The 57671-nt window shown below is 65.4% G+C and carries 51 protein-coding genes and 1 other RNA gene (2 of these 52 only partly in view); 23 read left to right on the forward strand and 29 right to left on the reverse strand.

The window, feature by feature from the left end; all coding sequences use genetic code 11:
• The 8 genes in view from XI03_RS25200 to XI03_RS25235 are tightly spaced (at most 39 nt apart) and all read right to left on the reverse strand, a layout consistent with a single transcriptional unit that may run on beyond the window.
• Nucleotides 1–464, reverse strand: the 5' portion of a protein-coding gene (locus tag XI03_RS25200) for an ABC transporter substrate-binding protein (RefSeq protein ID WP_271593617.1). The gene continues 1120 nt to the left of window position 1, outside the view; only the first 464 of its 1584 coding nucleotides appear in the window; its start codon is at nucleotides 462–464; its stop codon lies beyond the left edge, outside the window.
• A gap of 22 nt (nucleotides 465–486) precedes the next feature.
• On the reverse strand, nucleotides 487–1137 hold the full coding sequence (locus tag XI03_RS25205; protein ID WP_271593618.1) for an aspartate/glutamate racemase family protein: 651 nt from the start codon (nucleotides 1135–1137) through the stop codon (nucleotides 487–489).
• An 8-nt stretch (nucleotides 1138–1145) separates the two neighbouring features.
• A complete protein-coding gene (locus tag XI03_RS25210) occupies nucleotides 1146–2030 on the reverse strand; it encodes a polysaccharide deacetylase family protein (protein WP_095426705.1) in 885 nt (294 codons plus the stop codon).
• Complete coding sequence (locus XI03_RS25215) at nucleotides 2017–2832, reverse strand: ABC transporter substrate-binding protein (RefSeq protein ID WP_028140367.1); 816 nt, start codon at nucleotides 2830–2832, stop codon at nucleotides 2017–2019. Before XI03_RS25215 ends, XI03_RS25210 begins: the two co-directional genes overlap by 14 nt.
• Nucleotides 2833–2846: 14 nt before the next feature.
• Nucleotides 2847–3611, reverse strand: coding sequence for an amino acid ABC transporter ATP-binding protein (locus XI03_RS25220; protein WP_097668335.1), 765 nt, complete (start codon nucleotides 3609–3611; stop codon nucleotides 2847–2849).
• Entirely contained in the window at nucleotides 3608–4465 is an 858-nt protein-coding gene (locus XI03_RS25225) for an amino acid ABC transporter permease (protein WP_271593619.1), read from the reverse strand. Before XI03_RS25225 ends, XI03_RS25220 begins: the two co-directional genes overlap by 4 nt.
• The gene (locus tag XI03_RS25230; RefSeq protein ID WP_271593620.1) at nucleotides 4462–5289 is read right to left on the reverse strand and encodes an ABC transporter substrate-binding protein; all 828 of its coding nucleotides are present in this window, start codon (nucleotides 5287–5289) and stop codon (nucleotides 4462–4464) included. The genes XI03_RS25225 and XI03_RS25230 overlap by 4 nt, the downstream gene beginning before the upstream one ends.
• A 39-nt stretch (nucleotides 5290–5328) precedes the next feature.
• Nucleotides 5329–6285, reverse strand: coding sequence for an N-carbamoyl-D-amino-acid hydrolase (locus tag XI03_RS25235; RefSeq protein WP_080670082.1), 957 nt, complete (start codon nucleotides 6283–6285; stop codon nucleotides 5329–5331).
• Between the two features lie 151 nt (nucleotides 6286–6436).
• Here XI03_RS25235 and XI03_RS25240 point away from each other — a divergent pair, with 151 nt between their 5' ends.
• Nucleotides 6437–7363, forward strand: coding sequence for a LysR family transcriptional regulator (locus tag XI03_RS25240; protein ID WP_028140371.1), 927 nt, complete (start codon nucleotides 6437–6439; stop codon nucleotides 7361–7363).
• Nucleotides 7364–7485: 122 nt separating this feature from the next.
• Nucleotides 7486–8190 carry a type 1 glutamine amidotransferase gene (locus XI03_RS25245; protein ID WP_271593621.1) on the forward strand — a complete coding sequence of 235 codons (705 nt, stop codon included), beginning with the start codon at nucleotides 7486–7488 and terminating at the stop codon, nucleotides 8188–8190.
• A 161-nt stretch (nucleotides 8191–8351) separates the two neighbouring features.
• Here the strand turns inward: XI03_RS25245 and XI03_RS25250 are convergent, their stop codons facing one another.
• The 7 genes from XI03_RS25250 to XI03_RS25280 form a co-directional block, all read right to left on the reverse strand.
• Entirely contained in the window at nucleotides 8352–8819 is a 468-nt protein-coding gene (locus tag XI03_RS25250; protein WP_271593622.1) for a nuclear transport factor 2 family protein, read from the reverse strand.
• Between the two features lie 93 nt (nucleotides 8820–8912).
• Nucleotides 8913–9362, reverse strand: a complete 450-nt coding sequence (gene ybgC, locus XI03_RS25255) for a tol-pal system-associated acyl-CoA thioesterase (RefSeq protein ID WP_094893331.1) — start codon at nucleotides 9360–9362, stop codon at nucleotides 8913–8915.
• A gap of 69 nt (nucleotides 9363–9431) precedes the next feature.
• Nucleotides 9432–10352, reverse strand: coding sequence for a metallophosphoesterase (locus XI03_RS25260; RefSeq protein WP_095424707.1), 921 nt, complete (start codon nucleotides 10350–10352; stop codon nucleotides 9432–9434).
• A gap of 129 nt (nucleotides 10353–10481) precedes the next feature.
• Entirely contained in the window at nucleotides 10482–11516 is a 1035-nt protein-coding gene (gene ruvB / locus XI03_RS25265) for a Holliday junction branch migration DNA helicase RuvB (RefSeq protein WP_193375324.1), read from the reverse strand.
• A gap of 149 nt (nucleotides 11517–11665) precedes the next feature.
• On the reverse strand, nucleotides 11666–12283 hold the full coding sequence (gene ruvA / locus XI03_RS25270; RefSeq protein ID WP_271593623.1) for a Holliday junction branch migration protein RuvA: 618 nt from the start codon (nucleotides 12281–12283) through the stop codon (nucleotides 11666–11668).
• Nucleotides 12284–12500: 217 nt separating this feature from the next.
• Nucleotides 12501–13028 (reverse strand): crossover junction endodeoxyribonuclease RuvC, encoded by a 528-nt coding sequence (gene ruvC, locus XI03_RS25275; RefSeq protein WP_271593624.1) that lies wholly within the window; start codon nucleotides 13026–13028, stop codon nucleotides 12501–12503.
• A 235-nt stretch (nucleotides 13029–13263) separates the two neighbouring features.
• Nucleotides 13264–14010: a YebC/PmpR family DNA-binding transcriptional regulator gene (locus tag XI03_RS25280; RefSeq protein WP_038971391.1), complete on the reverse strand. Its 747-nt coding sequence runs from the start codon at nucleotides 14008–14010 to the stop codon at nucleotides 13264–13266.
• A gap of 210 nt (nucleotides 14011–14220) precedes the next feature.
• On the opposite strand from XI03_RS25280, the gene XI03_RS25285 reads away from it, so the two are divergent.
• The 5 genes from XI03_RS25285 (at nucleotide 14221) to XI03_RS25305 (ending at nucleotide 22185) form a co-directional block, all read left to right on the forward strand.
• Nucleotides 14221–15966: a methyl-accepting chemotaxis protein gene (locus XI03_RS25285; protein ID WP_028142018.1), complete on the forward strand. Its 1746-nt coding sequence runs from the start codon at nucleotides 14221–14223 to the stop codon at nucleotides 15964–15966.
• 178 nt (nucleotides 15967–16144) lie between these two features.
• A complete protein-coding gene (locus tag XI03_RS25290) occupies nucleotides 16145–17569 on the forward strand; it encodes a methyl-accepting chemotaxis protein (RefSeq protein ID WP_271593625.1) in 1425 nt (474 codons plus the stop codon).
• A 634-nt stretch (nucleotides 17570–18203) separates the two neighbouring features.
• Nucleotides 18204–18668 carry a (2Fe-2S)-binding protein gene (locus tag XI03_RS25295; protein ID WP_028142020.1) on the forward strand — a complete coding sequence of 155 codons (465 nt, stop codon included), beginning with the start codon at nucleotides 18204–18206 and terminating at the stop codon, nucleotides 18666–18668.
• 8 nt (nucleotides 18669–18676) lie between these two features.
• Entirely contained in the window at nucleotides 18677–20845 is a 2169-nt protein-coding gene (locus XI03_RS25300; RefSeq protein ID WP_271593626.1) for a xanthine dehydrogenase family protein molybdopterin-binding subunit, read from the forward strand.
• Nucleotides 20842–22185 (forward strand): c-type cytochrome, encoded by a 1344-nt coding sequence (locus XI03_RS25305; protein ID WP_271593627.1) that lies wholly within the window; start codon nucleotides 20842–20844, stop codon nucleotides 22183–22185. Before XI03_RS25300 ends, XI03_RS25305 begins: the two co-directional genes overlap by 4 nt.
• Before the next feature lie 210 nt (nucleotides 22186–22395).
• Here the strand turns inward: XI03_RS25305 and XI03_RS25310 are convergent, their stop codons facing one another.
• The 5 genes from XI03_RS25310 to XI03_RS25330 all read right to left on the reverse strand — a co-directional run bounded on the left by XI03_RS25310 (nucleotide 22396) and on the right by XI03_RS25330 (nucleotide 25068).
• On the reverse strand, nucleotides 22396–23220 hold the full coding sequence (locus XI03_RS25310) for a TIGR00282 family metallophosphoesterase (RefSeq protein WP_161966267.1): 825 nt from the start codon (nucleotides 23218–23220) through the stop codon (nucleotides 22396–22398).
• On the reverse strand, nucleotides 23198–23794 hold the full coding sequence (locus XI03_RS25315) for a 5-formyltetrahydrofolate cyclo-ligase (RefSeq protein WP_271593628.1): 597 nt from the start codon (nucleotides 23792–23794) through the stop codon (nucleotides 23198–23200). Before XI03_RS25315 ends, XI03_RS25310 begins: the two co-directional genes overlap by 23 nt.
• Nucleotides 23795–23963: 169 nt before the next feature.
• Nucleotides 23964–24124, reverse strand: a non-coding RNA gene (gene ssrS, locus XI03_RS25320) — 6S RNA.
• Nucleotides 24125–24367: 243 nt separating this feature from the next.
• Complete coding sequence (locus XI03_RS25325; RefSeq protein WP_018318702.1) at nucleotides 24368–24751, reverse strand: cell division protein ZapA; 384 nt, start codon at nucleotides 24749–24751, stop codon at nucleotides 24368–24370.
• Nucleotides 24748–25068, reverse strand: coding sequence for a DUF4164 domain-containing protein (locus XI03_RS25330; RefSeq protein ID WP_028142025.1), 321 nt, complete (start codon nucleotides 25066–25068; stop codon nucleotides 24748–24750). The genes XI03_RS25325 and XI03_RS25330 overlap by 4 nt, the downstream gene beginning before the upstream one ends.
• A gap of 385 nt (nucleotides 25069–25453) precedes the next feature.
• Here XI03_RS25330 and tkt point away from each other — a divergent pair, with 385 nt between their 5' ends.
• From tkt to XI03_RS25370, 8 genes are all read left to right on the forward strand, one after another.
• Nucleotides 25454–27439, forward strand: a complete 1986-nt coding sequence (tkt, locus tag XI03_RS25335; RefSeq protein ID WP_271593629.1) for a transketolase — start codon at nucleotides 25454–25456, stop codon at nucleotides 27437–27439.
• Nucleotides 27440–27587: 148 nt separating this feature from the next.
• Nucleotides 27588–28595 carry a type I glyceraldehyde-3-phosphate dehydrogenase gene (gene gap, locus XI03_RS25340; RefSeq protein ID WP_028142027.1) on the forward strand — a complete coding sequence of 336 codons (1008 nt, stop codon included), beginning with the start codon at nucleotides 27588–27590 and terminating at the stop codon, nucleotides 28593–28595.
• A gap of 144 nt (nucleotides 28596–28739) precedes the next feature.
• Nucleotides 28740–29936, forward strand: a complete 1197-nt coding sequence (locus XI03_RS25345) for a phosphoglycerate kinase (protein ID WP_152102370.1) — start codon at nucleotides 28740–28742, stop codon at nucleotides 29934–29936.
• A 56-nt stretch (nucleotides 29937–29992) separates the two neighbouring features.
• Entirely contained in the window at nucleotides 29993–31060 is a 1068-nt protein-coding gene (fba, locus tag XI03_RS25350) for a class II fructose-bisphosphate aldolase (RefSeq protein ID WP_018318707.1), read from the forward strand.
• Between the two features lie 256 nt (nucleotides 31061–31316).
• Nucleotides 31317–32342, forward strand: a complete 1026-nt coding sequence (locus tag XI03_RS25355; RefSeq protein WP_271593630.1) for a class I fructose-bisphosphate aldolase — start codon at nucleotides 31317–31319, stop codon at nucleotides 32340–32342.
• Nucleotides 32343–32345: 3 nt separating this feature from the next.
• Nucleotides 32346–33035, forward strand: coding sequence for a thiamine phosphate synthase (locus tag XI03_RS25360; RefSeq protein WP_028142031.1), 690 nt, complete (start codon nucleotides 32346–32348; stop codon nucleotides 33033–33035).
• Nucleotides 33036–33043: 8 nt separating this feature from the next.
• A complete protein-coding gene (locus XI03_RS25365) occupies nucleotides 33044–34117 on the forward strand; it encodes a tetratricopeptide repeat protein (protein ID WP_038971384.1) in 1074 nt (357 codons plus the stop codon).
• Between the two features lie 96 nt (nucleotides 34118–34213).
• Entirely contained in the window at nucleotides 34214–35005 is a 792-nt protein-coding gene (locus XI03_RS25370) for an inositol monophosphatase family protein (RefSeq protein WP_092254484.1), read from the forward strand.
• A 120-nt stretch (nucleotides 35006–35125) separates the two neighbouring features.
• Here the strand turns inward: XI03_RS25370 and XI03_RS25375 are convergent, their stop codons facing one another.
• The 4 genes from XI03_RS25375 to XI03_RS25390 form a co-directional block, all read right to left on the reverse strand.
• Entirely contained in the window at nucleotides 35126–38281 is a 3156-nt protein-coding gene (locus XI03_RS25375; RefSeq protein ID WP_038950775.1) for a multidrug efflux RND transporter permease subunit, read from the reverse strand.
• A 6-nt stretch (nucleotides 38282–38287) separates the two neighbouring features.
• On the reverse strand, nucleotides 38288–39481 hold the full coding sequence (locus XI03_RS25380) for an efflux RND transporter periplasmic adaptor subunit (protein WP_085968065.1): 1194 nt from the start codon (nucleotides 39479–39481) through the stop codon (nucleotides 38288–38290).
• A gap of 311 nt (nucleotides 39482–39792) precedes the next feature.
• A complete protein-coding gene (locus XI03_RS25385; RefSeq protein WP_271593631.1) occupies nucleotides 39793–42678 on the reverse strand; it encodes an autotransporter family protein in 2886 nt (961 codons plus the stop codon).
• 28 nt (nucleotides 42679–42706) lie between these two features.
• Entirely contained in the window at nucleotides 42707–43723 is a 1017-nt protein-coding gene (locus XI03_RS25390; RefSeq protein ID WP_028142036.1) for an SAM-dependent methyltransferase, read from the reverse strand.
• Between the two features lie 168 nt (nucleotides 43724–43891).
• Between XI03_RS25390 and XI03_RS25395 the strand changes: the two genes are divergently transcribed.
• The 4 genes from XI03_RS25395 (at nucleotide 43892) to XI03_RS25410 (ending at nucleotide 46833) form a co-directional block, all read left to right on the forward strand.
• Entirely contained in the window at nucleotides 43892–44911 is a 1020-nt protein-coding gene (locus XI03_RS25395) for a flagellar motor protein MotA (RefSeq protein ID WP_028142037.1), read from the forward strand.
• 143 nt (nucleotides 44912–45054) lie between these two features.
• Nucleotides 45055–46083, forward strand: a complete 1029-nt coding sequence (locus XI03_RS25400; RefSeq protein WP_028142038.1) for a peptidoglycan -binding protein — start codon at nucleotides 45055–45057, stop codon at nucleotides 46081–46083.
• Nucleotides 46083–46529, forward strand: coding sequence for a GNAT family N-acetyltransferase (locus XI03_RS25405; protein ID WP_271593632.1), 447 nt, complete (start codon nucleotides 46083–46085; stop codon nucleotides 46527–46529). Before XI03_RS25400 ends, XI03_RS25405 begins: the two co-directional genes overlap by 1 nt.
• Nucleotides 46530–46617: 88 nt before the next feature.
• Nucleotides 46618–46833, forward strand: coding sequence for a hypothetical protein (locus tag XI03_RS25410; RefSeq protein WP_028142040.1), 216 nt, complete (start codon nucleotides 46618–46620; stop codon nucleotides 46831–46833).
• Between the two features lie 245 nt (nucleotides 46834–47078).
• Here the strand turns inward: XI03_RS25410 and XI03_RS25415 are convergent, their stop codons facing one another.
• On the reverse strand, nucleotides 47079–48929 hold the full coding sequence (locus XI03_RS25415; protein ID WP_271593633.1) for an ABC transporter ATP-binding protein/permease: 1851 nt from the start codon (nucleotides 48927–48929) through the stop codon (nucleotides 47079–47081).
• A 196-nt stretch (nucleotides 48930–49125) separates the two neighbouring features.
• Here XI03_RS25415 and rpmE point away from each other — a divergent pair, with 196 nt between their 5' ends.
• Nucleotides 49126–49353, forward strand: a complete 228-nt coding sequence (gene rpmE, locus XI03_RS25420; protein WP_007599895.1) for a 50S ribosomal protein L31 — start codon at nucleotides 49126–49128, stop codon at nucleotides 49351–49353.
• 189 nt (nucleotides 49354–49542) lie between these two features.
• On the opposite strand, the gene rcdA is transcribed toward rpmE, so the two are convergent.
• Together rcdA and XI03_RS25430 are read right to left on the reverse strand one after the other, a co-directional pair.
• Nucleotides 49543–50052, reverse strand: coding sequence for a protease adaptor protein RcdA (gene rcdA, locus XI03_RS25425; protein ID WP_018318720.1), 510 nt, complete (start codon nucleotides 50050–50052; stop codon nucleotides 49543–49545).
• A gap of 579 nt (nucleotides 50053–50631) precedes the next feature.
• Nucleotides 50632–50823: a DUF1192 domain-containing protein gene (locus XI03_RS25430; RefSeq protein WP_028142042.1), complete on the reverse strand. Its 192-nt coding sequence runs from the start codon at nucleotides 50821–50823 to the stop codon at nucleotides 50632–50634.
• A gap of 109 nt (nucleotides 50824–50932) precedes the next feature.
• On the opposite strand from XI03_RS25430, the gene XI03_RS25435 reads away from it, so the two are divergent.
• On the forward strand, nucleotides 50933–51931 hold the full coding sequence (locus tag XI03_RS25435) for an NAD(P)H-quinone oxidoreductase (protein WP_271593634.1): 999 nt from the start codon (nucleotides 50933–50935) through the stop codon (nucleotides 51929–51931).
• A 140-nt stretch (nucleotides 51932–52071) separates the two neighbouring features.
• The gene (locus XI03_RS25440; RefSeq protein ID WP_038974849.1) at nucleotides 52072–54948 is read left to right on the forward strand and encodes an EAL domain-containing protein; all 2877 of its coding nucleotides are present in this window, start codon (nucleotides 52072–52074) and stop codon (nucleotides 54946–54948) included.
• 163 nt (nucleotides 54949–55111) lie between these two features.
• Here the strand turns inward: XI03_RS25440 and XI03_RS25445 are convergent, their stop codons facing one another.
• Nucleotides 55112–55375, reverse strand: a complete 264-nt coding sequence (locus tag XI03_RS25445) for a DUF7662 domain-containing protein (protein ID WP_026202061.1) — start codon at nucleotides 55373–55375, stop codon at nucleotides 55112–55114.
• Nucleotides 55376–55546: 171 nt separating this feature from the next.
• Here XI03_RS25445 and XI03_RS25450 point away from each other — a divergent pair, with 171 nt between their 5' ends.
• Nucleotides 55547–57043: a sensor domain-containing diguanylate cyclase gene (locus XI03_RS25450; RefSeq protein WP_271593635.1), complete on the forward strand. Its 1497-nt coding sequence runs from the start codon at nucleotides 55547–55549 to the stop codon at nucleotides 57041–57043.
• Nucleotides 57044–57221: 178 nt separating this feature from the next.
• Here the strand turns inward: XI03_RS25450 and galU are convergent, their stop codons facing one another.
• A protein-coding gene (gene galU, locus XI03_RS25455) for a UTP--glucose-1-phosphate uridylyltransferase GalU (RefSeq protein ID WP_271593636.1) crosses the window boundary here: on the reverse strand, nucleotides 57222–57671 show its 3' portion. Its footprint extends 426 nt past the window's final position; 450 of the gene's 876 nt are visible here — the last part of the coding sequence; its start codon lies off the right edge, out of view; it ends in the stop codon at nucleotides 57222–57224.

A 57671-nucleotide genomic window follows, 5' to 3' on the forward strand; every position in this document is an offset into this window, starting at 1 on the left:
GGCAGCAGCGGGAACGGACGCTTGAGACGGAAGCGGATGGTGCGATCGTCGGCGGCGGACAGCTCGTCGGTCGCCTCCATCAGCTCGCCGCCAAAGCCGTCGCGCGCGGCCCAGCGGCGGATGCTCGCCACGCAGTCGCGCGCGAGCACGCGCTCGCCATCGTGCCAGAACAGGCCGTCGCGCAAGCTGAGATCCCATTGCAGCCCGTCACCGGAGATGACGTGGCCCGACAGCATCTGCGGCGAGACCTGGAGCGAGGCGCTCATGCCATAGAGCGTGTCGTAGACCATGAAGCCGTGGTTCCGCGACACTTGCGCGGTCGAGTAGATGGGATCGACGAAGGCGAGATCGATCACAGGGATGAAGCGCAGCGTGGACTGGGATTCGGCGCGGACGATGCCCGGAAACGAAAGTGCCGGCATGGCTGCGGCGGCCTTGAGGAGCGAACGGCGGGAGATGGGCATTACAGAAGGCTCCTGAAGGGTCTTACGTATTCAACAAGATCGCGCCGATCGCAGCCGCCACCGCCTGCTGCGCCGGCTCGACCACGGGCACGCCGATCGCATCCGCGATCGCCACACGATGCGAGGCCATGCCGGCGCAGCCCATTACCACGACATCGGCGCGGGATTGCATGACCAGCGCGCGGCCGGCCTCGATCAATCGTCCCCGGATATCGGCGGCTGCGGTCTCGGCTGCGCTCGCGCCGACCGACCAGCTTCCGGCATAGCGGCCGTCGACGCCCATCACCCGCACCATCCGTTGCTGGCGCCGGATGCTCGACGGCGACAGCGCGATGATGCCGAAACGTTCGCCGAGCATCAGCGCGCGAAAAATGCCGCACTCGGCGATGCCCAGCACCGGGCGGCCGCCGGCAGCCTCGCGCACCGCATGCAGACCGGGATCGCTGAAGCAAGCGAGCACGAAGGCATCGGCGTCGTCGCGCGACACACGATTCACCAGCGGCATGACGACGCTATCGGCATCACGCTGCGAGCTGATTCCCGGTGGCCCCTCGGCAAGGCCGACGACCTCGATGTCAGGCCCGCCGGCGATCCGCAGCGGCGCGACCGCCTCGTCGATCGCCGCCGTCACGGACGTCGAGGAGTTCGGGTTGATGACGAGGATGCGGGTCATGGCGCTCCCTAACGGTTACCGGCCTCATGCCGCAGGAAGTTTTCCGCGATCTTCTCGCCGGTCGTGATCCAGACATCCGGACAGGATTTTGCGTAAGTCAGGAACTCGCGCAACAGGCGCAGCCGCATCGGGCGGCCGCTGCATTGCGGATGCAGCACCGTCGTCACCATCGCGCCCCAGTCGCGGACCTCGTCCAGCTCGTCCTTCCAGATCGAGAGCACATGTTCCTTGGGGAAGATCGAGCGCGGGCTGAAGCGGGCGGAGAGACCATGCATCCAGTCGTCATAGCTCGCGGTCACCGGCAGCTCGATCGTGCCGGGCTTGCCGTCGGCAAGACGATGGCGATAGGGCCGCACGTCGTCGCGGAACGAGGAGGTATAGACGATGCCATGACGCACCAGCGCCACCCGCAGCTCCTCGGTGAACTCGCCATAGGGCGCGCGATAGCCGGTCGGCTTCACGCCAAGCCGGCGCTTCAGCGCCTCGAAACCGCGCGCCAGCTCCTCCTCGATCCAGGGATCGCCGGGATCGGGCAGGAGATGATGATAGCCGTGATGTCCGATCTCGTGGCCGGCCTTGAGAATGGACTCGGCCATCGCGGGATGCGCATCGACCGACCATCCCGTGACGAAGAAAGTCGCCTTGAGATCGAGCTGGTCGAGCAGCTCCAGCAGCTTGGGCGTGCCGACACGGGCCTCATAGCCGCCATAGCTCATGGTGATGAGCCGCTGGGCGTGACCTGCGTCCTTGCTGGTCCACGCGCTCTCGGCGTCCACGTCGAACGACAGGAACATCGCCGAATTGTACGGCTTCGGCCAGGGATAGTCCGGCGCGGGATCCGCGGTGTTGGCCGGGACGAGCGGGATGCTTTGGAGTGCTTTACTGTCCAGCATTGATGGTCGCCTTCTCGAGTGCGTTGTCCGTCAGTTTCCACTTGGCAAGCAGCGTGCGATAGGTGCCGTCCGCGATCAGCGCGTCGACTGCCTCCAGCATCGCCTGCTGCAGCGCCTTTTCCTTGACCGGCAGCGCAATGCCGGTGAATTGCTGTGCGATGGGCTCGCCCACCGTTGCATAGGTGCCGGGCTCGAGATCCATGATGTAAGGCAGCGTCTCGTTGCCCTGGGCGGCGGCATCGATGCGGCCCTGCCTGAGCTGGGTGCGCGCGTCGGCTGAGCCGTCGGTGCCGACGAACTGAATCGGACTGCTGCCGCAATTCTTTTCGCTCCACGCCGCGATTTGCGCCGGGAACATGGTGCGGCGACTGGCTCCGACCTTCTTGCCGCAGAGCGATGCGGCGTCCTTGAACTCAGCCTTGCGCGACTGCTGCACGAAGAACTGCGGACCGCTGCGTAGATAATCGACGAAAGACGCGACCTCGTGCCGGCTGGCATAGTCGGTGAAGCCGGACAGGATGGCGTCCACGCGCCCCGTCGAGATCGACGGCATGAACTCGGCAAAGCTGGTTTCGGTCCATTCGATCTTGACGCCGAGCTTGCGGCCGATGGCTTCACCGAGATCGATGTCGAAGCCGGACAGCGCGTTGGTCGCGGGATCGCGGAACTCCATCGGCGGATAGTTCGGCACCAGCGCCACCTTGATGCTGCCCCGCTTGGCGATCTCCGCGGGCAGATCGATCGCCATCACCGACGCGTTCATGACGCCGAGGAACGCTGCCGCAACCAAAAGTCTCTTCATCAACACGCTCCCATTCAGATCACAGCGGAAAGAAAAGCCCTGGTGCGCTCCTCGCGCGGGGCGCCCAATACGTCCGATGCGCGGCCCTGTTCGACGATCGCGCCCTGGTCCATGTAGACGACGCGATCAGCGACCTCGCGCGCGAAGCCGAGCTCGTGCGTCACCACCATCATGGTCATGCCGCTCTTCGCCAGTTCCTTCATCACGGCAAGAACCTCGCCGACGAGCTCGGGATCGAGCGCGCTGGTCGGTTCATCAAAGAGCATCAGCATCGGCTTCATCGCCAGCGCACGCGCGATGGCGACACGCTGCTGCTGGCCGCCCGAGAGTTGTGCGGGATACCAGTCCGCCTTCGCGGACAATCCGACGCGGCGCAGCAGCTCGAGCGCTTCCCTGCGCACCTCATCGGGTTTGCGTCCCTGCACCTGGACCGGGCCTTCGGTGATGTTCTCCAGCGCCGTCTTGTGCGGAAACAAATTGAAGCGCTGGAACACCATACCGGTCTTCAGCCTCTGCCGCCCGATCTCGCGCTCGCTGAGACGGTGCAGCCGTCCGCTTTGCTCTCGCACCCCGAGCAATTCGCCGTCGAGCCAGATGCCGCCGGCATCGATCGTGGCCAGCTGGTTGATGCAGCGGAGCAGCGTGGTCTTGCCCGAGCCGGAGGCGCCGATCAGGCACATCACCTCGCCGGGCCAGACGTCGAGCGAGACGCTTTTGAGAGCCTGGAACTCGCCAAAATTCTTGGCGACGGAGCGGATCGCGACGAGGGGCTTTGTCATCGCGCAAGCCGCAATGTGCCGCGCGCAAAACGGCGTTCGAGCAGCATCTGGAGCGGGGTCAGGATCGAGACCACGAGCAGGTACCAGAGCCCGGCGACGATCAAGAGCTCGATCACGCGGGAATTGGCGTAGTAGATGTTCTCGGCGTTGTGCAGCAGCTCCGGATACTGGATGACACTCGCGAGCGAGGTCGCCTTCACCATGCCGATGAACTCGTTGCCGAGCGGCGGGATCACCACGCGCATCGCCTGCGGCAGCACGATCCGGTGCAACGCGCGCAACCGTCCCATGCCGATCGCCTGCGCCGCTTCATACTGCCCGATGTCGACCGACAACATGCCGGCGCGCATCACCTCGGAGGTGTAGGCGCCCTGGTTGATGCCGAGCCCGAGCAGCGCGGCAAGGAACGGCGTCATGACGTCAACGGCGCGCGCGCTCCACAAGCCGGGAATGCCGATGGTCGGGAACACCAGCGCGAGGTTGAACCAGAGCAGCAGCTGCAGGATCAGCGGCGTGCCGCGGAACAGCCACGTGTAGCCGGCGGCGGCCGTCTTCAGCACCGGATTGGGCGACAGCCGCATGATCGCGACGATGATGCCCAGGACGATGCCGAGCGTCATCGCCAGCACCGCCATCACCATGGTGTTGACGATGCCTTCGAGAATGACTTTTGCGGTCAGGAAGCGGCTGACATAGGACCATTCGATCTGCCCGTTCGCAAACGCGCGCGCAATGGCCGCGAGCACGAGAATGATGAGCGCGGCGCTGAGCCAGCGAAACCAGTGCGGCTCGCGCGCGATCCTCATCCCCGACAGATCAGGGAAACCTTCCGCGAGTGCCGGCGCCGGCTTCATTGCGGCGCCGCGTTGAGCATGGGCTGGGCGACCGCGTTGGCCCCTAAGCCCCATTTGTCGAGAACAGCCTTATAGGAGCCCTCGGCGATCATGGCGGTGAGCTTCTCGGTCACGACCTCGCGCAGGGCGGCATCGTCCTTGCGGAACATGATGCCTTGATAGCCTTTGGCGAAGGGCTCGCCGACGACGCGGTATTTGCCGGGCTCCTGCGTTTGCGCGTAAGGCAGCGTCTCGCTGCCCTGCACGGCGGCATCGATGCGGCCTTGCTTGAGCTGGTTGCGGACGTCGATCGAATTCTCGCCCGGAACGTACTGGATGGCAGGCTTGCCGGCCGGCTCGCAATTCTGCTTGCTCCACTTCTCGATCTCGACCGGGAAGCTGGTGCTGCGGGTGGTGCCGACCTTCTTGCCGCAGAGATCGGTCGCGTCTTTGGCTCCATTGTCCGCCACGACGAAGAATTGCGGGCCGGTCTGGAGGTAATCGACGAAATCGGCGGTCTCGCGCCGCGAAGCCCGGTCCGAGATGCCGGACATGATGAAGTCGGCGCGCTTGGTCTGCAGCGAAGGGATCAGCTCGGCGAACGGCGTCTCGCTCCAGACGATCTTGAGGCCGCCGAGCCGCTTGGCGAGCTCGTTGGCAAGATCGATGTCGAGCCCGACCAGCTCATTGGTCGCGGGATCGCGATACTCCATCGGCGCATAGGTGGAGTTGACCGTGAGCTTCAGCGTGCCCGCCTGCTTGATCTCCGCGGGAAGCTCGGCCGCCTGTGCCGACGTCGCGGCAGCCAGGGTTGCAAGGGCGAAGAAATGCGAAAGGCGTGTCATGTCAGCTCCTTTGCCAACGCCGCGACCGGCCGTTTGAAATCAATCCGCATCGAGAACGGCCGGCTCGATGACGCCTGCACGTTCAGTGATCACCCTGTATTGCTCCGGCCGCCGGTGGGCGGCGAAGTTGAACATCTTGTCCTTGCCCTGGCGACACAGGTCGAGATCGATGTCGGCGACGATCACTTCATCTGCGAGCGTCTGCGCCTGCGCGACGATGCGCCCATTCGGATCGACGATGCAGGAGCCGCCGATCAGTCCGGAGCCGTCCTCCTCGCCCGCCTTCGCCACCGAGATCGCCCAGGTCGCGTTCATGTAGGCGTTGGCCTGCGTCACCAATGTCGAGTGGAAGGTGCGCAGGGCGCCGTCTTCGGTGGTGCCGCCATTGGGATCGTAGGCAGCCGAATTGTAGCCGATACAGACAAGCTCGACGCCTTGCAGGCCGAGCACGCGCCAGGATTCCGGCCAGCGGCGATCGTTGCAGATCATCATGCCCATGATGGCGTGGGCCCAGGCCGAGCCGGCGCGGAAGGCGGGAAAGCCGAGATCGCCATATTCGAAATAGCGTTTCTCGAGTTGCTGGTAACGTGCGCCCGGCCGCGGCTCCACCGAACCCGGCAGGTGAACCTTGCGATAGCGGCCCAAGATCTCACCGTCGCGATCGACCAGGATGGCGCAATTGTAGCGGCGGCCGTCAGCGGTCTGCTCGGCATAACCGACATAGAAGCCGACGCGAAGCGCCCGCGCACGATCGAACAGTTTAGCCACCGCAGGGTTCGGCATTCCGCGCTCGAAATAACGGTCGAGCGCCTCACCCTCGAGCAGCCAACGCGGGAAGAAGGTGGTGAAGGCAAGCTCGGGGAACACCACGAGGCTGGCGCCGCGGCCGGCCGCCTCCTCCAGCAGTGCAAGCATCCGCGACAACGTATGCTCGCGCGTATCGGCTTTTTGCGTCGGCCCCATTTGAGCGGCGGCGGCGCGAAGGACACGAACCAAGTTTGCCTCCAATCTGTGCGCAGTGCTGCCTCAATGGGCGAATGAACCCTTTGATGCGACGTGCAAATCCGCTGCCATTACGGGCGAGCGGGGCTGCAAAATCAATTCGTTCTGCTATGATGTTTTGGCCCTGAGTATAATCGGCAGTGATATGAACCTGCGTCAGCTCGAAATCCTGCGCGCCGTCATCCGCCATCGCACCACGGTCGCGGCGGCGGACGAACTGGCCCTCTCGCAGCCCGCGGTCAGCAATGCGCTGAAGACGATGGAGGCGCAGGCGGGCTTCGCGCTGTTCGAGCGGGTCAACAACCGGCTGTTTCCGACCGCGGAAGCGATGGCGCTGTACAAGGAGAGCGAGGCGATCTTCGCGCTGCACGCAAAACTCGAGAACCGCGTGCGCGATCTGCGCGAGAACCGCTCCGGGCACCTTGCCATCGTGGCGACGCCGCCGCTGGCCTACAGCATCATTCCCTCCGCGCTGTCAGGCTTCCTGCGGCGTCGCCCGGAGACGCGCGTGTTCTTCGACGTGCGCCGCTACGAGGGCATCATCGAGGGCGTGCTCAGCCGTGTCGCCGAGCTCGGCTTCGCGCTCGGGCTGACGCATCATCCCGGCATCGCGCACGAGGTGGTGCATACCGGCGAGATGGTGTGCGTATTGCCGCCGCAGCACCCGCTCGCCGAAAGGCCCGTGATCTCGGCTTCGGATCTGTCCGGCCTGCCTTTCATCGGGCTCGAACGCGGCACGCGGCTGGGTGAAGCCGTGCGCGACAGTTTTGCCCGCGCCGGCGCGCCGTTTCAGCCGACCGTCGAGGTGCGCTACTGCAACACGGCCTGCGTGTTAGCTGCCGCCGGCGTCGGCGCCGCGGTGGTCGATCCCTACTCGCCGCGACAGAACGGCGGCAGCGGCCTCGTTGTCCGCCCGTTCACGCCGACGACGCACGCGGTCGCCTATATGCTATGGTCGGAAGCCGAGCCGCTGTCGCGCCTGGCCAAGGCCTTTCTCAACGAGGTCCGCAAGGAAAGTGCACTGCTGGAGCGTACAGCGTCACACCAGCAATATAGGGCAGAAGGCGGCTGAGCATGATCCGGAAAAGTGTGAAGCGGTTTTCCGGAAAGATCATGCTTGAACAACAAACAAAGCGCGATGACGATTCATTCTGATCTCATCGCGCTTTGGCTTCGCAACCTTCCGGGGGGCACATGGCACGCATCACCATCATCGAGACCGGACAGGTCCCGCAAAAATATCGGGAGCAGCACGGCTCGTTCCCGGACATGTTCGAACGCATGGTCCGCACCGAGGACCCGACGGCCACGGTGGACGTCGTCAGCATCCCGAACGGCGACGCGCTTCCCGATCCGGGCAAGCTCGAGGCCGTGCTGATCACCGGCGCGGCAGCAGGCGTCTATGACGGGCTCGACTGGATCGCGCCACTGGAGCATTTCGTCCGTACCGCTTACGCCAACAAGACGCCGATGGTCGGAATCTGCTTCGGCCATCAGTTGATCGCGCAGGCGCTCGGCGGCACCGTGCGCAAGTCGGAGAAAGGCTGGGGCATCGGCCGGCACGTCTATCAGGTGCTGCCGGAGAACGGCGTCATTGCCTGCGAGGAGGTTGCAATCGCCGCCTCACATCAGGATCAGGTGATCGAGCCGCCCAACGACGCGCTGACGATCCTGTCGTCGGAGTTCACCCCGCATGCCGGCCTGCTCTACGCCAATGGCACGACGCTGACCGTGCAGCCGCACCCGGAGTTCGACGTGGCGTTTGCGCAAGTGTGCTGCGATCTGCGCGACGGCAAGGCTCCGGATGACGTGGTGGCGGCGGCGCGCGCATCGCTGGCCGAGCCGATGGACAATGCGAAGCTCGGTGGGGCGATTACGCGGTTTCTGGCAAGGCGGTGAGACTTCACCTCGCCCCGCTTGCGGGGAGAGGTCGGATTGCATCGAAGATGCAATCCGGGTGAGGGGGACTCTCCGCGAGTCCGTCTGCCATCGAATTTGCTGAAGCAGCCCCTCACCCCAACCCTCTCCCCGTAAGAACGGGGAGAGGGAGAGGAAGCGCCTCAGAACGGACTCTCCCCCAATCCCGGCACATCGGCCGGCCGCGGCCCCGGCGCGGCCCAATGAAAGCGGCGGTCCTTCTCCGCAATGGCGATGTCGTTGATCGAGGCTTCGCGCCGCTTCATCAGGCCGTGCTCGTCGAACTCCCACTGCTCATTGCCGTAGGAGCGATACCACTGGCCGCTCGCGTCGTGCCATTCGTACTGGAAGCGCACGGCGATGCGGCTCTCGTCGAAGGCCCAGAGGTCCTTGATCAGGCGGTAGTCCTGCTCCTTCTCCCATTTGCGGGTGAGGAACGCGACGATGGCCTCGCGGCCCTGCAAGACCTCTGAGCGATTGCGCCAGCGGCTGTCCTCGGTATAGGCGAGCGAGACCCGCACCGGGTCGCGTGAATTCCAGGCGTCCTCGGCCATGCGGGCCTTTTGCGCGGCGGTCTCACGGGTGAAGGGCGGAAGCGGCGGGCGCGACATGATGGCCTCATCGGTTGGTCGAGGCCGCAATCTATCGCCGCGACTGGTGGAGTCGATAGGCCATCACAAATCGGGCGATCACTTATCGGGCGATCAGGAAATCAGATCGGCCTTCATCAACGCGCGGATCGATTTCGGGATCGGCTGGGCGCGGCCGCCGCTGATGAAGGCGACGCGCACCTCGGCCTTCACCAGAACCTCCTCGCCGCGACGCACTTCCTGCGCCAGCATGATCGAGGCGCCCTTCACCGCAACAGGCCAGGTCACGACGTCGAGCACGTCGTCCATCCGAGCGGGTTTCAGGAAATCCAGATGCATCGAGCGCACCACGAAGGCAAAGCCGGCACCTTCGGTCTCCACCTGGTCGAACAGCGCCTGCTGCTCGGCGCCCATCAGCCGGAGGTGATTGGTGCGGCCGCGCTCCATGTAGCGCAGATAATTGGCGTGATAGACGATGCCGGAGAAATCCGTGTCCTCGTAATAGACGCGGACCTGCATGTGGTGGCGGCCGTCGCGGATCTCGCCGTCGAGATGAGCTGTCACGTCGCGAGCCTCTTCGCTTGTCGCTAACCGCCCCGTTTTGCGCAAAAACGGCCGGACGCGCAAGCGCAGCTAGGACACGGCGAGCCCTGTCCTTCCCAGCGTCACCTCGACGATCTCGGGCGGCACGCCGACGCGGATCGGCATGATGCTGCAACCGAGGCCACCGGAGACAATGAGGTCGCATTTCAGCCGGAAGTGGCCATAGGCGAGGCGCAGGCCGTTCTTGGGCGAAACCGCCGGCGACCAGCCAAGCAGGCGAACCTGGCCGCCATGGGTATGACCGGACAGTTGCAGCGCGACGCGCCCGGGTACGAGCGGCGCGATGTTGGGCTCGTGCGCGAGCAGGATGACCGGCGCATCGTCGGTGACCTTCGCCAGCGTGGCGTTAAGATCGTCGGCGCCGAAGCGGCCGATGCTGCGGAAGCGCCGCGCCGGCAGGAAGGCCAGCTGATCGCCGAGCCCCGCAAGCCAGAACGGGCGGCCGTCCTTGGTGAGGCGCACCACGTCATTCTCGTAGACGGGGATGCCGGCCGTCTCCAGCGCGCGATGGGCGATCGTCGGCCCATACCCTGCCTGCTGCACCGTCCTGTCGTCCCAATAATCGTGGTTGCCCATCACGGCATGGACGCCGAGCGGCGCCTTCAGGCGGGCCAGCACCCTCGCCCATTCGCGCGACGGGATGAGGCGCGTGACCTGGTGCACGCCGGCGACATAGTCGCCGAGCAGCACGACGAGGTCGGCCTTCAGCGCGTTGGTGCGGTCGACGATCGACTCGATCCGCTCCAGCGACATCCAGGGATCGCAGGCATGAATATCGGCGATGGCGGCGATCTTCAGCGGAAGATCCGCCGGCCATTGCCGCGGCGTCGGATGATAGCGGGTGACGCGGAGCCGCAGCACCGGCTCGATGCCGACGCCATAGGCGGCGGTCGAGACGCCGAGGGCGGACAGACCGCCGATGGAACGGATGAGATGACGGCGCGTGATCATGAAGACCCGATCGTAATGCGCCTTGTTGATGCGGTCCGATTGGAGCGGAATTGGGGTGCGTTCGTGCAGAACGTCTGCACGAGATTACCAGAAATTCATGATAGAAGGAGCGCGCTGCATTGGCGCAGCTCAGTCGTCGCTCTCGTCCGTGCCGAACAGGCCGAATTGTGCCGCCGCATCGCGCGAGGGCTCGGCGATGCCGAGATGGCGGAAGGCATGCGAGGTGAGCAGACGGCCGCGCGGGGTGCGCTGGAGATAGCCGCACTGGATCAGATAGGGCTCGATGATGTCCTCGATCGCATCGCGCGGTTCAGACAGTGCAGCAGCCATGGTCTCGACCCCGACCGGGCCGCCGCCATAGTTCATCGCGATGGTCGTGAGGTAGCGACGGTCCATCGCGTCGAGGCCCGCGGCATCGACCTCGAGCGCGCTCAGGGCGTGGTCGGCGATCTTGCGGTCGATCTTGTCGGCATCGGCCGCCGAGGCGAAATCGCGCACGCGGCGGAGCAGGCGGCCGGCGATACGCGGCGTGCCGCGAGCGCGGCGCGCGATCTCGTTGGCGCCGTCCGCGCTCATGCCGACATTGAGCACCCGTGCCCCGCGGGTGACGATGCTTTCGAGTTCCTCGATGGTGTAGAAGTTGAGCCGCACCGGAATGCCGAAACGATCGCGCAACGGATTGGTGAGCAGGCCGGCGCGCGTGGTGGCGCCGACCAGGGTGAATTTCGACAGCTCGATCTTCACCGAGCGCGCCGCCGGGCCCTCGCCGATGATGAGGTCGAGCTGAAAGTCCTCCATCGCGGGATAGAGCACCTCTTCCACCGCCGGGCTCAGGCGGTGGATCTCGTCGATGAAGAGCACGTCGCGCTCTTCGAGATTGGTGAGTAGAGCTGCGAGATCGCCGGCCTTGGCGATGACGGGACCCGACGTGGCACGAAAGCCGACGCCGAGCTCCTTGGCCACGATCTGCGCCAGCGTGGTCTTGCCCAGGCCCGGGGGACCTACGAACAGGACGTGATCCAGCGCCTCGCCGCGCTTGCGCGCCGCCTCGATGAAAATGGAGAGGTTCTTGCGCGCCTGCTGCTGGCCGACGAAATCGGACAGCGATTGCGGGCGTAGCGCGGTGTCGCCGACATCGTCGCTGCGGCGCTCGGGCGAGACCATGCGGTTGGCCTTGGGATCGCTCACTCAGCGAACTCCTCGTAGGGTGGGCAAAGGCGCGCTTCGCGCCGTGCCCACCATGTCTCCGATCGGTTGAAAGATGGTGGGCACGCTGCGCTTTGCCCACCCTACGAGACCGACCATTGCCGCGCTCACTTCGCCAGTTCCTTCAGGCCGAGGCGAATGAGCTGCGCCGTCTCGGCATTCTCGCCCGCGCTGCGCGACGCGGATGCAATGGCGGCGGCCGCCTGCGGCTGGCCATAGCCGAGATTGACCAGCGCCGAGATCGCGTCCGCCACCGGGCGCGGTGCCCGCTGGTCGTCGACGGCGCCGGCAAGATGCACCACAGCCGGATCGACATTGGCGAAAGCCGGCGCCTTGTCCTTTAATTCGGTAACGATGCGCTCGGCGACCTTGGGGCCGACCCCGGGCGTGCGCGCCACCGCGGCCTTGTCGCGCAGCGCAATGGCGTTGGCGAGATCGGACGGCGCCAGCGTGCCGAGCACGGCGAGCGCGACTTTTGCGCCGACGCCCTGCACGGTCTGGAGCAGGCGAAACCATTCGCGCTCCTGGTCGGTGCGGAAGCCGAACAGTTTTATCTGGTCCTCGCGGACATAGGTCTCGATCGACAGCACGGCGGCCTCGCCCGGCTTGGGCAGATGTTGCAGCGTGCGCGCCGAGCAATGCACCTGATAACCGACCCCGCCGACGTCGAGGAGCACATAATCCTCGCCGTAGGAATCGATCAGGCCCTTGAGCTTGCCGATCATCGCTGCGCACCCACTGCTTGAAGGACGCGCGGCAATGTCGGTGCGTTCCCTCCCCCCTTGTGGGGGAGGGTCAGGGAGGGGGGTGCCACACGGGGATTCTCTCGAGAGCGCGAGGACGGCGTGCCCGGCTCATCAACGACGGCAACACTGCTGCTGCGGCTACCCCCCTCCCCAGCCCTCCCCCACAAGGGGGGAGGGAGCTGTTCGAGCGTGCAACTCATAACCCCGCCACCTTCAGCCTGAGCGCGGTGCTCTGGCGGTGATGGGCGTGGGTGATGGCGATGGCGAGCGCGTCGGCGGCGTCGGCGGACGGCGGCTCGGCCTTGGGCAGCAATATCTTCAGCATCATCGCGATCTGTTGCTTGTCGGCATGGCCGGCGCCGACCACGGTCTTCTTGACCTGGTTCGGCGCGTATTCGGCGACAGAGATACCGAACATCGCGGGCGCCAGCATGGCGACGCCGCGGGCCTGGCCGAGTTTCAGCGTCGCAACGCCGTCCTTGTTGACGAAGGTCTGCTCGACCGCGGCTTCCATCGGCTGATGGTTCGCGAGCACGGCCGCGAGCCCCTCGTGGATCGCGAGTAGCCGGCGCGCCAGCGGCAAATCGTCCGGCGGTTCCACCGAACCGCAGGCGACATAGATCAGGCGATTGCCCTCGGCCTCGATCACGCCCCAGCCGGTGCGGCGGAGGCCAGGGTCGATGCCGATGATGCGAACGGGGCCACGAATCGGGAGCGCAGTCATGGGCCAGTGATAGCGGCTGGCTGCCGTGGGGGAAACAGAAACAGAACGGAAGTAACAGGGGAAGTGGCGTCTGGTGCCCCGGGCGCGACGCAGCGCAAAGCGGTGCGGCGCTGAACCGGGGCCCATTTTGCCACCGATGCTTAGAGAACGATGGGTCCCGGCTCTGCGCAGCAGCGCACCGGACGATGCTTCGCATCGCCGGGGACGCTGCAGCGCGTCCGGGACACGGTGAACTTCAGCCGCCCATCTTCGCGACCAGCGCGTCTGACACCTCGAAATTGGCGTAGACGTGCTGGACGTCGTCGTGCTCGTTCAGCAGATCCATCAGCTTGAGCAGCTTCTCGCCGGTCTCGTCGTCGACCGCGACCGTGTTCTGCGGCTTCCAGATCAGCGCGGCCTTGCGCGGCTCGCCGAACTTGGCCTCCAGCGCCTTGGCGACGTCGCGATAGCCCTCGGTCGAGGCATAGATCTCGTGACCGGCTTCGCCGGAGACGACGTCGTCGGCGCCGGCCTCGATCGCGGCATCGAGCACGGCATCGTCGGAGGCCACGCTGCGGTCGTATTCGATGATTCCGGTGCGATCGAACATGAAGGACACCGAGCCGGTTTCGCCGAGATTGCCGCCCGACTTGGTGAAGAAGGAGCGGATGTCGGAGGCGGCGCGGTTGCGGTTGTCGGTCAGCGCCTCGACGATGACGGCGACGCCGCCGGGGCCATAGCCCTCGTAGCGGATCTCGTCATAGTTCTCGCCCTCATTGCCGAGCGCCTTCTTGACGGCGCGCTCGATATTGTCCTTCGGCATGTTCTCCTGGCGCGCCGCGATGATGGCGGCGCGCAGGCGGGGGTTCATGTTGGGGTCGGGCGTGCCCAGCTTGGCCGCGACGGTGATTTCCCGCGCCAGCTTGCCGAACAGCTTCGACTTCTGGGCATCCTGCCGCCCCTTGCGGTGCATGATGTTCTTGAATTGGGAATGTCCGGCCATGCGTGGTCTCTCGGGGGTCTCTTGGAAGCGTACGCCAATGAGGGTGGGAAACGCGGCCTTATAGGCCGCCAACCCACCGGAATGAAAGGGTCTCGGATACCTTAAGGTAACACCGTACAGGCCCCTGCCTAGAGGTGAGGCATCGTTAACCCTGACTTCATTCCAGCCTGCGAAAATAACCTCCGAGCGTCCCCCGACAAGAGAGACCTGATGGCATTCGGACTATTTCGGAAGCGTCTGCCGGATATGGCCGCGCCGGTGGCAGCCGCAGAGGCCGCGCCGCCGGTGACCCAGTCCGAGCCCGCCCCAGCCGAAGGTGATTCGGCACGGGAGATCCTGGAATTACTGGAACTCGAGCTCGGCGCGATGATCCGCCAGCTCGAGCGCGCCGCCAATTCGGTGGCGGGCGGCGCCGAAGCGACCGCATCGACGCTTGCCGCCATCCGCGACCGCACCGACGCCCTGACCGGCCGGACCAATGCCGCGCAATCGACCGCCTCGACCTTCGCCCATGCCGCCGACAAGTTCACCCAGTCCGCGCTGGGGATCGGAGCGCAGGTTCGCGAGGCCGGCAAGCTCGCCGACGAGGCCAGCGCCGCGGCGCAGGAAGCCCGCGCCAATGTCGATCGCCTGCGCGAATCCTCCGCCGCCATCGGCAATGTCGTCAACCTGATCGCGCAGATCGCGCGGCAGACGACGCTGCTCGCGCTCAACTCGACGATCGAGGCCGCACGCGCAGGCGCTGCCGGAAAAGGCTTTGCGGTCGTCGCAACCGAGGTCAAGGCCCTCGCGGTGCAGACGCAAGGGGCGACGGAAGAGATTACGAAGAAGATCGACGCGCTGCAGCGCGACGCCGCCGGCTCTGCCGATGCCGTGCACCGCATTTCGCAGGCGATCGAGGCGATCCGCCCGGTCTTCGAGACCGTCAACGGCGCGGTCGCCGAACAGAACGCCACCACCAGCGAAGTTTCCGGCAACGCCGCCAGCGCCTCGGAGTTCATCGTCTCGGTCGGCGAGAGCGCAGCCGAGATCGATGCCGCGACCAAGGCCGCCGAGAGCCACGGCGAGAACGTCGCCAGTGCCGGCAAAGCCGTCACCACCTTCGCACAGAAGCTGAAATCGCGCTGCGCCGTGCTGCTCCGCCAGAGCGAGCACGACGACCGCCGCAAGACCGAACGGCTGCCCTGCCATCTCAAGTTCGAGAGCCCGCGCGGCGTGATGCCGGTCTATGAAATCTCGATGGACGGCGTGCTGATCGGCGGCGCGGATGCAGGCCGGCTTGCACCGCAAGCGATGATCGAAGGCACCCTCGAAGCCGTCGGCGCCTGCCGCCTGCGCGTGGTCGAGCAATCCAAGGCCGGTGCCCGCGCGCAATTCGCCAGCCCCAATGCCGAGCTCCGCGAAAAAATCGAGGACAGGCTCTGGGCGATCCACGAAGAGAACACGGAGTTCGTCACCCGCGCCATGGAAGCGGGCAACGCGCTGACCCAGATCTTCGAGCAGGCCGTTGCCCGCGGCGAAGTCAGAATCGACGACCTGTTCGACACCGACTACGCCGAAATCGCCGGGACCAATCCGCAGCAATACCGCACGAAATATCTCGACTGGGCCGACCGCGCGCTGCCGCCGTTCCAGGAGGTCTTTCTGGCCAAGGACCAGCGCTTGGCGTTCTGCGCCATGGTCGACCGCAACGGCTTCCTGCCGGTGCACAACAAGATCTATTCGCACCCGCAGCGGCCGGGCGACGTCGCCTGGAACACAGCCAATAGTCGCAACCGCAGGATATTCAACGACCCGGCGGGGTTGGCGGCCGCACGCAACCTGCGCTCGTACCTGGTGCAGAGCTATGCGCGCGACATGGGCAATGGGAATACGGTGATGATGCGCGAGATCGACGTTCCGATCCGCGTGCAGGGCCGGCACTGGGGTGGATTCCGCACGGCCTACAAGCTCTAGATCCTGGTCCGAAAAAATGTCCCGCAATTTTTCGAGCGGAATAGAGAAATAAGGCGCGAATTGCGCCTGAGTGCACGCTCAGGCAAGACGCCGACCGCGAATCATCCTTTTAAACTGAATTGGAATGGGAATGCCGCCGTGAGCCGGGGTGCGGCTCTGACTGGAGGACTCATCGAACATGTCCGTCGTACAACTTGCAGTCATGGACACCGGCTCCAATCGCACGCTGGCCGAGCGGCTGATCGATCAGCTTGCCGACCGCATCGGCGGCCTCGGCGTGGAACTCGCCGATATCGCCGGCAACGTCCAGGAAGTCGCGAATCGCGTCGCAAACCAGTCAGAACGGTTCCACCATCTCCAGGAGACCGCCGAGACGATGGTCTCGGCCAACCACGATATCGCCAATGCATCGCAGGCCGTGCAAACCACCACGTCCGCGGCGGTTGGCGAGATCGCGCAATCGCGCAGCGCCGTCGACACCGCGGTCAACCACATCTCCGAGCTCGTCGCGGCGGTGGAGCGCATCGAGGCGCGCCTCAGCGCCGTCGGCTCGGCGCTGGCGCAGGTCGCGAAAGTCTCCGGCTCGATCGAGGCGATCGCGAAGCAGACCAATCTGCTGGCGCTGAACGCAACCATCGAAGCCGCCCGCGCCGGCAATGCCGGTCGCGGTTTTGCCGTGGTGGCAAGCGAGGTGAAGAACCTCGCGGAAGCCACCCGCCAGGCCACGCACCAGATCTCCGACACCGTGCGCGATCTCGACGGCCAGATCGAAGGCCTGATCGGCGAGAGCAGCGACGCCTCGCAGCGCGCCAAGACCGCAGGTGAAGGCGCGCAAGCGATCTCCGGCATCATCTCGCGGGTTCAGCAGGGCTTCGCCTCCGTGGAGGCGGAGATCGGCAGCGTCACGCGCGCGGCAACCTCCAATCTCGGACATTGCGACACCGTCATCAGCGAGCTGAACGAACTCGCCAAGGGCGTCGACCTCTCCTCGCGCGATCTCAAGAGCGCCGATCAGCGCGTGACAAAGCTGCTCGACACCTCCGAAGGCCTGATCGCGCTGATCGCCGACAGCGGCGTCGAGACATCGGACGCACCGCTGATCCGAATCGTCGTCGAGACCGCGAAGCGGATCTCGACCGAATTCGAGGCCGCGATCGATCGCGGCGACATCACGCTCGACCAGCTCATGGACGAGACGTATCGCGAAATTCCCGGCACCGATCCAAAGCAGTACCTCACCAACTACGTCGACTTCACCGACCGCGTACTGCCCGCGATCCAGGATCCGATCCAGAAATCCGATCCCCGCATCGTGTTCTGCGTCGCCTGGGCCAAGGGCGGCTATCTGCCGACCCACAACCCCAACTACCGCCTGCCGCAGGGCAAGGACCCGGTCTGGAACAACGCCAATTGCCGCAACCGCCGCCTGTTCAACGATCGGGCAGTGCAGAAGGTCGCGGCGAACACCAAGCCGTTCCTGCTCCAGACCTACCGGCGCGACATGGGCGGCGGGCAGTTCGTGCTGATGAAGGACCTGTCCTCGCCGATCGTGATCCGCGGCAAGCGTTGGGGCGCCTTCCGGATGGGTTTCCGGCAGAGCTGAGGGCCGCTCAGTCAAAAATCTGAAAAACAACCCCATGCACAGTAGCCGGGGCGTCCGAAATCAATGGCTTACGCCGGCAGCCTCCGGCCCGTTTTGACTCGTCGGGCAAAACAAGGGCACAATGCTATTATTCCGAAGTTCGGCATCCGAGCTTGGCAAGGCCGGAGCAAGCGCCTCGTCCTTCGAGACGCCCGCTCACGCGGGCTCCTCAGGATGAGGCTTCACTGCATCGGTGTCCGGTTGAAACTGCTGCTGCGGACTCCGTCCTCATCCTGAGGGCCCGCCGGAGGCGGGCGTCTCGAAGGATGGGCCGCAGGCGAGGTTCGCCGTCGCGCGGCTCTCCGGTCACGAAACTTTCCCAATCGCACGACTTTCGTCATCGCATGATTTTGCGCATCCGCACGACAATCTGCGGTGATCGACGACGCGCGCGCCGAAAAAGCATCAAAACATGACGATTATCATATCAATTAGCCCAAAACGCTGGCAGCGAGCGCCGCACAAATTCGTGAACGTCATGGGCTGACGCGTCAGCAGCGCAAATATGCATTGCCGGAGATTGCGACGCTTCATTGTCGCGCGCGAATTGGCTGACTAGATCGACGTAAGCGATCGAGCGAGCAAGGGGATGCATATGGCAACTGTTCTCACCATCAACGGCGAAACGAAATCGTTCGATGCGCCACCTGAAATGCCGCTGCTGTGGGTGCTGCGCGACATCCTCGGAATGACCGGCACCAAGTTCGGCTGCGGCATCGCGCAATGCGGCGCCTGCACGGTGCATGTCGACGGCAAGGCCGTGCGCTCCTGCGTCCTGCCGGTCAGCGCGGTCGAGAACCGCGCCATCACCACGATCGAACATGTCGGCAGCACGCCTGCGGGCGCGAAAGTGCAGAAGGCCTGGCTCGACCTCGAAGTGATCCAGTGCGGCTATTGCCAGTCCGGCCAGATCATGTCGGCCGCCGCATTGCTGGCCGCTACGCCCAATCCTGACGATTCCGACATCGACGCTGCGATGGCCGGCAACATCTGCCGCTGCGGCACCTATGTCCGCATCCGCGAGGCCGTCAAGCAGGCCGCCAACGGCCGTCAGTCCTGAGGTCCACCATGAATGCACATAACAGCGTCTCCCGCCGCGCGCTGCTGACCGGCGGTCTCGCCACCGGTTTCCTGCTCGCCTTCCATCTGCCGCTGCGCGCGGCCGTCAACGAACCGGTGCAGCCGCCCGATGCAACCGAGGGCAAGTTCGCGCCCAACGCCTTCATCCGCATCGACGAGACCGGCCGCACCGTGCTGATGATGCCGCAGGTCGAGATGGGCCAGGGCACCTATACCTCGATCTCCGCCGTGCTCGCCGAAGAGCTGGATGCCGACTGGAGCAAGGTCGAGGTGCAGCACGCCGCGCCGAACGACAAGCTCTACGGCAATCCGACCTTCGGCCTGCAGGTCACCGGCAACTCCAACTCGATCCGGGCCTGGTGGACGCCGCTGCGCAAGGCCGGCGCCACCGCGCGCGCGATGCTGGTGCAGGCCGCGGCCGCCCAATGGGGCGTCGAGCCCGCGAGCTGCACGGCGTCGAAGGGCGAGGTCGCGCATGAAGCCAGCGGCCGCAAGCTCGCTTACGGCGCGCTGGCGCTCGCTGCCCAGGGACAGACCCCGCCGAAGGATGTCGCGCTGAAGGACCCCAAGGACTTCGTCATCATCGGCCAGCCGCTGAAGCGACTCGACACGCCCGACAAGGTCAACGGCAAGGCCGTCTACGGCATCGACGCGATCCTGCCCGGCATGAAGTTCGCGACCGTCGCCGCCTGCCCCGTGTTCGGCGGCAAGGTCGGCAAGGTCGACGACAGCGCCGCGGTGAAGCTCCCCGGCGTGCGCAAGGTCGTGGTGCTCGACGACATGGTCGCCGTGATCGGCGATCACATGTGGGCGGCCAAGAAGGGCCTCGAAGCCCTCAAGATCGAGTGGAATGAGGGACCCAGCGCTGCGATCACCACGAGGGATGTCTGGGACGATCTGCGCAAGGCCAGCCAGAAGGACGGCGCGGTCGCCAAATCCGACGGCGACATCGCCAAGGCGCTGGCGAGCGGCGACAAGTTCGAGGCGGCTTACGAGCTGCCGTTCCTGGCGCATGCATCGATGGAGCCCATCAACGCCACCGTCCATGTCAAATCCGATTCCTGCGAGATCTGGACCGGCACGCAGATCATGACGCGCGTGCAGTCGGAGGCGGCGAAGGCCGCTGGGCTTGCGGTCGACAAGGTCATCGTCAACAACCATCTGCTCGGCGGCGGTTTCGGCCGCAAGCTCGAACCCGACATGGTGATCGCGGCGGTGAAGATCGCAAAACAGGTCGACTACCCCGTTAAGGTGGTGTGGACCCGCGAGGAGGACATCCAGCACGACGTCTACCGTCCGGTCTATCGCGACCAGATCACGGCGTCGCTGGTCGACGGCAAGGTCGCGGGGTGGAAGTACAAGGTTGCCGGCTCCGCCGTGCTGGCGCGCTGGCTGCCGCCGGCGTTCCAGAAGGGCATCGACATCGACGCGATCGATGCCGCGGTCGATGCGCCCTACGACTTCGCCAATTTCCACGTCGAATATGTCCGCGCCGAGCCGCTGTCGGTGCCGACCGGCTTCTGGCGCGGCGTCGGCCCGAACAACAACGTGTTCGCGGTCGAATGCGCGATGGACGAGCTCGCGCGCAAGGCGGGCAAGGACCCGATCGAGTTCCGAAAGTCCATGCTGACCAAGAACCCGCGCATGCTCGCGGTGCTCAACCAGGTCGCGGAGAAATCCGGCTGGGGTCAACCGCTGCCTCCGCGCGTCGGCCGCGGCGTCTGCGTGCAGCCGTCATTCGCGAGCTTCATCGCGACCGTGGTGGAGGCGGAGATCGACGACATCGGCGAGATCGTGCTCCGCCGCATCACCTCGGTGGTCGACACCGGCATTGCCGTCAACCCCGACACGGTGAAGGCGCAAATCGAGGGCGGGCTGATCTTCGGCCTCACCGCCGCGCTCTATGGCGAGATCACGATCGACAAGGGCCGCGTGCAGCAGTCGAACTTCCACGACTATCGCATGATGCGCATCAACGAGACGCCGAAGATCGAGGTGATCGTCGTCAAGAGCGGCGAGGCGCCCGGCGGCATCGGCGAGGCCGGCGTCAACGCCGGACCGCCGGCGCTGCGCAACGCGATTCTTGCCGCAACCGGCGTGGCGCTGCGGCGCCTGCCCATTGACCGAAAACTGCTGGCTGCGGGGAAGAAGGCATGAGCGGGAAGATGCGTATCCTCACAAGCGTCGCTGCGATCGCCATCCTCGCAGCAGGGCTCGGCGTCTGGATCATCCGCGGGCCCGGCCCGTTCGATTTCTCCGGCGGCACGAAGGTGGCGCTGGCGGATTACCGCGCCGGCAAGCCGACCGGCGTGCCGGCCAAGCTGGAGAAAGCGAGCCTGGTCGAACGCGGTGAATATCTCGCCAAGGCGGCCGACTGCATGGTCTGCCACACCAAGCCCGGCGAGAAGGATTATGCGGGCGGGCTCGCCTTCAAGCTGCCGTTCGGCACGCTCTATTCCACCAACATCACGCCGGACAAGGACACCGGCATCGGCAATTACAGCGACCAGGATTTCCTGAACGCGGTCCAGCACGGCCAGCGCCGTGACGGCGCCCGGCTCTATCCGGCGATGCCGTACACGTCCTACACATTCATGACCGACGCCGACGTGCTGGCGGTGAAGGCGTATCTGTTCAGCCTGCCGGCGGTGCGCGCGAAGGCGCCGGAGAATACGCTGTCATTCCCGTTCAACCAGCGCTGGGCCATGATTGCCTGGTCGGCCGTGTTCAATCCGGACACGCGCTTTGCGCCTGACACGTCGAAGAGCCCGGAATGGAACAGAGGCGCGTATCTTGTCGAAGCGCTGGCGCATTGCGGCGAATGCCACACCCCGCGCAATCTCGGTTTTGCGCTGGATAACCGCAAGAAGTTCGCCGGCGCGATCACGGCGGGCTGGCGCGCCTTCAACATCTCCTCCGACAAGGCGACGGGTCTCGGCAACTGGAGCGACCAGGATCTGATCTCGTATCTGTCGCTCGGCCATGCGCCGGGCCACGGCTCGGCCTCGGGCCCGATGGGTGAAGCCGTCGACCACAGCTTTAGCCAGTTCGCGCCGGAGGACATCAGCAGCATCGTTGCTTATCTGCGCAGCGTGCCGCCGGTGCCCTCGCCCGACCTGCCCGCCACCACGGCACCCGTCGCCCTCGCCTCGCACAAGGACGGCGTCACGGCGGACGCACGCGGCAAGAAGGTGTTCGCCAGCGCCTGCGCCAGCTGCCACGGCTGGAGCGGCGAGAGCCCGGTCTCGCCGATGGCAACGCTGACCGGCACCTGGGCCGTCAACGACCCCGCCGCCACCAACGTCGCGCAGATCGTGCTGTCAGGCACCAAGCGCCACACGCCCGATGGCGCGCTGTCGATGCCGGCGTTCGGCAACGCCTACACCGACGACGAGATCGCGGCGGTGGCGAACTACGTCACGGCGCGGTTCGGGACGAAGGGCTCGAAGCTGACGGCGAAGGATGTCGCGGAGATGCGGGGACAGACGGCGGAGTAGCACGGTGGCGGTACTTGCAGCGAGATTGATGCGCAATCGCGCGTGTCAATCTCCGCTGTCGTCCCGGACAAGCGAAGCGCAGATCCGGGACCCATACCCACAGGGAGTGGTTTGGCGAGAATTCGGAGTGGGAGCTTTGCCTCACACTTCTCCTTGTGGGTATGGGTCCCCGCGTGCGCGGGGACGACACTGAGTTTGACGCGCCGCTACTCAGCTCAACCAGAACTTCGGCGTCGCTGGCTCCAGCCTTCCGCCGACGCGCACTGGCGCGATCTTCAGCGCGAGGCCGGTGGCATCATCCGTCTCCACCGCGACGCCGCTCAGCGTCGCCGCGCCCGCGGCCGGCTCGAACCGTCCCGACGGAATCCCCGACGTGAACCTGCGCAGCGGCTCTTCCTTCTGCATGCCGATGATGGAATCGTAGTCGCCGGTCATGCCAGCGTCGGTCATGTAGGCGGTGCCGCCCGCGAGGATCTGGTGGTCGGCGGTCGGCACATGGGTGTGCGTGCCGACGACGAGGCTGGCGCGGCCGTCGCAGAAGAAGCCGATGCCCTGCTTCTCGCTGCTTGCCTCGCAATGGAAGTCGACGACGATGGCGTCCGCAGCGACGCCGAGCGGACAGGCGCCGAGCTCACGCTCCAGCGCCGCGAAGGGATCGTCGAACGGGGTCATGAAGACGCGGCCCAAGGCGTTGACGACGAGCGCATGCTTGCCGTTCTTGGTTTCGACCAGGGCTGCGCCGCGGCCGGGCGTGCCGCGCGGATAGTTCGCGGGCCGGATCAGGCGCTCGGCACGCTCGATGAACACCAGGGCTTCACGCTGGTCCCAGGAATGGTTGCCGAGCGTGACCGCGTCGGCACCGGCGTCGAGAAACTCCTGATAGATCGCTTCCGTGATGCCGAAGCCGCCCGCGGAATTCTCGCCGTTGACGACGACGAAATCGAGCGACCAGTCCTTGACCATGCCGGGCAGATATTCGGCGATTGCCGTGCGTCCTGCACGGCCGACGACATCACCCACGAAGAGAATGCGCAACTTCAGAACTCCGGAAATCGAACACGTCCGATTCCGTTAGCACATAATCCAGCGCGACGTCGTGGGATAGTGCCGGAACCGCCTTGATCTCCTGCGCTGCAAAAGCGAGCCCGATGCCGACGATACTCTTGGCCTTGCGCAAATGCGCGAAGGTGAAGTCGTAATGTCCCGCGCCATAGCCGATGCGATGGCCAAGACGATCGAACGCCGCCAGCGGCGTCAGCATGATATCCGGGATGACTTCGCTTGCGGCCGGCGACGGCTCGGGAATGCCGAGCGGGCCGAGCATCAGGCGATCGTTCGGGTGGAAGATGCGGAAGATCAGCGACTGGCCGCGCGCGGTGACGCAAGGCAGCGCCAGCTTTGCGCCCTGCTCGGCGAGCTTCTGCAGCAGCGGCATCGGATCGATCTCGCTGCGGATCGGCGAATAGCCGGAGACGATGCTGCCGGGCAAGAGATCGAACGGCAGTCCGCGCTTGGCGAGCTTTGCGGCGGCAGCGCTGCGCTTCTTCTCGCTGAGCGCATCGCGCGCCGCGAGGGCTTTGGCGCGGAGTTCGGCTTTGGAGTTGGGCATGCGCTTTGGTCCCCCACGTCATCACCCGCGAATGCGGTGATCCAGTATTCCAGAGGCGGCAGTGATTCACACAAAGGCCGCGGCGTACTGGATGCCCCGCCAAGCCGGGGCATGACACCTGTTGACTGGCCGCAGTCGTTTCAACAGGCACAAACCAAGCAAACAAAAGTGCGAAGCCGCGTACGCCGTTGAAGCACTCGATCCCGGAGTTCCCTACGAAAGTAGGTGGGCACCATATGTCCGGGCCCACGGGCCCGGCCAGGGACAGTTCCCTAAAGGATCGATAAGGCCCCGGGGATATATGGCTCCTGACGCGCGTCGCAGCCTCGCCCGCGCAATGTAACAACGATACTGACGAATCGCCAGCCCGGCGAGAGTGCCGAGCTCTCGCGCGACGTTCACGGCTCTTACCCTCCCCTGGAGGGGGAGGGTCGGCTCACATTGAGCGAAGCGAAATGTGAGACGGGGTGGGGTGACGGTCTCTCCCCATCCAACAGTGCCCGAGTGGAGAGATCACCCCACCCCGCTCGCGCTACGCGCGATCGACCCTCCCCCTCCAGGGGAGGGTGAACGTCAGCCGATCGCAATCCCGTTGCCGACGGTCCGGTTCAGGACCTGGGTCGACTTCTCGATGCGTTCGGCCGCCGCGTTCAGGGCATTCACCACGGCGGTCTGCGTCATCCTGGCGCGCTCGACGGCGGCGTTGCGGAAGTCCCTGAGCTCGGTCAGCTCCTGCTCCATGGTGCGGACACGGTTGCCGGCATCGACCAGCTCGTCGCAGACGGTCAGCGCCGCCATCACGGTGAGGCGCGCATCGCCGATCTCGCCGAATTTTCCGCGCAGCGATTGGATCCGCGTCTCCAGGCTTTCCGCGAGCTTGAGCAGCCGCACCTCCTGGCCCTCCTCGCAGGCCATGCGGTATTGCCGGCCATTGATGGTGACGTTGATGTGGCTCATCCGTCCTCTCCGGTATCGAGCACCGAGCGTATCGTGACGATCGCGGAATCCAGCCGGTCGGAAATCTCGCGATTGGTGCGCTCGAGCTTGCGCGCCTTCACCAGCGCGCCGTCGAGTTCGTCGGCGAGCCGCGAGCGATCCGCGCCCAGTGCCTGGATTCGTGCCGCAAGCTCGTTCTCGTCGCGATCGGCGTCGCGCCGCCGCTCGACCGCGCTTTCGAGCGCGTCGAGCGCCGACATCAGCCTGCGGGTCGCGATCTCGATCTCGACCGCGGAGGACTCCGTCATGGCGGAACTGTTGGACACGCGATCGTTCATGTAGTCAGCGGCGGAACCTATGGCCTTTGCCCAGTGGCCTTTTCCTGGGGCGTGCCGTCCGGCAAAAGACTCGGTTCGGCAAGCGGTTAGAAGCAGAAATTTACGTGGCAAGCTAGCCGAGCGCAACGCCGCCGCGAAACTATGCACTGCTAGATCAGGCGCGGATCGTCCCGACCCATGGGTTCCTGCCCGCGCGATGGCATCGAAACGGAGCCGCCACTTTCGCAGCGTGCCGCAGGCAACTTTTACGGCCGAATCGGCGTTTGACTGCCTTGGACTCCCGGAACCGAGGTGCTATCCCAGCCCCGACCTTCAGTGGCCGCCAGGCTCCTCCCGCGCGGGCGTACACCGCCTCCAAGCGCCTCATTTCAGACGGATTTCAGACATGACGCAGGTCGATCACACCCGTATGGCCAACGCGATCCGCGGCCTTTCGATGGACGCCGTCGAGAAGGCGAAATCGGGTCATCCCGGCCTGCCGATGGGTGCCGCCGACATCGCCACGGTGCTGTTCACGCAATTCCTGAAATTCGACGCCGCCGCGCCCGCCTGGCCCGACCGCGACCGCTTCGTGCTCTCGGCCGGCCACGGCTCGATGCTGCTCTATTCGCTGCTGTATTTGACCGGCAATTCCGAGATGACGCTGGACCAGATCAAGCAGTTCCGCCAGGTCGACTCGCTGACCCCGGGGCACCCCGAGAATTTCCGCACCAGGGGTATCGAGACCACGACCGGCCCGCTCGGCCAGGGCATCTCGACCGCGGTCGGCATGGCGCTCGCCGAGAAGATGCTCGCTGCCGAGTTCGGCAAGAAGATCGTCGATCACCACACCTATGTGCTCGCCTCCGACGGCGACCTGATGGAAGGCGTGTCGCAGGAAGCGATCGCGATGGCCGGGCACTGGAAGCTCAACAAGATGATCGTGCTCTACGACGACAACGGCATCTCGATCGACGGCCCGACCTCGATCTCCGATTCCGTCGACCAGGTGAAGCGCTTCAAGTCGGCGGGCTGGGCCGCCGAGAGAATCGACGGCCACGATCAGGCGGCGATCGCCGACGCCATCACGCGCGCGAAGAAATCCGGCAAGCCGACGCTGATCGCCTGCCGCACCACCATCGGTTTCGGCGCGCCGCACAAGCAGGGCACCTCGAAGGTGCATGGCGAGGCGTTAGGGGCCGAGGAGCTCAAGGCCGCCAAGGAAAATCTCGGCATCTCGCTCGAGCCGTTCGCGGTCGCCGACGACGTGCTGAAGGCGTGGCGCGCAGCCGGCAGCCGCGGCGCTGCGGCGCGCCAGGAATGGGAGGGCCGGCTCGGCGAGCTCGGCAGCCGCAAGCGCGCCGAGTTCGAGCGCCGCCTGCGCCATGAACGTCCCGCCTCGCTCGCAAAGGCCGTGCGCGCATACAAGAAGGAATTGCTGGAAAAGCCGATGACCGCGGCGACCCGCAAATCCTCGGAAGCCGTGATCGAAGTCATCGCCGGCGCGATGCCGATGGAATTCCTCGCCGGCTCGGCCGATCTCACCGGCTCCAACAACAACAAGGCGAAATCGGCGACCGCGTTCTCGGCCAAGACGCCGAAGGGCCGCTTCATCCATTACGGCATTCGCGAGCACGGCATGGCCGCGGCGATGAACGGCATTTTCCTGCATGGCGGCTTCGCGCCGAACGGCGCGACCTTCCTGGTGTTCACCGACTATGCACGTCCTGCGATGCGCCTTGCCGCGCTGATGGGCTCGGGCGTCGTCTACGTGATGACGCACGATTCCATCGGCCTCGGCGAAGACGGCCCGACCCACCAGCCGGTCGAGCATCTCGCCGCGCTTCGCGCCATTCCCAACATGCGCGTGTTCCGTCCCTGCGATTCCATCGAGGTCGCCGAGTGCTGGGAGCTTGCGCTCAACCGCATCGACGGCCCGACCGTGCTGGCGCTGACGCGCCAGAACCTGCCGCAGCTGCGCTCCACCGTGCCGAACGACAACCCTTGCGCACAGGGCGCCTACGAGCTGGTCGCAGCCCAGGGCGAAGCCAAGGCGACGCTGTTCGCCTCCGGCTCCGAGGTCGAGATCGCGGTCGCCGCCCAGAAGCAGCTCGCCGAACGCGGCATCGCGTCACGGGTTGTTTCTGTTCCCTCGCTCGAGCTGTTGTTAGCGCAACCAGAGGCCAAGCGCGCCGCCATCATCGGCAACGCGCCGGTCAAGGTTGCGATCGAGGCCGCCGTGCGTTGGGGCTGGGATGCCGTGATCGGCCAGGATGGCGAATTCATCGGCATGCATTCGTTCGGCGAAAGCGGCCCTGCAAAGGAGCTTTACAAGCATTTCGGCATTACCGCCGAGGCCGCGGTTAACGCTGTGCTGAAGCGCGTTTCCTGAGAGTTGAGCTTGCCGCAAAAAAGGACTACGTAGTCTCTCATATGATCAAGCACCGCCCGGCCGAACCGGGCGCCCGCCCCTAAAAAACCCTCGCAGGCGCGCATAGCGCGTTGTGCGGGATGACAACGGTCATTGAAGGAGACGAAACATGGCAGTCCGCGTCGGAATTAACGGTTTTGGCCGCATCGGCCGCAACATCCTGCGGGCCATCGCCGAGTCCGGCCGCAAGGACATCGAGGTCGTCGGCATCAACGATCTCGGTCCGGTCGAGACCAACGCCCATCTGCTTCGTTTCGACAGCGTCCATGGCCGCTTCCCCGGCACCGTGACCGTCGATGGCGACTCGATCAATCTCGGTGGCGGCAAGATCAAGGTGACCGCCGAGCGCGATCCCTCGAAGCTGCCGTGGAAGGATCTCGGCGTCGACATCGCGATGGAATGCACCGGCATCTTCACCTCGAAGGACAAGGCGTCCGCGCATCTGACCGCCGGCGCCAAGCGCGTGCTGGTCTCCGCGCCCGCCGACGGCGCCGACGCCACCATCGTCTACGGCGTCAACCACGAGACGCTGACCAAGGAGCACCTGGTCATCTCGAACGGCTCCTGCACAACCAACTGCCTGGCGCCGGTCGCCAAGGTGCTGAACGATCTCGTCGGCATCGAGACCGGCTTCATGACCACGATCCACGCCTATACCGGCGACCAGCCGACGCTCGATACGATGCACAAGGATCTCTATCGCGGCCGCGCGGCGGCGATGTCGATGATCCCGACATCGACGGGTGCTGCGAAGGCGATCGGCCTCGTGCTGCCGGAGCTCAAGGGCAAGCTCGACGGCGTCGCGATCCGCGTGCCGACCCCGAACGTCTCGGTCGTCGACCTCAAGATCATCGCCAAGCGCGCCACCGACGCCAAGGAGATCAACGCGGCGATGAAGCGCGCCAGCGAGCAGCAGCTCAAGGGCATCCTCGGCTACACCACCGCGCCGAACGTCTCGATCGACTTCAACCACGACCCGCACTCCTCGACCTTCCACGAGGACCAGACCAAGGTGCAGAACGGCACGCTGGTGCGCGTGATGTCCTGGTACGACAACGAGTGGGGCTTCTCGAACCGCATGGCGGACACCGCCGTCGCGATCGCGAAGGTGATCTAAGCAAGGTCTCGTGTCCCGGACGGGGCGCAGCGCTAGGCGCTGCTCCGCAGAGCCGGGACCCATTCAATTGCGGGACTCGCTGTCATGTGGGTCCCGGTTCTGCAGCGCATCGCTCCGCGCTGCGCTGCGCCCGGGACAAGAGAGATGACCAACAAATTCCGCACCCTCGACGACGTCGATGTGAAGGGCAAGCGCGTGCTGTTGCGCGTCGACCTCAACGTGCCCATGGACAATGGCCGCGTCAGCGACACGACCCGGCTCGAGCGCGTCGCGCCGACCATCACCGAGATCTCGGACAAGGGCGGCAAGGTCATCCTGCTCGCGCATTTCGGCCGGCCGAAGGGGCGCGATGCCAAGGACTCGCTCAAGCCTGTCGCTGAAGCGCTGTCGAAGGTGGTGAAGAAGCCGGTCGCTTTCGCCGACGACTGCATCGGCGAGCCCGCGGCCAAGGCCGTTGCTGGCCTGAACGACGGCGACATCCTGTGTCTCGAAAATACCCGCTTCCACAAGGAAGAGGAAAAGAACGATCCGGCCTTCGTCGCGGAGCTGGCGAAGCTCGGTGACATCTGGGTCAATGACGCGTTCTCGGCGGCGCACCGCGCCCACGCCACGACCGAAGGCCTCGGCCACAAGCTGCCGGCCTATGCCGGCCGCACCATGCAGGCCGAGTTAGATGCGCTGGAGAAGGCGCTGGGCTCGCCGACCAAGCCGGTCATCGCCATCATCGGCGGCGCAAAGGTCTCGACCAAGATCGACCTGCTCGAAAATCTCGTGAGCAAGGTCGACGCGCTCGTGATCGGCGGCGGCATGGCCAACACCTTCCTGCACGCCCAGGGCGTCGGCGTCGGCAAGTCGCTGGCCGAGAAGGATCTCGCGCCGACCGCGCTGCGCATCATGGAGAAGGCGGAAGCCGCCAACTGCGCCATCATCCTCCCGGTCGACGCCACCGTCGCCTATCACTTCGCGGCCAACGCGCCGTCGCACGCCTATGGGCTCGATGCGATCCCGGCCGACGGCATGATCCTCGACGTCGGGCCGCAATCGATCGCCCGCGTCCACGCCGCGATCGACGACGCGGCGACCTTGGTCTGGAACGGCCCGCTCGGCGCCTTCGAGATGCAGCCGTTCGATCGCGGCACGGTCGCGGCCGCCAAGCACGCCGCCGAGCGCACCAAGGCGAAAAAGCTGATCTCGATCGCGGGCGGCGGCGACACCGTCGCGGCGCTCAACCAGGCCCATGTGGCCGGTGACTTCACCTATGTCTCGACCGCCGGTGGCGCGTTCCTCGAATGGATGGAAGGCAAGCCTCTGCCCGGCGTCGAGGTTTTGCGCGTCAAGTAAGCCAGATCGGCGAGTAATCAGCGGCCCCGCAAGGCCCCAACGGGAGAAAAAGACAGATGGCTCGGATCACGTTACGTCAATTGCTCGACCACGCGGCAGAGAACGATTACGGCGTACCGGCCTTCAACATCAACAATATGGAGCAGGCGCTGGCGATCATGGACGCGGCCAACCAGGTCGACGCGCCCGTCATCATCCAGGCCTCGCGCGGTGCGCGCTCCTACGCCAATGACGTCATGCTCAAGCACATGATGGACGCGGTGACCGAAATCTATCCGCACATTCCGGTCTGCGTGCATCTCGACCACGGCAACGAGCCGGCGACCTGCATGACCGCGATCCAGGCCGGCTTCACCTCGGTGATGATGGACGGCTCGCTCAAGGCCGACGGCAAGACCCCCGGCGATTGGGGCTACAATGTCGGCGTCACCAAGACCGTGACCGACATGGCCCATCTCGGCGGCATTTCGGTGGAAGGCGAGCTCGGCGTGCTCGGCTCGCTCGAGACCGGCATGGGCGACAAGGAAGATGGCCACGGCGCCGAGGGCAAGCTCAGCCACGACCAGCTCCTGACCAATCCGGACGAGGCCGTGAAGTTCGTCCAGGAGACCAGGGTCGACGCGCTCGCGATCGCGATGGGGACCTCGCACGGCGCCTACAAGTTCACCCGCAAGCCGGACGGCGACATCCTCGCCATGAACGTGATCGAGGAGATCCACCGCAAGCTGCCGAACACGCATCTGGTGATGCACGGCTCCTCCTCGGTGCCGCAGGACCTGCAGGAGATCATCAACGCCAATGGCGGCAAGATGAAGCCGACCTGGGGCGTGCCGGTGTCCGAGATCCAGCGCGGCATCAAGAACGGCGTGCGCAAGATCAACATCGACACCGACAACCGCATGGCCATGACCGGCCAGATCCGGAAAGTGCTCAAGGACAATCCGGAAGAGTTCGATCCGCGCAAATATCTGAAGCCGGCGATGGAAGCCATGACCAAGCTGTGCAAGCAGCGGCTCCAGGAGTTCAACACCGCAGGCCAGGCCTCCAAGATCAAGAAGGTCCTGACCACCGCCGAGATGGCCAAGCGCTACGCCAAGGGCGAGCTGGATCCGAAGGTCGCGTAATCCCCTCGAGCCCATTCCCGGGTCATTCCGGGACACGCCAACGGGTCCGCGCGAATGCGCGGCACGATGACAGGCTCCGCGTGGGCCCGGAATCCATAACCACAGCCTGGGGTTATGGATTCCGGGCCTGCGCCTTTCGGCGCATCCCGGAATGACGGAAAGCCCCTTACCCCTGCGACGAACGTTAACTCGGCAATTGCCCGAGAACGGTCTATTTTCACGGGCAAGGGCAGAATCGTTTTGGGAGGACCTCTCGATGAATCTGACTGAGCTCAACAGAATCGCGACCGCCATGGTCGTATCAGGCAAGGGAATCCTCGCCGCCGACGAATCCTCGGGCACCATCAAGAAGCGTTTTGACGCGATCGGCGTGGACTCGACCGAAGACAACCGCCGCGACTATCGCGAGATGCTGTTCCGCTCCACGGAGGCCATGAGCCAGTATATTTCCGGCGTGATCCTCTATGACGAGACGATCTGGCAGGATGCCAAGGACGGCACGCCGCTGGTGAAGCTGATCGAACAGAGCGGCGCCATTCCCGGCATCAAGGTCGACGAAGGCACGCAGGCCCTGCCGATGTGCCCGGGCGAGCTCGTGACGGTCGGGCTCGACAGGCTCGCCGAGCGGTTGAAGAAGTACTATGAGCGCGGCGCGCGCTTCGCAAAATGGCGCGCGGTGATCGACATCGGCAGCGGCATCCCCTCGATGACCGCGATCAGCGTCAACGCCCATGCGCTGGCGCGCTATGCCGCGCTGTGCCAGGCCGCACAGATCGTGCCGATCGTCGAGCCCGAGGTGCTGATGGACGGTGATCACGACATCGACCGCTGCTATGAGGTGACCACCCGCGTGCTCAACAAGACGTTTCAGGAATTGCGCGTGCAGCGCGTCGCGCTCGAAGGCATGGTGCTCAAGCCCAACATGGCGATATCCGGCAAGAAGTCACCGAAGCAGGCCTCCGTCGAGGAGGTCGCGGAAAAGACGGTCCGGCTGCTCAGGGCCTGCGTGCCCGCGGCGGTGCCCGGCATCGCCTTCCTCTCCGGCGGCCAGTCGGACGAGGAGGCGACCGCGCATCTCAACGCCATGCACAAGCTCGGCCCGCTGCCCTGGGGCCTGACCTTCTCCTACGGCCGCGCCCTGCAGGCCGCGCCGCAGAAGGCCTGGTCCGGCAAGGCCGAGAACGTCGCGGCCGGCCAGCGCGCCTTCAGCCATCGCGCGCGCATGAACGGCCTCGCCTCCAAGGGCGAATGGCAAAGTAGCCTGGAAAAGAAGGCAGCCTAGATCTTGTCGAACAAACCGCCTCCGCCGCGCCCGGCGCCGCGCCTCTATCTCGCGACGCCCGTCGTCGATGATCCCGTTGCGCTCGTCGCCGAGCTGCCGGGCCTGCTCGCCGCCGCCGACGTCGCAGCCGTGCTGCTGCGGCTGAAGGAGACCGACCAGCGCACCATGATCTCGCGCATCAAGGCGCTCGCGCCGCCGGTGCAGAAAGCGGGCGCCGCCCTGCTCGTCGAGGACCATGCCGAGCTGGTCGCGCGCGGCGGCGCCGACGGCGCGCACCTCCCCGGCATCGCCGCGCTGAAAGAGGCACTGCCATCGCTCAAGCCCGATCGCATCGCCGGTGTTGGCGGGCTGACGACGCGGCACCATTCCATGGATGCGGGCGAGATGGGAGCGGATTACGTGCTGTTCGGCGAGCCCGATGCGAAAGGCCAGCGCCCCTCGGCGCAAGCGATCGCGGAACGGCTCGACTGGTGGGCCGAGCTGTTCGAGCCACCCTGCGTCGGCTTTGCCATGTCGCTGCAGGAAGCCCACGACTTTGCTGCCAGTGGCGCCGATTTCGTCCTGGTCGGCGAGTTCATCTGGGCCGATCCGCGCGGGCCCAAGGCCGCGCTGATCGAGGTCGACGCTGCGATCAAGAATGCCCATGCGACGGCGACGGCCAGCCAAAATCCTGCGAGCCAGGAGCACGGCTAGCGCCCAACATGAAGCTTCCCTGCATCACCATGCTGGCCACGCTGCTGCTCACAGTGCCCGCAGCCGCGCAGCTCCAGATCACCCCGCCGGCTGCGACGCCGAGCGCGCCTGCCGAGAAGCAAAAGCCCAAGCCGCACACGATCACCAAGAAGAAGGAGGCCGCGCCGGCGCCGAAGCCGTCAGCTTCGCCCAAGCCGACCTCCTCGCCCAAGCCGGCGACCGTGATCCCCGCGCCTTCCAGCGACAATTCCAATGTCGATCTGGTGTTCGGCGCCTATCAGCGCGGCCAGTACAAGACCGCGTTCGACCTCGCCACCGCCCGCGCGCAAGCCGGTGATCCCAAGGCGATGACCATGCTCGGCGAGCTCTATTCCAATGCCATGGGCATGCGGCGCGACTACGCCAAGGCAGCCGAATGGTACAAGCGCGCGGCCGATGCCGGCGACCGCGAGGCGATGTTCGCGCTCTCCATGCTGCGCATTTCGGGCCGCGGCGGCCCGATCGACAAGAGCGAGGCGGTCAAGCTGATGGCGTCCGCCGCCAAGCTCGGCGAGCCCAGGGCGGCCTATAACCTCGCTCTGCTCTATCTCGACGGCCAGACCCTGCCGCAGGACGTGAAGCGCTCGGCCGAGCTGCTACGCCAGGCCGCCGATGCAGGCCTGCCCGAGGCGCAATACGCGCTGGCGACCTTCTACAAGGAGGGCACCGGCGTGCCGAAGGACCCGGAACGCTCGGTGCGGCTGCTCCAGGCCGCTTCGCTCGCCGACAATGTCGACGCCGAGGTCGAATATGCCATCGCCATGTTCAACGGTACCGGCACCCCGAAGAACCAGCCGGCTGCCGTCGCCCTGCTCCGCAAGGCATCCCGCCAGGGCAGCGCGATCGCGCAGAACCGGCTGGCGTGGGTGCTGATCAACGGCGTGGGCACGTCCGTGGACAAGGTCGAGGGCTTCAAATGGCACCTGGTGGCCAAAACCGCCGGCAAGGGCGACCCGGAGCTCGACAAGCAATTGTCCGACCTGCCCGCCGAGGACCGGACCAAGGCGGAGGCCGCCGCCAAGAAATGGCTCGGGACCAAATGACTTGACGCAATGACTTGACCTGAGGGCCCTTGCAGGGCACCCAATCCCCAAACAGGCGCGATTTCCCGCCCTTTCCCCCGATCAAGACCAGAGCTCATGCTGTATTCCGCCACTATCAACGTCATGGTCAAAGCCGCGCGGCGCGCCGGCCGCAGCCTCAAGCGCGATCTCGGCGAGATCGAGCATCTGCAGGTCTCGCTGAAGGGGCCGGCCAATTTCGTCTCGCTCGCCGACAAGCGTGCCGAGGAGATTCTCTACCAGGACCTCGCCAAGGCGCGGCCCGGCTACGGCTTCATCGGCGAAGAGGGCGGCACGCGCGAGGGCTCCGACAAGAGCCACACCTGGATCGTCGACCCGCTCGACGGCACCACCAACTTCCTGCACGGCATCCCGCAATTCGCGATCTCGATCGGCCTCGTGCGCGAGGGCACGATCATCGCGGGCGTGATCTACAACCCCGCCAATGACGAGCTCTACATCGCCGAGCGCGGCAAGGGCGTCTTCCTCAACGACCAGCGCCTGCGCGTCGCCGGTCGCCGCCAGCTCAATGAATGCGTGGTGGCGTGCGGCCTGCCCCATATCGGCCGCGGCGACCACGAAGAATTCCGCCGCGAGATGACCGCGATCCAGGACCGCGTCGCAGGCCTGCGCCGTTTCGGCGCCGCCTCGCTCGACCTCGCCTTCGTCGCTGCCGGCCGCCTCGACGGCTATTGGGAGCGCAATCTGCAATCCTGGGACATCGCCGCCGGCATGCTGATGGTGCGCGAAGCGGGCGGCACGGTGAGTGACATCAACACGCCCGGCGATGCGCTGGTCACCGGGGACGTGGTGTGCGGCAATGAGTACGTGCACGGGGAATTGGTGAAGATCTTGCGGAAGCCGGCGTAGCGGTAGACGCGCGAGCCAATCACTCCGCTGAGACGCTAGTGGGATCCGGAGAAGCCGCCGCGTACTGGATGCCCCGCCCCCGTGCGCAATTGCGCACCAGGCTGGGCATGACAGTTTGCCTTATGACTTGACCGGCGCCGGCGGGCCGTACGGCTCGCCTTGCTTCGCCGCCTTCGGCTCCCTGTCCCCCGCCAGCACGCGCTGCACCGAGACGAAGAACACCGGCACCATCAAGAGCGCCAGGATCACCACGGCGATCATGCCGCCCATCACGATGCTGCCGAGCGCCTGCTGGCTGGCGCCGCCGGCGCCGTGGGCGATGGCCATCGGCAGCACGCCGCAGATGAAGGCGAGGCCCGTCATCAGGATCGGGCGGAAGCGCAGGCGGCAGGCCTCGATGGTGGCTTCCACCAGCGGCTTGCCTTCTTTGCGCAGATCCTTGGCGAATTCGATGATCAGGATCGCGTCCTTTGCCGCAAGGCCGATGATGGTGATCAGGCCGACGGTGAAATAGACGTCGTTGGGCAGGCCGCGCAGCATGGCCGCGATCACCGCGCCGACGATGCCGAGCGGCACGGTGAGCAGCACCGCGAGCGGAATGGTCCAGCTCTCGTAGAGCGCGGCGAGGCACAGGAACACCACGAACACCGACAGACCGAGCAGGAACGGCGCCTGCGAGCCCGACAGCTTCTCCTGGAGCGACTGCCCGGTCCATTCGTAACCGAAGCCGCGCGGCAGCCGGCCGGCAAGGCGCTCCATCTCGGCGATCGCATCACCCGAGGTAAAGCCGGGCTTGGCCTCGCCGGAGATGCGCACCGCCGGATAATAGTTGAAGCCTGCGATCTGGGTCGGGCCTCGCGCCCATTCCACCGTGGCGAAGGACGAGAACGGCACCAACTGGCCGCGGCTGTTCTTGACGTTGTAGTTGAGAATGTCCTCGGTCCGCATGCGGTCGCGGGCGTCGGCCTGCACCACGACGCGCTGCATGCGGCCGCGGTTCGGGAAGTCGTTGATGTAGTTCGAGCCGAGATTGGTCGAGATCGTGTTGTTGATGTCCTCGAAGGTGACGCCGAAGGCGCCGGCCTTCTCGCGGTCGATCATGAGATTGACCACCCCGGCCTCCGGCAGGCCCTCGACATAGACCTTCTGAAGCACGGAACTGGCGTTGGCTTCCGCGATCAACTGATCGGCGGCGCGCATCAAGGCCGGATAGCCCTTCTGTCCGCGGTCCTGGAGGCGGAACGAGAAGCCCGACGAATTGCCGAGATTGTCGATCGGCGGCGGCTGCAGCGCGGAGATCTTGGCATCGCGGATCGACGCCCCCAGATCGCGATTGATATCGTTGACGATCGATGCGGCGGAATCCTTCGGTCCACGCTCCGACCAGTCCTTCAGCGTGATGAAGGCCTGCGCGGTGTTCATGCCCTGGCCGGAGAAGCTGAAGCCGGTGAGGAAGGTGACATCTTTCACGCCCGGCCGTTCGGCGAGATATTTCTCGACCTTCTCGATCACGGCCTCGGTGCGGGGATAGGACGAATCCGACGGCGTCTGCACGTCGGTGGTGACGAAGCCCTGGTCGTCGATCGGCAGGAAGCCGCCCGGCAGGCTGACGAAGGCCCAGGACAGGCCGACGAGCAGCGCGACATAGACCAGCATCAGCCGGCCGGTCCGCTTCAGCGAGAAGCCGACGGTGCGCGCGTAGCGCAACCGGCAGGCCTCGAGCATATGATTGAACCGGCTGAACACGAAGTTGGTCGAATGGCCATGCCCCCTGGCAATGGGCTTGAGCAGCGTCGCGCACAGCGCCGGCGTCAGCGAGAGCGCGAGGAAGGCGGAGAAGCCGATCGCCGCGACCATGGTGACCGAGAACTGGCGGTAGATGATGCCGACCGATCCCGGGAAGAACGCCATCGGCACGAACACCGCCATCAGCACCAGCGTGATGCCGATGATGGCGCCCGTGATCTGCGACATCGCCTTGCGTGTCGCTTCCTTCGGCGACAGGCCTTCCTCGGCCATGATGCGCTCGACGTTCTCGACCACGACGATGGCGTCGTCGACGAGGATGCCGACCGCGAGCACCATGCCGAACATCGAGAGCATGTTGATGGAATAGCCGGCGAGCAGCAGCGTGGTACAGGCGCCGAGAAGCGCCACCGGCACCACGATGGTCGGGATGATGGTGTAGCGAATGTTCTGCAGAAACAGGAACATCACCACGAACACCAGCACCACGGCTTCGACCAGCGTCATCAGCACCTTCTTGATCGAGGCCTCGACCACGGGCGTGATGTTGTAGGGAATCTCGTAGGAGATGTTGGCCGGGAAGAACCGCGACAGCTCCTTCATCTTCTCTTCGACCGCGCTCGCGGTCGCCAGCGCATTGCCGGTCGGCGACATCAGCACCGAGAGACCGGCGGTCGGCTTGCCGTTCAGGCGCGTGTTGAACTGGTAGCTGAGGCCGCCGACCTCGATACGTGCGACGTCGCGCAGGCGCACGGTCGAGCCGTCGGCATTGGCGCGCAGGATGATGGCGCCGAATTCATCCGGGGAAGAGAGCTGGCCCTTGACCAGCACCAGCGAGGAAGTGCGCTGGCTCGACGTCGAGGGCTCGGCGCCGATGCTGCCCGAGGCGACCTGCGCGTTCTGCGCGGCAATCGCCTTGTTGACGTCGTCGGCGGTGAGCCCGTAGCCGACGAGCTTGGCCGGATCGACCCAGACGCGAAGCGAGCGCTCGGTCGAATAGAGCGTGGCGCGGCCGACGCCGGGGATGCGGCGGACTTCGCCGAGCACGTTGCGGATCATGAAGTCGCCGAGCCCGACCTCGTCGAGGCTGCCGTCGGTCGAATTCAGCGTGATGATCTGGAGCACCGCGCTCGAGGCTTCCTCGATCAGGATACCCTGCTGAATCACCGCGCGCGGCAGGCGCGCCTCGACCCGCTTGATGCGGTTCTGCACCTCGACCGAGGCCGCGCTGGTATCGGTGCCGGGCACGAAATTGGCGATGATCTCGACCTGGCCGAGCGAGTCGCTGGTCGATTCGAAATTGAGGATGCCGGAGGCGCCGTTGAGCTCCTCCTCGATCAGGCGCGTGACGCTGTTGTAGAGGTTTTCGGGCGAAGCGCCGGGATAGCTGGTCGAGATCGAGATCGAGGGCGGCGCGATGATCGGATATTGCGCGATCGGCAGCAGCGGCACGGCAATCGCGCCGATCAAGCAGATGAACAGCGCGACCACCCAGGCAAAGATTGGCCTGTCGATGAAGAAACTCGCCATGGCGCGTTACCGCGTGAGCTTCTGGGCGTGCCGGTTGTCCGCGGTCGCGTCCGCCTCCGACCAGGATTGCGGCTTGACCTTGTCGCCGGCGGCGAACTTCTGGAAGCCTTCGACCACGACCTTGTCGCCGGCCTTCAGGCCTTCGGTGACGAACCAGATGCCGTCCTGCACCGAACCCGTGCGCACCGGCTGCACCGCGATGTGGTTGTCGTCCTTGACGACGAACACCTCGCTGCCGCCGCCACCATTGCGCTGGATCGCCTGCTGCGGCACCGCGATCGCGTCGCTATCGAGACCCTGGTCGATGCGGACGCGCACATACATGCCCGGCAGCAGTTCGCGCTTGGGATTGGGAAACTCGCCGCGCAACGTCACCTGCCCGGTGTGGGCATCGACCTTGGCGTCGGAGAACAGCAGCTTGCCGTCGAGCGAATAGAGCGTGTTGTCGTCGAGCACCAGATGCACCTTGGCGGCATCGGAGGCGATGCGCTCGAGGTCGCCGGTCTCGAAGGCACGGCGGAGCTGGTTGAGCTCGTTCACCGACTGGGTGAAGTCGGCATAGATCGGATCGAGCTGCTGGATGGTGGCGAGATTGGTCTCGTTCTGCACGGCGAGCGCACCCTCGCTGACGAGGGCCGCACCGACGACGCCGTCGATCGGCGCGCGCACGGTGGCATAGTCGAGATTGAGCTTGGCACGCGAGAGTTCCGCCTTGCGTCCCTCGACCTCGGCATGGGCCTGACGCTCGGCCGCGATCGCCTTTTCGTTCTCGGCTTCCGGGGCGGCGCGGTCCTTGGTGAGCGCAGCGACGCGGCGTGCCTGCTGGTGCGCCTGCATCGCAGCGGCCTCGGCCTTGGCGAGCGCCGCCTCGTTCGCCAGCACCTCGACCTCGAACGGGCGCGGATCGATGCGGTAGAGCGGATCGCCGGCCTTCACCTCACTGCCCTGGCGGAACAGGCGCTCGACCACGATGCCGGAGACGCGCGGCCGCACGTCGGAGACGCGCGTCGGCGCGATGCGGCCAGGCAATTCCCGGACCACGGCGCGCGGCTGCGGCTTGACGATGACGATGCTGACGTCCGGATAGGCGGGCGGAGCGGCAGACACGGCGGAGCTGGATTCGTCGCAAGCACCAAGCAGCGGCGCCAGGGCCGCGAGCATCATTGCAACGCATGCCGATCGCGCGCGAAGTCCTGACATGAAGTTTAGTGCCCCGATGTTGTTGAAACTGATCACGCTCCGCGCGCGGCCCGTTCTGGGCGATTCCGTGCGGCTGATGCCGTCAAGATAGAATGCACCTGCTGCGATGCAACGCATGCTGCGGGCGGCTCATTGTCACACAATGTATCCTGTTGAACTTATGCAGCTTTTATGGACTCACCTGATTGTGAGACAGGTTCCATCGCGGCGTGCTGCGGCGGAACATCGCAACGAAACGTTACGGACTGCAGAGTACACTCAAAAGGCCACCGTTCCTGGGACTACGCGAATTCCCTGCGACATCGCATGAATCACCAGGTGACGCGAAAACCTCCGCTACCCCTGTAATGGCGGTTGTCCGCGCTGTTGTTGAGGCTCGTATTGTAGGTGCCCTCGCCGAAGATGGTGTAGCGCCCGTTGGCCCAGCTGTAGCTGCCGCCACCGCCGATGCTGCCCCACAGCCGATCCTGCGCATTTGCAAATCCGGTCCCTGCCACGTCCACATTGGTGCCGCCGAGGAACTCGTAACGCAGATTGGCAATGCCGTAGACATCGGAACGCACGATACCCGTGCCGTCGTTCCAGGTCCTCTGATGGTTGAGGGCAAGGCCGGCGCGGCCGAGCAGGCTGTCAGCATCGCGCAACGACACCGGCGCGCCGAACCGATCGGCAAAGCTGTCGAAAGCGACCTTCGAATAGGAGAGCTGCGCCTGAGGCGTCAGTGACCAGCCACGGCCAATGCCGATCCGCTTGCCGGTTTCGGCGCTGAAGGCATAGCCGAACCCTTCATTGCCGTGGATCAGGCTGCCGGCCAGCACGGACGACAGATCGCTGCGGTAGAACATCGACTGCGCCTGACCGTCGACATAGAAGCCGTTGTCGTCATACCAGGTGAGCGTGCTGCCCACCCCCGTTCCCTCGACGCGGATACGACCATTGCCGAAGAACGAGGCGACATCGGCGGTGGTCAGGCCATATTGCGCGGTGAGGCCGACGAACAACTGGCCCCGCTCGTTCTCGAGCACGAGGCCATCGAGTCCCGTCTGCACCTTCAAATGATCGGCCTTATAGGTCGAGCCGGTGGTGTTGGAGGGCTGCAAGTCGGAATGCCCGCCTTCGATGCGGCCCCAGAACGCCGTGGGCGCCGGCGAAGCCACGCCCGGCACCGGCGCGGCGCCGGCGCGCGCCATCGCATCGCTGCCGCCCCAATAGCGGTTGCCGACGCGCTGCTGCAGCGTCGGCAGATCGTTGATGCCGAGCAGCACCTGCGCGTAGTTCTCGTAAAGCGGAACGCCCGGCTGATAGAGCGGACCGGGCGGCGTCGCCACCGGCGGATTGAGCAGGCTCGAGCGCAGGTACCAATCGCCGTCGCCGGGAGTGGCGATGCCGTTCTTCTGCAATGTATAGGCATAGGCGCCGCCGACCACGGCCTGTTCGCCGTGAAAGACGTAGCTGCCCAGAAGCGAAAAACTGCCGCTGGACGCGCCGACCACGTCGATCACCTTGATGCCTTCGGTGGTCTGCGCACCGGCGCCGCCGACATTGGTGACACGCAGCGACGACGCGCCCGACGTGCTTCCCTGCACCCGCAACAGGTCGGTCGGCGAGCCGTCGCCGCCGAGCCGGCTGTTGAGCTCCACGATTCCGCCATTGCCGAGATAATTGCCGGTCACTGTCAGCGTCGTTCCCGGCGCACCGCCGAGGGTGACCGTGCCGGCATTGCCGAGCGAGGCGAGCGCTTGATTGAAGCCTGCGAGGTCGAGCGTGCCGCCGGCGGCGACCGTGATGGCCGAGGCCGCGCTGAATGTGTTTGTGGCTCCGGCGCGGAGAGTACCGCCGTTCACAGTCGTCGCGCCGTTGTAAGTATTGGCTCCCGCCAGCGTCTGGATGCCGCCGGTGAGCGTCAGACCGCCGGTGCCACCGATCACACCGGCGAACTGATCGTTCGCGTTGGTGATGGTGAGGTTCTTCGCGCCAAGCGCGACGGCGCCAGTTCCGGCCAGGCTTTGAATGCTCGTGCCGGCGGCCGTGATGCCCGAGACGCTGAAGGTTCCGTTTGCGACGACCCGGCTTGACGCGGCAACCGAGCCACTACTGGCGAGCGCAAGCGTGCCGGCCTGGATCACCGTAGCACCGGTATAGGTATTGGCGGCGCGGAGATTGAAGGTGCCCGCGCCAGTCTTGGTCATTCCGCCAACGCCGGAAAAGCCGCTGTTCGCGCTTACAGTGAAGGCCTGCGTGTCGACAGTCAGACCGCCCGCGGCGATATTGAGGCTTCCCGGCACGAATGCGGAGATGAAGCCGACGCTGTTTATTCGGGCGCGCAGGATGGCATTATTGAAATTGACCTGGCCAGTTCCTCCCCCACCGGGGCGAGACAGGATGGTCGTCTCGAGCGTGCTGCCGCCGTCGATATTGAGCGTGCCCGTGCCGGCGGCGAAGCTTCCGAGCAACACTCCTGCTTGGGCGACAACTCTGGCGCCGTTCTGAATGTTGAGTGTACCATTGCCACTGGCGCCGATTTCGATCTGAGTGCCGGATGTAGTCCATTGTGATCCGGCCCCGCTGACGGTGACGGTGCCGTTGCTTCCGCCTGCGACTCCAATCGCAATCGTCGCGCCACTGGTCGTCAGCGTGCTGCCGTTCTGAATTGTCAGGTTGCCGAATGATCCGGTCGTATTGCCGACGGTCAGTCGACCTGTCGCGCCGGCAGCGGCACCGCCTACGCCGAGGATCGTCGGGTTTGGCGACGTCGTATTGATGTTGACGAGGTTGCCCGCGATTGGGACCGCGCCACCGGACCAGTTGCTCCCGACCGTCCAGTCGCTGCTTGTCGTTCCGGTCCAGCTTTGGGCCGAAGCAGACCGGGGGGACAGCGCTATCAGCGCCGCCGCTGCCGCGCTCGCCAGCAGCAAGCGAAGCATTCGGGTCCGGGGGTTGCTGGATGGAGAGCGCTGCGTCCGATTCGGACTCCTGTGCAGCGAATCATCGTGGTGTGGTCGGGTTGAGGCAGCCCCGATGCATTCGCGCATGCTCATTCCAATTGCGTCCGCGCCGTTCGAGGGTGCGGATTTCTTGTCGTGTCGTCCACGAGGGACAACCACGACGATAGGCGAGCGGAAACGTTCAGACAACAATTGCCACATGTTCCTACAAAGAAAGCACGCGGCGTGTGCCGTTTGGGCAACGAAAGACACTTAACAAATTCTTTCGAGTGGCCGCGCGCTACGCCGCCTTCATCCGGTAGCGGCTGATGCCCCATTCGCTGCCGGCGGCGTAGCCGAACAGGCCCGCTGTCGCGAGCAAGAACCAGCGCCAGCGCCGCATCCACAGGTGCGTCTCCGCGCCGTAGACGTTGCGCAAGGCCGCCTCGATCGCATCCCGGTGCGCGTCGAAATTGGCGAGCCAGTCGTTGGCGGTGCGCTGATAATGCGCGCCGCTCCAGCACCATTCCTTCTCGACCGTGAAGATGTCGTGGAATTGCCTGACGAGGTGATGGCTCGGCATCAGCCCGCCGGTGAAGACGTGCTGGGCGATCCAGTCCTCGCGGTCGAGCCGGTCGAACAGCTGGGAGCCGGAGCGATGGGTGACGATCTGCATGAAGAAGCGCCCGTCGGGGGCGAGCCATGACCGCAGGCGCGTCATCAGCTTGCGCCAGTTCATCATCTGCTCGAACATCTCGACCGAGACGATGCGGTCGAACTGGCCGTCGGGCGCGAACACGTTCATGTCCGCCGTGACCACGCGCAGGTTCAGCAAGCCGCGCCGCCGCGCCTCCTCCTCGACATGAGCGCGCTGCGCCTGCGAGGTCGACACCGCCGTCACCCTGGCGTGCGGAAACTGCCGCGCCATCCACAGCGACAGCGAGCCCCAGCCGCAGCCGAGCTCGAGGATGGTCTGGCCGTCGGCGAGGCCGGCATGCTCGACCGTCTGGCGTAGCGCCTCCTCCTCCGCCTCCTGCAAGGTGGTCGCATCGGTCTTGTAGAAGCAGCAGGAATATTTGCGGCTGGGGCCGAGCATTTCGGCGAAGAACGCCGCGGGCACGTCCTCACGCCCGGCCTCCGCGTTTTCGGCGATCGGCCGCAGCATCATCCGGCCTGCGAAAGCGGCATCGGCGGGCGCATCATGCGCGGCGAGGCGGGTTGCGCTGCGGGAGCACAGGCGCTGGATCGCGGCGCGGATCACGACGTCCGGCAGCGGCACGCGTTCGGCAGTCCCGATGATCGCGGAAACGACGCTCATGCGCCCCCCGAATGGCGAATCTCTGCAGACACCAGCTTATCAAAGCGCCGCTTCCGGTGCGGGTTCCCCCAGCTGTCCCCGAAATCGGCGCATCCGGCGCTTTTTTTGGGCCGGCGCTGTGCCATAGTGCGCGCCGCAAGCAAGCTTTTGGAATGGATGATACCGGCCATGCCGTCAGGCGCCTCGCCCCGCTCCACCATGGATATTGAGTATACAAAGCTGTCCTCACCCAGCGTCTTCCTGGTGCGGATGCTGGTCTTCCTGGTGCTGTGCACGCTGGTCAGCGTGGTGCTCTACAAGCAGATCATCCAGGCCTTCTTCGCCAATCCCGGCCTCAATGCCCTGATCGGCGGCGTGCTGTTCATCGGCATCATCCTGGCCTTCCGCCAGGTCATCCGGCTCTACCCCGAGGTCTCCTGGGTCAACAATTTCCGCATCGCCGATCCCGGCCTGGCGCCGGCCCGGCACCCGAAACTGCTGGCGCCGATGGCGGCGATCCTCGGCGGCGAGCGCTCCGGGCGAATGTCGATCACCCAGACCACCATGCGGCATTTGCTCGATTCGATCGCGACGCGCCTGGATGAAGCCCGTGACATCTCGCGCTACATGACCGGCCTTCTGGTCTTCCTCGGCCTGCTCGGCACCTTCTGGGGCCTGATCGAGACGGTCGGCTCGGTCGGCAAGGTGATCGACGGGCTCAAGGTCGGCGGCGATTCCGGCGCACTGTTCGACACGCTGAAGGAGGGCCTCGCCGCCCCGCTCGGCGGCATGGGCATCTCGTTCTCCAGCTCGCTGTTCGGCCTTGCCGGCTCGCTGATCCTCGGCTTCCTCGATTTGCAATCGAGCCAGGCGCAGAACCGCTTTTACACCGACCTCGAAGACTGGCTCGCCACCACCGTGCGCGAATATGGCAGCGGCGAGGTCGCGGTCGCTTCCGGCGGCGGCGGGGTCGCCAGCGGCGAGCTCCAGGCCGCGGTCGAACGCTTACGCTCCGTGCTCGAGGAAGGCAGCGCCAGCCGGGGCACCACGGCGGCGATGGCGAGCCTTGCCGAAGCCATCCAGGCGCTGGTCTCGCATATGCGCACCGAGCAGCAGATGATCCGCGAATGGGCCGACGGCCAGGGCGAGCAGAACCGCGAGATCCGGCGTCTGCTGGAGCGCATCGCCCGTCAGCCGGAAAAGAGCTAGCGGCTCGCTTGCCCCGGACGCTGCGCAGCACGAAGTGATGCGCTGCAGAGCCGGGGCCCAGGGAACGAGACATGGGTCCCGGCTCTGCGAAGCAGCGTTGCACGCTGCATCGCGTCCGGGACACGAAAGTGGAGACGGACAACATGGCTCTAGCGCGCGGCCGCCGCAGCGAAGGCGCCTTCAACTACTGGCCCGGCTTCGTCGACGCGCTGTCGACGCTGGTGCTGTCGATCGTGTTCCTGCTGTCGGTGTTCCTGGTGGTGCAGTTCTTCCTGTCGCAGGAGGTCACCGGCAAGGACAAGGCGCTGGAGCAGCTCAACGCCAAGATCGCCCAGCTCAACGAGCTTCTGTCGCTGGAGAAGCTCGGCAAGCTCACGCTCGACGACCAGGTCTCGCAATTGAAGGCCGGCCTCGCCTCGGCCGAGACCGAGCGCGACCGCATCAAGGGCCTCTACGATGGCCTCGCTGCCGCCGGCAACGACGCGCAGGGCAAGTCCTCCGAGCTCGGCAAGGCGCTGGATTCGGAGAAGGCGGTCTCGGCGCGGGCGCTGGCCCAGATCGAGGTGCTGAACCAGCAGATCAGCGCGCTCAGGCGGCAACTGGCGGCACTGGAAGAGGCGCTCGATGCGAGCGAGAAGCGCGACAAGGAATCGCAAAACCGAATTGCCGATCTGGGCTCGCGCCTCAACGTGGCGCTGGCGCAGCGCGTGCAGGAATTGTCGCGCTACCGCTCGGAATTCTTCGGCCGCCTGCGCGCCATCCTCGGCAACCGCCCGGACATCCGCATCGTCGGCGACCGCTTCGTGTTCCAGTCCGAGGTGTTCTTCGACACTGGCCAGGCGGTGCTGCTGCCCGAGGGCCGCGCCGAGCTCGACACGTTGGCAGCCGCGCTGATCGAGCTCGACAAGAAGATCCCGAGCGACATCCCCTGGGTGCTGCGCGTCGATGGCCACACCGATGTGCGTCCGGTCAACGGTCCGAACTTCAAGTCGAACTGGGACCTGTCCGCGGCCCGCTCGATCTCGGTGGTGCAATATCTGGTCTCGCTCGGCGTGCCCGCCCAGCGCCTCGTCGCCGCCGGTTTCGGCGAATTCCAGCCGCTCGATCCCGGCAACACGGAAGAGGCCTACAAGCGCAATCGCCGCATCGAGCTGAAGCTGACGGAGCGGTAGTGAGCGCGATCCACCTCCGCCCCTACGCGGCCTCCGACGAAGCCGCCGCGATCGATCTCTGGCATCGCACCTGGCAGCAGGCCTATCCGCAGATCGACTTCGCGGCACGGCTGGAATGGTGGCGCGAGCGTTGGCTGAGGGATCTGGTACCGAAGGTGTCCATTGTCGTCGCCGAGCAGAATGGTGCCCTCACCGGCTTCGTCACCATCGACGGCGAAGGCTATCTCGACCAGCTCGTGGTCGACCCTGATCACTGGGGTTCGGACGCCGCCCGGCTGCTGGTCGACGAAGCGAAACGCCTGTCGCCATCGGGCATCACGCTGCTCGTCAACAAGGACAATTCCCGCGCCATCCGCTTCTATGAGCGCAACGGCTTTGCCCATGCTGGCGACGATGTGAACCCGACCTCGGGCCGGCCGGTGCTGAAGATGGCCTGGCGGGCGTAATTCTGGCGGGCGTGAGGCCTGTCACGCAGGGATCCTGCGAGGTCGGTTATTCGTTGTGTCAGCGATGACAAGCGAATGGAGGCGATCGATGCGGCTGCGCGATCTTGCCAAGGGTTCCTCGGTGTTTCTGGCCGTCATCGTCGCCGGATATTTATCGACGACCTATGTCGACCAGCGTTTTGCTGCGCCCGAGGTCTCCAAATCAACAGAGACGGCATCAGTCTCAGCCTGCGTCGGAGAGGACGGCAGCTGGAAGAACTGGCCGTGGCCAAACGTGCCTGCGCTGTCGCCGAAGTGCCGGTAGCTGACCGAGTGGCGCAAAGCACCTGCCCCAAGCTCCGCTGTCATCACCCGCGAAATGTTTAGCCCGGACAGATCACTGACAGGTGTTCGGAGACATAGCTGACACATCAAACTGGGCTGGATTGGTCGATTCGGGAGGCCGTCCATGCCCTGGAACGAGGTGTCGGTAATGGATCAGCGGCGCGAGTTTGTGCGACTTGCCTTGCAGGACGGAACGAACCGGCGGGAGCTGTGCCGCTAACGCCCTCACGCCCCCTCGAACTGCAGCCTCGCCAGCCGCGCATACAGCCCGTTCGCGGCCACCAGCTCGGCATGGGTGCCCTGCTCGACGATCTTGCCCTGATCCATCACCAGGATGCGGTCGCAGGACAGCACGGTGGCGAGGCGGTGGGCGATCACCAGCGTGGTGCGGTGGCGCATCAGCTCTTCCAGCGCGGTCTGCACCAGCGTCTCGCTTTCGGCATCGAGCGCGGAGGTGGCTTCGTCGAGCAGCAAGAGCGGCGCATCGCGCAGGATGGCACGGGCGATCGCGATGCGCTGGCGCTGGCCGCCGGACAGCGTCACGCCGCGCTCGCCGAGCGGGGTGTCGAAACCTTCGGGCAGGCGGCGGATGAATTCGGCGGCATGCGCGAGCTCGGCGGCGCGCTCGACCTCGGCATCGGTCGCATCGGGCCGGCCGAAGCGGATGTTCTCGCGAGCGCTGGCGGCGAACACGTTCGATTCCTGCGGCACCAGCGCGATGCGCGCGCGGAAATCGCGGGGATCTGCGGATTTGACCGGCACGCCGTCGAGCGAGATCGCGCCGCTGCGCGGGTCGTAGAAGCGCAGCAGCAGATGGAAGATCGTGCTTTTGCCAGCGCCGGACGGACCGACGATCGCGACCTTCTCGCCGGGGCGCACCGTGAATGACACGGCATCGAGCACATTGACGTCGCGCCGCACCGGATAGGCGAAGCTGACCCGGTCGAAGCCGACCTCGCCGCGTGCCGGCACCGGCAGCGCGCGGGGAGACGCGGGCGCCTTGATGTCGGGCTGCACATGCAGGATCTCGAACAGCCGCTCGGCCGCGCCTGATGCCGCCGAGACCTCGCCCCAGACCTCGCTGAGCTGGCCGAGGCCGGCTGCGGCGAACACCGCATAAAGCACGAACTGACCGAGCCGGCCCGGCGAAATCGCGCCGGTGAGGACGTCATGCGAGCCGATCCAGAGGATCGCGACCACGCTCGCGAACACGATGAAGATGATGATGGCGGTGAGCACGGCGCGCGCCTGGGTCGAGGTGCGCGCGGCCTCATAGGCCTGCTCGACCTCGCCGCCGAAACGCTTCTCGGCGAATTGCTCGCTGGTGTATGCCTGCACGGTGCGGATCGCGCCGACCAGCTCGCCCGCATAGGCGGAGGCGTCGGCAAGCGTGTCCTGCGCATTGCGCGACAGACGCCGCACCCAGCGCCCGAAGGCAACCAGCGGAAGCACGATCAGAGGGATGGCCAGCAGCACGAAGCCCGACAACTTCGGGCTGGTGATCACCATCATCGCCGCGGCGCCCAGGAACATCATCAGATTGCGCAGCGCGATCGACACCGAGGCGCCGACGGCCGATTTGAGCTGGGTGGTGTCGGCGGTGAGCCGCGAGATCAGCTCGCCGCTGCGTGCGGAATCGAAGAAGGCGGGGGACAGCGAGAGCAGATGGGCGAACACGTCGCGCCTGAGGTCGGCGACGATGCGCTCGCCGATCGTCATCACGAGGTAGTAGCGCGCCGCGCTGGCGAGCGCGAGCACGCCGACCACCGCGAGCATCACCGAGAAGTAGCTGTTGATCAGCTCGATGCCCTCGGGCGTCAGGCCGAAATCGATCATCCGGCGCACCGCGACCGGCACCAGCAGCGTGGTCAGGGCCGCGACTGTGAGTGCGACGAAGGCCAGCGCCGCCCGACCGCGATAGCGGTTCACATAGGGCGCGAGCGCAAGCAGAGGCCGCAGCTTGGCGCGACCCTTGGCCGGCTCTTCGATCAGCTCGGCCTCGATCGAGGGGGTGTCCGCGGCGTTCATTCCAGGCTGATCGACATACTGGTCATCAAGCCGTTCCACTGCGCTCATGAGATCCAACCCGTTGCATTCGTTTGCTCCCAATAGGCCGGTGCAAGGGTAGTGGCAAATCCGGGAAGTCCCTTAGGGGCAAACCCGGTTCACCGCCCGGGATGGCTTGTTTTAGCGGGTTTCGTGAGGTATAGACCCGCCCAAATCCGTCATTCGATAGCCACCCAAGAAGGCGCCGGGGCGCCGAGGAATTGCCATGAAAGCCGAAATTCACCCGAACTATCATACAATTAAGGTCGTGATGACCGACGGAACCGAGTACCTGACCCGCTCGACCTGGGGCAAGGAAGGCGACACGCTGAACCTCGACATCGACCCGAAGTCGCACCCGGCCTGGACCGGCGGCAACGCCCAGCTGATGGATCGCGGCGGCCGCGTCTCGCGCTTCCAGAAGAAGTTTTCGGGCTTTCTCAAAAAGGATTGATCCGGCCCGCAAAGGCTAGAGACGAAAAACGCCCCCGGGAGACCGGGGGCGTTTTTGTTTTTTCCGGCTGTCATTCCGGGGCGCGACGAAGTCGCGAGCCCGGAATCCATAACCACGATCGGGAGTATGGATTCCGGGCCCGCGCCAAGAGGCGCGTCCCGGAATGACGACCGAGATTGTCGATGGAGCTTACCGCTCGAACGCCGCCTTCAGCGCGTTGAGGTGCGGCACCAGCGGATTGCCGATCGCGATGTGTTCGGCCGGCGGGGTGTGGATGGTGGTGTCGAGGCGGCGGACGCGGGTCTGCAGGCTCATCGAACGATGGATCAGATCCTGAAGCTGCGAGGGCAGCTTCTCGATGGTGTCGGTGGGGCCGGGATCGGCAGCGCTGAGCTTGACCTTGGTCTTCTCGCGATTGGCCTGGCTCAGCGTCATCTCGCCTTCCTTCACCGCGCGGTGCAGCAGCAGCCACGAGGCGAGCTGCATCAGGCGGGTGGTGAGACGCATGCTCTCGGTTGCGTAGGTGAGGCTGACGGCACGGTCGAGCGCCTTGGCCTCGGTGCGGCCGGCGCCGTCGAGATAGGCAGCGGTCTCTTCGACGAGGTCCATGCCCTCGCGGAACAGGACGCCGAACGCCGCAGAATTGGTGAACCGCTCGCTGAGTTGAACGAGAGCGCCGTCGGCCTGCAAACGTTCCATGGTTAACGCCTCTTACGCAACTGTTTGACTGCCCGGCTTTGGCGCCGGCTTATGATGAACAAATCATTGCGCGGGCGGGACGCGGAGTCCAGTGACAAGCGCGGATATGGTTTCCGCGGGTCATTCCCAGGAATTCAACCGGGACGAGACGCCAAATAGCGGGAGTAAACGCAAAAAAAGAGCCGCCGGAGACCGGCGGCTTTGAAAGTTGATAACAGGGAGGCGTCAAACAGAGTGGACAGGAGCCACTCGGTGTCCAAACGAGGACAGTTCCAGTCATAAACCCGAAAGCTTAATCGACCGTAAACGAGCGAATTTTTTGAGGGTTCGTTAGCCATGTCGGCCAGTGACCGAGCGGGGGGTGGAACATGATCGGCAGTCCCCCGGTGCAACGACACATTCAGCTGTCGTCCCGGACAAGCGTCAGCGCAGATCCGGGACCCATAGCCACTGGCGGACGTGGTGACGGGGACTCGGAGTGGCCGACCTCGCGACAAACCTCATCCTTTGGGTATGGGTCCCGGATCTGCGCGCGCCTATGGCGCGCTTGTTCGGGACGACAGCCGATATGCGGCGCCCCTACTTCTTGAAAAAACTGTTCGCCGCGTCGCGCGAGGCGCGCTTCTTCGTGGCGGCTTCTTCCAGCCTTGCGATCTCGGTCTTGAGCAGCGTGACGCGCTCGGCCAGTTCCTCGACCGACAAGAGCGAGAGGTCCTGCCCGATATCATGGCTGATCTTCTTGCGCGGGCGGTCGTCGTCTTCCGTCGCCATCCTGGTTCCTCCTGCGTTCGCGCACACAATGCCGAGGCGGTTGCCAGCTTGGATCACGCTGGCTAAGCAAGGGCCTCGTTCATCCCGCACCTTCACCCAAGGACACATCATGGACAAGCTGCCCGCGCAAATGACCGTGGTCGCCATCTCCAAGCCCGGCGGACCGGAAGTGCTGGTGCCGGAACAACGCAGCATTCCGCAGCCCGGTCCTGACGAGATCCTGGTCAAGGTGCAGGCCGCCGGCGTCAACCGGCCCGACGTTGCGCAGCGCTCGGGGGCCTATCCGCCGCCGCCCGGCGCCAGCGACCTGCCCGGTCTCGAGATCGCGGGCGAAGTGGTTGCCGTCGGCAGCAATGCCAAGCGGCACAAGATCGGCGACAAGGTGATGTCGCTGGTCGCCGGCGGCGGCTATGCGCAGTACTGCATCGCCCAGGATGCCCAGGCGATGAGCGTACCGCCCGCGCTGTCCATGAAGGAGGCCGGCGCGCTGCCGGAAACCCTGATGACGGTCTGGCACAATGTGTTCGAGCGGGGTGGCCTGAAGGAAGGCGAGACGCTGCTGATCCATGGCGGCTCCTCCGGCATCGGCACCATGGCGATCCAGCTGGCGAAAGCGTTCGGTGCGAAAGTGTTCGTCACCGTCGGATCGCAGGACAAGATCGATGCCTGCCTCAAGCTCGGCGCCGACCGCGCCATCAACTACAAGACCGAGGACTTCGTCGCCGTGGTCAAGGAAGCGACCAACAAGGAAGGCGTCAACCTGATCCTCGACATGGTCGCCGGCGACTATGTCGACCGCAACTATGATGCCGCCGCGCTCGATGGCCGCATCGTGCAGATCGCGACCCTCAACGGACCCAAGGTCAACGTCAACATCGCCAAGGTGATGGTGAAGCGCCTGACCCATACCGGCTCGACACTGCGTCCCCGTAGTAATGCGGACAAGGCGGCGATGGTCGCCGCGATCGAGGCGAAAGTGATGCCGCTTTTGCGCGAAGGCCGCGTCAAACCGCTGATGGACAGCACTTTCCCGCTGGAAAAGGCAGCCGATGCGCACCGCCGCATGGAAACGAGCGCACATATTGGCAAAATTGTGTTGGAGGTCTAGGCCTCCGGCCCACAGGCGACGGCGGAAACCCTTTGATTTTCCTTGCTTTCGTGGCATCTATCGCGACGCACCGAACGGTTTCCGTCCGGTCTGAAATCGTCTTCACCTGAAGAGTTTGCGTCGAACGCGGAGAACTGGCCTTGCGTCTGATCAGGTGCCTCGCGCCCATCGCGCTGGGCCTCATGATTCTTGTCGCCGCGCATCCCGCGCGCGCGCTCGACGCCGTCAGCGTCCGCAGTGACGCGCCCGCGATCGACCTCACCGGCGTGCTCGAGCATCAGCGCAGCGATGCCGATCGCATCCAGGTCTCCACCGCGCCGGGCACCGACGGCATCGTCCGCCGCATCGAGGTGCGCGCCCGCGAGGGAGGCCAGAACTGGGTGGTGTTCGCGCTCGCCAACAACACCGACGACCAGCTCGACCGCCTGATCGTCGCCCCGCACTACCGTATCGTCTCCTCGGGGCTCTTGTGGCCCGACCTCGGCCTGTCGCGCATCGCGACCATCACGCCCTCGACCGGCGACCGGCCTGAGCGGCAGGAAAGCCCGACCGCCGACGTGTTCCGCGTCACGCTCGACCCCGGCGCCGTCATCACCTTCGTCGCGGAGCTGCGCACCGACAAGCTGCCGCAGCTCTATCTGTGGGAGCCTGAAGCCTACAAGGACAAGGTCAACTCGTTCACGCTGTACCAGGGCATCGTGATCGGCATCTCGGGCCTGCTGGCCTTGGTGCTGACCATTCTGTTCGTGGTGAAGGGCAGCATCATGTTCCCGGCCGCCGCGGCGCTGGCCTGGGCGGTGCTGGTCTATATCGGCGTCGATTTCGGCTTCTGGGGCAAGGTGCTCGACATGTCGAACAACGCCGAGCGCATCTGGCGCGCGGCGGGTGAAGCGATTTTGGCGGCCACGCTGCTCGTGTTCCTGTTCGCCTATCTCAACCTCAGCCGCTGGCATGTGCGCTATTCGCACATCACGGTGGGCTGGCTCGCGTTCCTGGGGTCGCTGGTGGCGCTGGCCCTGTTCGATCCGGCGGTGGCCTCCGGCATCGCGCGCATTTCGCTGGTGCTGATCGCCTTCGCGGGCTTCGCGCTGATCGTCTATCTCTCCACCCACGGCTTCGACCGCGCAGTGCTCTTGATCCCGACCTGGTTCCTGCTGGTGGTCTGGGTGGTCGCGGCCGGCATGACGGTCGCGGGTTCCGTGACCAACGACATCGTCGGTCCCGCCCTGCTCGGCGGCCTCGTGCTGATCGTGATGCTGATCGGGTTCACGGTGATGCAGCACGCTTTTGCCGGCGGCGGCGCCACCACCGGCGTGGTCTCCGACATCGAGCGGCGCGCACTGGCGCTGGCCGGCTCCGGCGATCTGATCTGGGACTGGGACGTCTCCGCCGACAAGGTCTTCACCAGCCCCGAAACCGAAGCCCTGCTCGGCCTCAAGCGCGGCACGCTCGAAGGGCCCGCGGCCTCCTGGTTAGAGGTGCTGCATCCGCTCGACCAGGATCGTTTCCGCGCCGCGCTCGACAGCGTGCTCGACCAGCGCCGCGGCCGCCTGGTGCAGGATTTCCGCCTGCGCACCCCGGACGGCCATTTCATGTGGTTCGCGCTGAAGGCGCGGCCGGTGGTCGGCTCCGACGGCGAGGTCTCGCGCGTGGTCGGCACGCTCACCGACGTCACCGAGCTGCGCAACGCCGAGGAACGCCTGCTGCACGATTCCGTGCATGACAACCTCACCGGCCTGCCCAACCGCAAACTGTTCATGGACCGGCTGGGTGCGGTGGCGCATTTCGCCAAGACCATGCCGACGCTGCGACCGACGCTGATGGTGATCGACCTCGACCGCTTCAAGCAGGTCAACGATTCCGTCGGCATCGCGGTCGGCGATTCCATCCTGTTGACGCTGGCCCGCCGCCTCACCCGCATCCTGAAGCCGCAGGACACGCTGGCGCGGCTTGCCGGCGACCAGTTCGGCCTGATCCTGCTCTCGGAGCAGGACCCGGCCCGCATCACCGCCTTCGCCGAGACCATCCGCAAGACCATCCGGGCGCCGATCGCCTTCAACGATCGCGAGATTTTTCTCACGGCCTCGATCGGTCTCGCCCTTTCTGATCCGCAGGTTCAGCTCACGGACGAGATCATCAAGGATGCCGAGCTTGCGATGTATCACTCCAAGCGCATCGGCGGCGACCGCATCGACGTCTACAAGCCCGCGATGCGCGCGCGGAAGACCGATCGCCTGACGCTGGAGAGCGAGCTGCGCCGCGCCATCGAGCGGCAGGAACTCACGATCCTGTACCAGCCGATCGTGCGGCTGGAAGATCGTTCGGTCGCCGGCTTCGAGGCGCTGGTGCGCTGGGATCACCCGAAGCTCGGCCGCATGGCACCCTCGGAGTTCATCACCATCGCCGAAGAGACCGGCCTGATCGTCGACCTCGGCATGTTCGTGCTGGACCAGACCGCCAAGCAGCTCTCGATCTGGCAGCGCGCGATGCGCTCACGCGAGCCGATCTTCGCCTCGGTCAACGTCTCCTCGCGGCAATTGCTGCGCCACGATCTGATCCACGACATCCGCACCGTGCTGTCGCGCTCCTCGGTGGCGCGCGGCACGCTCAAGCTGGAATTGACGGAATCGCTGGTGATGGAGAATCCAGAGCACGCAGCGCAGATGCTGACGCGGATCCGCGAGCTCGGCACCGGGCTCTCGCTCGACGATTTCGGCACCGGTCATTCGTCACTGGCCTATCTCCAGCGCTTCCCGTTCGACACGATCAAGATCGACCAGTCGTTCGTGCGCACCACCAATCGCGGCACGCGCCCGGTGATCCTGAAGTCGATCATCGCGCTCGCGCATGATCTCGGCATGGATGTGGTCGCCGAAGGCGCCGAGACCGATTCCGACGCGGTCGAGCTCTACCAGATGGGCTGCGAATACGCGCAAGGCTTTGCCTTCGGCGAGCCGATGGACGCGGACGCCGCGATGCGGCTATTGACCGAAGTGCGGCTCGAAGCGGCGAGCTGAACTCGCCGCGCGTCCGGTATCGTAGGGTGGGCAAAGGCGCGAAGCGTCGTGCCCACCATAGATCCGGCACCGCAAAGAAGTGGTGGGCACGCTTCGCTTTGCCCACCCTACGATACTGTTGGACATGGAGAGACCTTCACCCACCTGATCGGGTGCTCCGCCGCTACCGCCGCCCGTCCTTCTTCATCTTCGTGAACCGCACGCTCTGGCCGTCCGGCATCCGCACTGCCTTGAACCCGGCAGCAAGGCAGGCTTCGCGTTGCGGCATCTGGATGTCGGGGCTGCGCAGGCTGTCCCACCATGAGGCCCGATTGGCCGCGCGCGGCAGGGCCGCGCCGATGATCTCTTCGATCTGTTCGAAGCTCAGGACGAATTCGGCCTGCTTCTGCCGCAGCAGATAGTCGCGCAACGCGTCGTAGTCGTTCACAATTGTCCTCTCGTCCGAACCCCAACCTGCTCAAATGAGCCCGCTCACATGCGGGCTGCCCAAAACCGTGAGCGGCGTAAACCGATTCTTAACTCACTACGGCAGCGCTGTTCCACCTTAAACACTACTCAAGATTTCGGGCGCATCCACTATGGGGATCGGGAGCAAGCGATGCTGTCTGGATGGCGCGAAGTCATGGCCCGCCGGCCGTGGCGGATTTCGGCGAAGCTGCTGATCATCTCGTCCGTGGTGACGGTGATCGGCTTTTCCGCCATTTGCGTCAACGTCATGCTCGACATGCGCCGGGGCGAGGAGGCGCTTGCCCGCCAGACGCTGGAGAACCTCGCGACCACCATCCAGTCCGACGTCAGCCGCAACGTCGAGATCTACGACCTGGCGCTGAAGGCGGTCGCCAGCAACATGCTGCTGCCCGAGCTCGCGACCGTGTCGAAGCCGATCCGTCACCTGATCCTGTTCGATCATGCGACGACGGCGAGGCATTTCGGCGCCATCCAGGTGTTCGACGCCGAGGGCAGGCTGGCCATCGACGCTTCCACGCTCGATCCCCTCCCCGAGAACCGGAGCGAGGAGGAGTATTTCAGGGTTCACCGCGACAATCCCGACGTCGGGCTGTTCATCAGCCGCCCGATGCTGTTCCGCGGCGCCTACGCGATCGTGCTGAGCCGTCGCATCAGCGATACCGACGGCGGCTTCCTCGGCGTCGTCGCCGGCTCGATCCGCTTCAGCTATTTCCACGAATTGTTCGAGCGGCTGAATCTCGATCCTGAAGACACCATCACCGTGCTCAGGCGTGACCGCACCATCATGATGCGGCGGCCATTCGATCTCGACATCATCGGCACCAATTTGAACGACCGCCGGACGTGGAAGGCCGACAATCTCCCGGTCGGCACCTCCTATTCGGGAAAGGGCCCGGTCGATCCGACGCCGCGGCTCTATGTCCGCAGCGCCGACAACGGGCCGCTGTTCGTGGTGGCGGGCAAGCCGCTGACTGCGGTTTTCGCGCTCTGGCAGAAGGAGGCGTATCGCATCGGCGCCGTGGTGCTGGCGCTCGCGCTGTTCGTGCTGGGATCGACGCTGGTGCTCGCGCGCGAGATCGGCCGCCGCGCCGAGGCCGAGCGCAAGCTCGAGGAGATGGCGACGACCGACGCGCTCACCGGCCTGAAGAACCGCCGCAAGTTCGATACCGTCATCGACGTCGAATGGCGGCGCGCAATGCGGCAGAAGGCGCCGGTCGCGCTGTTGATGATCGATGCCGATCACTTCAAGGCCTACAACGACACGTTCGGCCATCAGGCCGGTGACCAGGTGCTGGTCGGCATCGCCATCTGCATTTCCGATTCGGTGAGCCGGGCCGGCGACTGCGCCGCGCGCTATGGCGGCGAGGAATTCGCGGTGCTGCTCCCCAACACGTCTGCGACCGACGCCTTCAAGGTCGCCGAGACGATCCGCCTCAAGGTGCAGGGCTGGTCTGACGACGAGGTGACGTTGACGGTCTCCTGCGGCGTCGCCAGCCTCGTTCCCACCGCTGGCATGGACTGGGCGATCCTGGTCGCCGCCGCCGACAAGGCGCTCTATGCGGCGAAGGCGGGCGGACGCAATCAGTCCGTGGTTGCGAGCCTGCCGAAGCTGTCGCTGGTGGCGTGAGTGTTGTAAGCGGAGCCGCGCGCCACATCCCCGGTGTCGTCCCGGCGAAGGCCGGGACCCATAGCCACAGGGAAGAGTTTGGCGAAGACTCGCAGTTCGGTACTGCTACCGACTGCAATCGATGAATCACGCGGTATGGGTCCCGGCCTTCGCCGGGACGACACCGAGAGTGTAGCGACTACTGCCCCAGATACTTCTTCATCTCCGCGATCAGCCCGTCCCGCAGCTCCGGGCGCTTCAGGCCGTAGGCGATGTTGGCGCGGAGGAAGCCGGGCTTGGAGCCGCAATCATGGCGCTCGCCCTCGAACTCGACGCCGTAGAACTTCTGCGACTTGGCAAGGCCGATCATGGCGTCGGTGAGCTGGATCTCGCCGCCGGCGCCGCGCTCCTGTGTCTCGAGGATCTTGAAGATCTCAGGCTGCAGGATGTAGCGGCCGGTGATCGAGAGATTGGAGGGCGCGGTGCCCTTGGCCGGCTTCTCGACCATGCCGTCGACCTCGAACATCTTGCCGTTGCGCTTGCCGACGCCGCAGATGCCGTATTGATGGGTGAGATGGTCGGGCACCGCCTCGACCGCGACCAGGTTGGATTTCTCGCCGAGCGTCGAGGCCGTCTCGATCATCTGCTT

Source organism: Bradyrhizobium sp. CCBAU 65884, assembly GCF_028128835.1.
In the GTDB taxonomy this organism is placed as follows: Bacteria; Pseudomonadota; Alphaproteobacteria; order Rhizobiales; family Xanthobacteraceae; genus Bradyrhizobium; species Bradyrhizobium ottawaense.

Coding starts and splice junctions, on each gene's coding strand:
- XI03_RS25370 (WP_092254484.1), top strand. CDS start 34,214: ATGCTGTATTCCGCCACTATCAACGTCATGGTCAAAGCCGCGCGGCGC.
- XI03_RS25390 (WP_028142036.1), bottom strand. CDS start 43,723: ATGAGCGTCGTTTCCGCGATCATCGGGACTGCCGAACGCGTGCCGCTG.
- ruvA (WP_271593623.1), bottom strand. CDS start 12,283: ATGATCGGCAAGCTCAAGGGCCTGATCGATTCCTACGGCGAGGATTAT.
- XI03_RS25325 (WP_018318702.1), bottom strand. CDS start 24,751: ATGAGCCACATCAACGTCACCATCAATGGCCGGCAATACCGCATGGCC.
- XI03_RS25230 (WP_271593620.1), bottom strand. CDS start 5,289: ATGACACGCCTTTCGCATTTCTTCGCCCTTGCAACCCTGGCTGCCGCG.
- XI03_RS25295 (WP_028142020.1), top strand. CDS start 18,204: ATGGCAACTGTTCTCACCATCAACGGCGAAACGAAATCGTTCGATGCG.
- XI03_RS25205 (WP_271593618.1), bottom strand. CDS start 1,137: ATGACCCGCATCCTCGTCATCAACCCGAACTCCTCGACGTCCGTGACG.
- XI03_RS25415 (WP_271593633.1), bottom strand. CDS start 48,929: ATGAGCGCAGTGGAACGGCTTGATGACCAGTATGTCGATCAGCCTGGA.
- XI03_RS25305 (WP_271593627.1), top strand. CDS start 20,842: ATGAGCGGGAAGATGCGTATCCTCACAAGCGTCGCTGCGATCGCCATC.
- ruvC (WP_271593624.1), bottom strand. CDS start 13,028: ATGACTGCGCTCCCGATTCGTGGCCCCGTTCGCATCATCGGCATCGAC.
- fba (WP_018318707.1), top strand. CDS start 29,993: ATGGCTCGGATCACGTTACGTCAATTGCTCGACCACGCGGCAGAGAAC.
- XI03_RS25225 (WP_271593619.1), bottom strand. CDS start 4,465: ATGAAGCCGGCGCCGGCACTCGCGGAAGGTTTCCCTGATCTGTCGGGG.
- XI03_RS25330 (WP_028142025.1), bottom strand. CDS start 25,068: ATGAACGATCGCGTGTCCAACAGTTCCGCCATGACGGAGTCCTCCGCG.
- XI03_RS25365 (WP_038971384.1), top strand. CDS start 33,044: ATGAAGCTTCCCTGCATCACCATGCTGGCCACGCTGCTGCTCACAGTG.
- XI03_RS25290 (WP_271593625.1), top strand. CDS start 16,145: ATGTCCGTCGTACAACTTGCAGTCATGGACACCGGCTCCAATCGCACG.
- XI03_RS25410 (WP_028142040.1), top strand. CDS start 46,618: ATGCGGCTGCGCGATCTTGCCAAGGGTTCCTCGGTGTTTCTGGCCGTC.
- XI03_RS25220 (WP_097668335.1), bottom strand. CDS start 3,611: ATGACAAAGCCCCTCGTCGCGATCCGCTCCGTCGCCAAGAATTTTGGC.
- XI03_RS25380 (WP_085968065.1), bottom strand. CDS start 39,481: ATGTCAGGACTTCGCGCGCGATCGGCATGCGTTGCAATGATGCTCGCG.
- XI03_RS25280 (WP_038971391.1), bottom strand. CDS start 14,010: ATGGCCGGACATTCCCAATTCAAGAACATCATGCACCGCAAGGGGCGG.
- gap (WP_028142027.1), top strand. CDS start 27,588: ATGGCAGTCCGCGTCGGAATTAACGGTTTTGGCCGCATCGGCCGCAAC.
- ruvB (WP_193375324.1), bottom strand. CDS start 11,516: ATGGTCTCGCCCGAGCGCCGCAGCGACGATGTCGGCGACACCGCGCTA.
- rcdA (WP_018318720.1), bottom strand. CDS start 50,052: ATGGAACGTTTGCAGGCCGACGGCGCTCTCGTTCAACTCAGCGAGCGG.
- XI03_RS25395 (WP_028142037.1), top strand. CDS start 43,892: ATGCCGTCAGGCGCCTCGCCCCGCTCCACCATGGATATTGAGTATACA.
- XI03_RS25345 (WP_152102370.1), top strand. CDS start 28,740: ATGACCAACAAATTCCGCACCCTCGACGACGTCGATGTGAAGGGCAAG.
- XI03_RS25260 (WP_095424707.1), bottom strand. CDS start 10,352: ATGATCACGCGCCGTCATCTCATCCGTTCCATCGGCGGTCTGTCCGCC.
- XI03_RS25375 (WP_038950775.1), bottom strand. CDS start 38,281: ATGGCGAGTTTCTTCATCGACAGGCCAATCTTTGCCTGGGTGGTCGCG.
- XI03_RS25450 (WP_271593635.1), top strand. CDS start 55,547: ATGCTGTCTGGATGGCGCGAAGTCATGGCCCGCCGGCCGTGGCGGATT.
- XI03_RS25355 (WP_271593630.1), top strand. CDS start 31,317: ATGAATCTGACTGAGCTCAACAGAATCGCGACCGCCATGGTCGTATCA.
- XI03_RS25435 (WP_271593634.1), top strand. CDS start 50,933: ATGGACAAGCTGCCCGCGCAAATGACCGTGGTCGCCATCTCCAAGCCC.
- XI03_RS25240 (WP_028140371.1), top strand. CDS start 6,437: ATGAACCTGCGTCAGCTCGAAATCCTGCGCGCCGTCATCCGCCATCGC.
- XI03_RS25315 (WP_271593628.1), bottom strand. CDS start 23,794: ATGCCCAACTCCAAAGCCGAACTCCGCGCCAAAGCCCTCGCGGCGCGC.
- XI03_RS25245 (WP_271593621.1), top strand. CDS start 7,486: ATGGCACGCATCACCATCATCGAGACCGGACAGGTCCCGCAAAAATAT.
- rpmE (WP_007599895.1), top strand. CDS start 49,126: ATGAAAGCCGAAATTCACCCGAACTATCATACAATTAAGGTCGTGATG.
- tkt (WP_271593629.1), top strand. CDS start 25,454: ATGACGCAGGTCGATCACACCCGTATGGCCAACGCGATCCGCGGCCTT.
- XI03_RS25300 (WP_271593626.1), top strand. CDS start 18,677: ATGAATGCACATAACAGCGTCTCCCGCCGCGCGCTGCTGACCGGCGGT.
- XI03_RS25400 (WP_028142038.1), top strand. CDS start 45,055: ATGGCTCTAGCGCGCGGCCGCCGCAGCGAAGGCGCCTTCAACTACTGG.
- XI03_RS25250 (WP_271593622.1), bottom strand. CDS start 8,819: ATGTCGCGCCCGCCGCTTCCGCCCTTCACCCGTGAGACCGCCGCGCAA.
- XI03_RS25215 (WP_028140367.1), bottom strand. CDS start 2,832: ATGAAGAGACTTTTGGTTGCGGCAGCGTTCCTCGGCGTCATGAACGCG.
- XI03_RS25430 (WP_028142042.1), bottom strand. CDS start 50,823: ATGGCGACGGAAGACGACGACCGCCCGCGCAAGAAGATCAGCCATGAT.
- XI03_RS25285 (WP_028142018.1), top strand. CDS start 14,221: ATGGCATTCGGACTATTTCGGAAGCGTCTGCCGGATATGGCCGCGCCG.
- XI03_RS25210 (WP_095426705.1), bottom strand. CDS start 2,030: ATGCTGGACAGTAAAGCACTCCAAAGCATCCCGCTCGTCCCGGCCAAC.